This window comes from Aestuariibaculum scopimerae (assembly GCF_059428085.1).
Window position 1 is genome coordinate 433,701 of sequence record NZ_CM182089.1, and the last position, 57,671, is coordinate 491,371.

A 57,671-nucleotide genomic window follows, 5' to 3' on the forward strand; every position below is an offset into this window, starting at 1 on the left:
TCCTGCTGTCCTTGCCATGGTCTTTTGGCCCTATGGGGGGATACCAACACCCATTCGCCCGTTAAAACATTAAAGCGCTTATGTGAATAATCTTGTAAATCTGCTATCACCGTATTTATTTTGAAATTTAATTAATAACACCCGTACCATCTGAAAGCTCTACTGCATAAAAAGAACAGGCTTTGTTAAACTTATCATTATAAAGTTTAGAAACATGATTCTTAAAATTAGCAATCTCTGTTCTTTTAATCAAATTAATGGTGCAACCTCCAAAACCACCGCCCATCATTCTTGCTCCCAATACGTGGGGAGTTAATTTTGCTTGGGCTACCAAAAAGTCTAACTCTTCGCAACTTACCTTATACTGGTGTTGCAACCCGTTATGGGATTCATATAACAAAACCCCAAGCGTTTTTAAATCATCCTCTTCAATGGCTTTAGCTGCTTTAACAACCCGTTCATTCTCTTCTATAACATACAGGGCCTTCTGGTAATTTTCGTAAGTCAATTGGTCTTTTATACTTTTTAAATCATATGCAGTAGCATCTCTAAGCGCACTTACATTCAACATTTCTGAAACCGACTCACAAACTGAACGTCTGTCATTATAAGCACTATCCGATAAACTATGCTTAACATTTGTGTTGATTAAAATTAATTGATAGTCTTTAAAATCAATTTCATATGGCTTAGACTTTACAGTCCTACAATCTAAAAGCAAAGCATTGTTCTTTATACCAAACATGCTGGAGTATTGGTCCATAATACCACATTTAACACCCACATAGTTATGCTCTGCCTTTTGTGAAATTAAAACCATTTCTTCTTTTGAAATCTCTAGATCAAATAATGCATTTAAACCAAACACCACACTATTTTCTAAAGCTGCTGATGATGACATGCCTGCTCCTCCTGGAATATTACCTGCAAATACAACATTAAAATTACCTACAGTCTTGCTACGATTTACCAACTCTGCAACAACCCCAAATACATAGTTTTCCCAATTACCTTCTGCAGATGGCCTAAGGTCTTTTATAGAAAATTGTACTTCTTCTTCTTTATCCAATGCATATGCTGCACAAGTAGCTGCATCGCTTTTTTGGATGGCCGCCACAATACCTTTATTTACAGCTGCAGGAAAAACAAATCCGTCATTATAATCTGTATGCTCGCCTATTATATTGATGCGCCCTGGTGAAAAGATAAGCAACGGTTCTGCTTTATACCGCTCTATGAATTGGGCTTTTACCTTGTGTATTAATTCTGTATCCATGAATTGCGAATATATGAACTTCTTCGCAAAAATTCTTGAAAATATAATTGGTTAATTTAAAAATACAACTACAACGTTTTCATTAAATAGACTATTAAAAATATGTAACCTAACAACAAAGAAATATTCTTTATCTAGCTAAAATAAATTACTCATAAAATTCAACTTCAACAATTCTTAAATAGCCTTTTGCATTTGCAGCTTCTTTATCCTTATATAAATCCAGTTCTTTTGTTGGATCTATCTCAACAATCCCTGAAAAAGCATCTTTTTCAGAGTTTTCTCCCAGAAGTCTTATCTCAATTGTTTTTGCTAATACAGGCTTTAAGTTTAAGCTTATATATCCCAGGCTTTGAGATGTTGTTCCTCTATATACCTCTTGCCCATCTGCCAATATTCTAATAGGATATTGTTTAGTTCTCCAACCTGTTAGTTTTATAACACATTGCGAAACTTTTGTGGGTTTAACCAATTCGTATGCAATCCAACCATTCTTAACCTTCCCGTCATTTCTCCACTCTGTTAACTCATTATCATCATAACTCTTGTAAACTTCATCTTCATTAGCCCCAGCCTTTGCATTCTTAATAAATGCATTGATTCTTTTTAATGTATATGAAGCGGTACTAGGTGTACTACCTCTAGAAAGATTAGAGGGTAAGCCATCTCCTGGCAATAACTCAGAAAGCCCTTCTTCTGTTTTAAAAGGTATAGTATTTAAAGTAATTTTTGCAGGTTTAAGTCCTTTTGACTTAGCCACAAGTTTAATTTCTCCAGCGCGCAGCCCAGAACGGATTAAAACCCTATTAATACCCAACTCTACAGGCAATTCTTTAGAAAGGATATAATTACTTGGTCCTTGAGCAATACCTCCTAACCATACTGCATCTCCTTTTAAAGTAAACTCAATTAAGCTATTGTCTACAGGGCATCGGTTCCCTTTTTTGTCAACAACTTCTACATCAACAAAAGCCAGATCGGCACCATCGGCAAAAAAACCATTGGGACTTGTATGTGGCGTTAACCTTATTCCATAAGGTGTTCCTGCTGTTGTTTTAATGGCTTCACTAACAATAGTGTTATCGGCATCATAACTTATGGCCTTAATTTCACCCGGTTTCCACTGAACATTATTAAATGTAAACAAAAAGCGATTGCTTTGTTTACCATAACCTATAGATTTACCATTTATAAACAGTTCCACTTTTTCACCAGATGACACTACGTAAATATTTTTTACTACATCGTCTGTATAATTCCAGTGTCCCAAAATATGGCTTCTGTAACGTTCTATATCTACCCAACCATCCCACATTACTTGATGTGCAAAATAACCATCTTTAGGAATACGCATGGGATCCACCTCTCCACTTCTACGATAATTTTCGGCACCCCTAAAATGAGTGTTCGTATCAGAAAAAATAATGTTTACACCCCCAGAGCTCACTCTGTGGCCTGTACCTGGTCTACATTCATAATAGTCGAACCACCTAACAACATCTTCAATAGCATGGGCATCTTGATTGTGGTTATAAGGGCTTGCATCAACCACTTTGGTTCCATTAACATTGGTATGTGTGGTTCCGCCCATTCCCTCTTTGTGGTATGGTGGACTGTATTCATCCCAGTACTTCCTTAAACCTTCATCTCTAGAATACTCCATAGCCCACATAGGAATCCTGGCACTCTTATTAATATATAACATTTCACCTCCATACTCCGCTTCTCGGCTATCAAGCATTTCTCTAGACCCTATAGCACGTCCCCCAAATGGATCAAAAGTATTCCTAATGCTTTTCATTTCATGCATGTGTTTTTCACTTATCACCTCATTACCGCACTCATAGAAAAGAATGCTAGGGTTATTACGGTTATAAATAATAGCATCTCGCATTAGCTCTGTACGTTGTTCCCAATGGCGCCCGTCGGAATCTCTTTCTGCATCACCTGCAGGCATGGCCTGTATTAGACCTACACGATCACACGATTCTACATCCTGTTTCCAAGGTGTAATATGCATCCATCTAACCAAATTGGCATTGCTTTCTACCATGAGTCGGTTACTATAGTCACTTAACCAAGCAGGAACAGACATACCTACTGCAGGCCATTCGTTACTGGTACGTTGAGCATAACCTTTCATTTGCAGCACACGATCGTTTAAGTATACCATACCATTTTTAAATGCCGTTTTTCTAAATCCTGTTTTAGTAATCATCTCATCAACAACGTGGTTGTCAGTCAACAGCTTTGTTTTAATAGTATATAAATAGCCATAACCCCAGCTCCAAAACTCTAAATCTTTTAAAGTTTCTTTTAGACTAACCTCCTTAACTTCTGATGGTTGGATAACAAAATTCGCTTTGGAAAACGTTGCCACTATTTTCCCTTCCAAATCATAAACCTCTGCTAAAAATGTAAATGTTTGTGGCTTTGGGTATTCATTTTTAATCTGCGACTCAATATTTATGGTTGCCCTTTTTTCAGGAATATCAAAATCTGAAGCATAAATATAAACGCCCGTAGTTTTTAAGTTAGAATAAAGTGGTAATGTTTGGTAAAGCTTATCCGTAACATGTAAAAACACATTTTTAGGTATACCACCATAGTTGGCATTAAAGTTTTTATTATTCCACCTAAAAGATGTTCCTGTTGCCTTCTCTTTATAATCCCAGTCATTATCTAATCTCAAGGCTATAATATTTTCTTGGTTGGGAAGTATATAATTCGTAATGTCAAAACCAAAGGCCATGGCACCATTTTCGTGTAGGCCTACATAATTACCATTTACATAAACCATTCCACCTTGCCTAACACCTTCAAATTCAATAAACACTTTTTTGTTAGCAAGTTCTTGTGGTAATTGAAACGTTTTTCTATACCAAGTAACACCAGTAGTAAGCTCATCTATTGCCAAAGCAAAAGCCTCTTCTTGATTAAATGCATGGGGAAGTGTTACTTGCTTCCATTTAGAATCATTAAAATTCACGCTCTCAGCATGATTTGGGTCCCCAACATACATTTTCCAATCTGAATTAAAATTAAATTCTTTTCTAGAAAATTGTCCGTAGCTATTAGCTATAAAAATAAATATGACTATAAGTACAACACCATTTTTAAATATTTTCATTTGCTTTAACTATTTTATAATATTATTTGCTACCGAATGTAACACAAACAATGTCAATATCAAAAAAACAGTCCAGAATCCTTTTTACCGAAAACTCTAGATTGCATAAAATATAACAATAAAAAACCCATGTAAATATCTATCTACATGGGTTTTAATTTTTAATCAACCTAGGCTATTCTTCCATAGGGGCTTCTTCTGGTTTTGGTTCTTTATACAAATGTCTAATCGCACCTGTTATATCACCATATCCTTGTTGATAAAATATTTTACCTTCATCATCAAAATCAAAAGATTCATAGTACTTTACAACAGCTGTTTTGGCTTCGGTAGAGTCTGTTGCTGGTAGCGTTATTTCCCAATCTGCATAATAACGTACTGAACCATCTGCTTGCTTTGTTTCTGGATTAACTCCTGGTAATAACACCAAGGAATCTAGAATCTTAAAATTAAAGGTTTGCCATAATGACGCATCACTTTTTTTAACGTCTTCTAAGCTAAGCGAATCTTTAGACCCAAAGCTTGTTCCACGCATTACAAAATCTTCCGCGTACATCGAATAATCTAAATCTTCGTTTTGAAAACCTTCTAGATTGGCCATAACGGTTGCTGAATTCTTTTTAAACAATTCGTCTGCACTATTATCCGGCTTAGATTGGCAGGCGACAAAACATAGGGAAACACATAAAATAGAAAGTAAAATTTTCATAAATATTGATTTTAAGTTAGTTATCTTATAAAGTTATACAATTTTTATGACAACAAATTAAAAATCAGGAAGTATTATTTTAATACATCTTAATACATCCCATATTGCCTTAGTATTATAATTCAAATTATTACATTTATAATTCGCATTTCATTGAAATAATGCTTATAATTTAACCTGTAATGCAAATATTAAGCTTATGTTGAAAATCACCTGCTTTGGAGAAGTTTTATGGGATGTATTCCCTACACATAAAAAAATTGGGGGCGCCCCCTTAAATGTAGCTAGCAGACTCAAAGCATTTAATAACCAAGTTAGCATGATTAGTGCCGTTGGTCATGATGAATCTGGACAAAACATACTTAAGTACTTAAAAGAACGTGGTATTAATACAGACTGTGTACAAAGCCTTAAAGATTATAAAACGGGCGATGTAACGGTGAAACTTAATAATAAAGGAGCTGCTTCTTACGACATTAACTACCCCAGAGCTTGGGATAAAATAAGCATAACTGAACGTGCCAAAGAACTTGTTAAATCTTCTGATGCTTTTGTTTTTGGAAGTCTTATAACTAGGGACGATATTTCCAAAAACACCTTATACGAACTTATAGAACTAGCCAAATACAAGATTTTTGACCTTAATTTAAGACCGCCTTATTATACCAAGGATATTTTAATTGACCTGATGAACAAAGCCGATTTTATAAAGTTTAATGACGATGAGCTTTATGAAGTAAGTAAATATCTAGGTTCTAAATACCATGCTTTGGAGCAAAACCTCACATATATAGCCAATAAAACCAACACAGCGCACATTTGTGTGACCAAAGGACCTCATGGAGCCGTTTTGTTATATAATGACGCATTATATTATAATAGTGGATTTTTTATAAAGGTAGTGGATACCGTTGGTGCGGGCGACTCTTTTTTAGGATCGTTAATTAGTGAATTGCTAAATGGCACAGCTCCTCAAGAAGCTATAGACTTTGCTTGTGCAGTAGGGGCTCTTGTGGCTAAAAGTGAAGGAGCCAATCCTAATATTACCATGAAAGAGATCAATGCATTTATGAATCCTTATTAAATTGTTACATGCTGAATTTATACAAAAAAAGCCCTGTGAAAAAATCACAAAGGCTTTAATGTATTAATATGGTGTAAAGCTAAAGCTATTAACCTGTTTTTTGCTTTTCTTTCATTTTTTCTAAGAGTGCCATCTCACGTTGTATTTCTTCATGGCGTTTGTTATACTTCTCTACCCTTTCATCAATGGCTTTTTGTCTATCAAGACTTCTTTGACGTCTTTCTTCTTCTTTCTCCATTTCAAGCATCATTTCTTTTTTCTGTCTTGATTTTTCTTTATATACAGAATAGTATGATAAGCCATACATGCTCGCAAACAAGAATGCTACAATTCCTAATATGACATAACCGTTTTCCATAAGTCTTATTTTAATATAGATTAGTAAACTTTAGCATAAAAGTAAAAAAAAGGCCTATGCATTGAAAATAAATAAGGTAAATTACTTAAAAAAAAGACAAAACCTCAAAAACAACAATTATAATCGGTGTAATGCAAGCTTTAATCATTGGTTTGTTACAACCTCAAACCCTTCTGTTTCCCAATTAGAAATACCGCCCTCTAAATTATAAATTTCAGTGAATCCTGCATCATAAAACACCTTTTCACTATCTGTACTGCGTTTACCAGAACGACAATATAACAATACGGGTTTTTGTTTATCTAGCTTTGTAATTTCATTAGAAAATGAAGGTAATAAAAAATCTATATTTTGAGCATTGTCTATATGCCCCTCAACATATTCTTCCGCAGTTCTAACATCAATTAACTGAACGGCTTTGTTTTTCAACAAGGCATGCGCATCTGCTGGGGTGATCATAGTAGTTTGAGCGGTTGACTCTTTACAACTAAAAAGCCCGCCAATAACTACAACACAAACAAAAATAAATACCGATTTCATAAAGTTTAGTCTATATCAACCACGTCGCCTTCCCATTCTACAATACCACCTTCCAGATTGTATGCATTTTCAAAGCCTAACTGCTCCATAATGCCACAGGCTTGTCCACTTCGATTCCCTGTACGACAATATACGTAATAATTCTTACTTTTATCCAACTCCTCAATTTCGTCAATAAATCCTTGGCCTTTATAAATATCTATGTGAATAGCGTTAGGTATAATACCATTGGCAACCTCGGCAGCTGTTCTTACATCCAAGATCACTGCATTATCATCACTGGCCAATTTGGAGGCCCACTCCTCTTGTGTTAAATCTTCCATCATTCTAAAATTAAGTTTTGAATGCTACAAAATTAATATATATAACGTTCTTAAACGAAAAAGCTACCTAAAAAATACATCTGTTACAGAGAAGCTGAACTTGGTACAGCTTAACAGATGTAATTTTAGGCAGCCCTCTTAATAAAGTCTACTTTTAAACTTTATATACTTTGCAGCTTTAAACTTTTATAGTACAGCCTATAGCTTTCGTTTCTTTTTCTTTTACTTCTTTACCTGCAAGCAATGCATCAACAGCATCTTCTACATATTTTGTTGTAACGGCAGATGCATCTTTGTAATTATCATCAATAGCGCCAATATATTTCACAACATTACCTTTTTTGTTTTTTTGTAACACAAACATATGGGGCGTTTTAGTAGCGCCATACTTAGGGTATACCGTTTGGTCTGCATCAATTAAATAAGGAAATGTAAACCCTTTGCTTTCTGCACGTGCTTTCATAGCATCTGGACTATCCCCTGGCTTAACCTTAATATTGTTAGGCATAATAGCAATAACAGGGTACCCTTTACTAGCATACTTTTTATCTAAGGCAATAATTCTATCCTCATAAGCTACAGCAAACGGGCAAGTATTACACGTAAACGTTACGATGTAACCTTTGGCATCTTTGTAATCGGATAAGGAAACCATCTTACCATCAACATTTTCAAGAGAAAAGTCGGCAGCAATATCCCCAACCTTGTAACCATCATTAACAATTGTTTTACTAATTGTAAACGCACTAATAAGCAACACAAAACATGTAGCTGTAATCAATTTAAGTGTCTTTTTCATAATTTAAAATATTAGATGTTAGATATTAAACTTTTTGGTTCTTTGGTCTTGGCCGCTTTAAAATTAACAAATGGCCATTCTATTTTTTGTTTTTAACTTTCAGTTTTTAGTTTTAAAAATTGTTTAACTTCAGTTTCCAGTGATTCGTACGTAAATGAGCCCTCAAAAAATTGGCGTTCATCGTTTATATAAATAATGGTAGCAGGTATGGCCCCAGACCATGATGCATCCACTTTAGGAATCCATGTATTCATATCGGCATCATCAAGTGCAACAACTTTAGATTTTAGTTTTCGTTCCTTTATAAAAGGCTTTAATTTGGTATCGTATTGATGAGGAAAATCCAAACTTACCAATATCACTTCCAGTTGGTCGTCACTATAAGTTGCATTAAGCTTCTCAAAATAAGGCAACTCCTTTACACATGGTACGCACCACGTAGCCCAAAAATTGATAACATACACCTTATCCTTATCATGCTTAGTATTCAAAAATGCTTCCAGACCTGCATAATCAAACACTTCCAATGTAGCGTTAACATCAGTTACACTTTCAGAAGTCGCTTTAGTTACAGCAAAGTCTTGGGATTTAGTTTTGTTTTTGCAGCCCATAAAAGACAGTACAATAACTAATAGGGTAAGTAGTGATATTTGTTTCAATTTGATAGTCTTTTTTAATTCAAAGATTTATAAAAATAGGAAATCACATGTAGTTATCTTACCAGTTTAACATTCTTTTATGTAAAAATTGCCCAAAGTATTGTGTAATTATATTTTCATTTCTATATTTGAACCAGATTAAAAACAGATTAATGAATACTATTTTAAATTATACTTGGTGGTGGAGCTTGACTAACACACGTTCGTGAAGTAGACCCTCGTATATTTAAATTTAAAATATCATAAAAGGCTTGTCATTCACGACAAGCCTTTTTTAATAACCAAAAAACTGAAATAAATTCAGCATACATGACAACATACAATTTATATACCCATTACAAACGTATCTTGGCAGATACCATTACTCCAGTGGCTGTTTATTATAAGATTAGGGACAAATACCCCAACAGTATTTTATTGGAAAGCGGTGATTACCATAGAAACCACAAAAACTTTTCATACATATGCTTTAATCCCATAGCCTCTATAAAAGTAGAAAACAACCGTATTACACAATTGTTTCCCGATGGTAGTACAACCGATTTAGAAATAAATGATACCGTTAATGTAGCTGAAGAAATCCACAAGTTCACCAAACGCTTTCAAGTAAGTTCTGATGAAGATTTTAAGTTTATAAACAATGGTATTTTTGGTTATACCGCCTACGATGCCGTAAAATATTTTGAGGACGTAGAAATAAGCAAAAAAGACAATTCTTTAATCATACCAGATGTCTATTATGCCGTTTACAAAAACATTATAGCCATCAATCACTTTAAAAACGAAGCTTACATATTTGCACATTGCTATGACTGTGAAAACAATATAGATTTTGTGGACAATCTTATTAATGTAAAAGCATTTGCATCCTACAACTTTAAAACCAGTGGCGATATTACTTCCAATTTAAGTGATAACGAATTTAAAGAGCATGTAGAGCTTGCCAAAAAACATTGTGCCCGTGGAGATGTTTTTCAACTGGTATTGTCCAAGCGTTTTTCACAAGCATTTAAAGGCGATGATTTTAATGTGTACCGTGCTTTAAGAAGCATTAACCCCTCACCATATCTATTTTATTTTGATTATGGCAGCTTTAAAATCTTTGGAAGTTCACCCGAGGCCCAACTTATTGTCTCAGATGGCACTGCCGAAATCCACCCTATAGCAGGCACTTTTAGGCGTACAGGTGATGATACCAAAGATGCCGCATTAGCAGAGCAACTTAAAACAGACGACAAAGAAAATGCAGAACATGTAATGCTGGTAGATTTAGCCAGAAATGATTTAAGCAGGCATGGTAACCAAGTAACCGTAGAAACCTATAGGGAAGTTCAGTTTTTCTCGCATGTTATCCATTTAGTAAGCAAGGTTACCGGACAAAAACATAAAGACACATCAACCATGCAAGTGGTAGCCGATACATTTCCAGCAGGTACCTTGAGTGGTGCTCCCAAGCACCGCGCTATGCAACTTATAGAGCAATATGAGAAAACCAGCCGTGCCTACTATGGTGGTGCTATTGGGTTTATGGATTTTAATGGCAACTTTAATCATGCCATTATGATACGAACCTTCTTGAGCAAAGACTATAAACTTAACTGGCAAGCCGGTGCCGGTATGGTATCCAAATCCAATCCCGAGAGCGAACTACAGGAAGTTTACAATAAATTAGGAGCATTAACCAAAGCTATTCAATTAGCCGAAGACATTTAAAGATGACAAAAGTATTAGTTATAGATAATTACGATAGTTTTACATACAATCTTGTACATTACTTAGAAGATTTAAACTGTGATGTTACAGTATATAGAAACGATAAGCTAACGCTGGACGACGTGAAGCCTTTTAATAAAATTGTGCTATCACCAGGTCCCGGTATACCAGACGAAGCAGGACTGTTAAAACAGATTATAAAAACCTACGCTCCTACAAAAAGTATATTAGGTGTATGTCTTGGGCAACAAGCCATTGGCGAAGTGTTTGGGGGTACTATTGTTAATTTAGACGAAGTTTACCATGGTGTAGCAACCCAGGTAAGCATTAGTGTAGATGATGAAGTATTGTTTAAGGGCTTAAACAAGAATATAGAAGTAGGTCGTTACCACTCATGGGTAGTGAATGCCAACCTTCCAGATTGTTTAGAAGCAACCTCTTTTGATGCAAACGGACAGGTTATGTCGCTACGCCATAAAGACTATGATGTAAAAGGTGTGCAATATCACCCAGAATCGGTGTTAACACCTGAAGGCAAGAAGATACTCGAAAACTGGATAAACTCTTAAGCAATGAAAGACGTATTAAACAGACTCATAGGCCACGAAACACTATCAACTGAAGAAGCCAAACAAATTCTGGTAAATATCTCCAATGGTATGTATAACCAAAGTCAAATTGCATGCTTCTTAAGTGTTTTTATGATGCGGAATATTACCATAGAAGAATTGAGAGGCTTTCGTGATGCCTTATTAGACCTTTGCATTGCTGTAGATTTACAAGCCTACAACCCAATTGACTTATGTGGTACTGGAGGTGATGGTAAAGACACTTTCAATATCTCCACATTAGCTTCCTTTATAACAGCAGGAGCCAGTGTACATGTTGCCAAACATGGTAACTATGGCGTATCATCATCTTGCGGGTCCTCCAATGTTATGGAGTATTTAGGCATTAAATTCTCTAATGATGAAGATTTCCTAAAGCAATGTATAGAAGAAACAGGTATTTGTGTTTTGCATGCACCACTTTTCCACCCTGCCATGAAGCATGTTGGGCCCATTCGTCGTGAATTAGGTGTTAAGACCTTTTTTAATATGCTTGGGCCTATGGTGAATCCAGCCTTTCCAAAAAACCAAATGGTAGGCGTATTTAATTTAGAATTACAACGCATGTATGGGTATTTATACCAAAATACCGATAAACATTACAGTATTATACATGCCCTGGATGGTTATGATGAAATCTCTTTAACAGGGAAAGCCAAAATAGTATCCAATACGGCCGAAATATTATTTTCACCAGAAGATTTAGGCCTTACCAAAATTAAACAAGAAGCCATTTTTGGGGGGAGTACCGTAGAAGCATCTGCCAAAATATTTGTAGATGTTATTAATGGCAAAGGTACCGAAGCACAAACCAACGTAGTATGTGCCAATGCAGGCTTAGCCATTGCCACTACTAAACAAATAGACCATAAAACAGGATTTGAGATGGCAAAAGAATCCCTATTATCAGGAAAAGCCAAAGCCAGTTTAAACCAGTTAATTACCCTTAGTAAATAATAGCAAATACCTTTAGGTTACACCATGAATATATTAGACAAAATAACGCTAGACAAGAGAAAAGAAGTTACCTTAAAGAAAAGCTTAATACCAATAAAACAATTAGAGAAATCCGTTTTATTTGAAAGACATACAGTGTCCTTAGCTCAAAAATTACGTAATAGCCAAACAGGCATTATTGCTGAGCATAAACGCAGGTCGCCTTCAAAATCTATTATCAACCAAAATCTTAATGTACAAGACGTAGCCATAGGCTATGAAACAGCAGGCGTTTGCGGTATGTCTGTACTAACCGATGGCAAATATTTTGGAGGCTCCTTAGACGATTTACTCTTAGCAAGAGCCAGTTGCAAGCTGCCTCTTTTACGCAAAGAGTTTATTATAGACCCTTATCAAATACTCGAAGCCAAAGCCTATGGCGCCGATGTTATTCTGTTAATAGCGGCCATTTTAACCCAAGATGAGATAAAAAACTTCTCAGAATTTGCAAAAAGCCTTAACCTAGATGTGCTATTAGAAGTCCATAACGAAGAAGAGCTCAACAAATCCATCATGCCCAGTTTAGACATGTTAGGCGTAAATAACCGAAACCTAAAAACTTTTGATGTAAGTTTAGAGACCAGCAAAGCCCTAAGCGCACTCATACCAGACGATTTTGTAAAAGTATCTGAAAGTGGTATTAGCAACATAGAAGCCATAAAATCATTAAAGCCCTATGGCTATCAAGGGTTTTTAATTGGCGAGAACTTTATGAAAACAGAAGATGCGGGTGCCAGTGCAAAACAATTTATAAAAGATTTAGCATCATGAAATTAAAAGTTTGTGGCATGAAATATACAGATAACATTCAAGACGTTGCGGCCTTAGGGCCCAACTATCTAGGGTTTATCTTTTATAAAGCATCCGCTAGGTACTTTAACAGCACCATACCCAAGCTTCCAGAAAACATAAAAAAAGTGGGCGTGTTTGTAGATGAAGCCCTCAATAATGTTACAGAAACCATTAACAAGCACCAATTGCAAGCCGTACAATTACACGGTAGCGAATCCCCAAAGTATTGTCAAAAATTAAGAGTGGCTGTAAATAACAACAATCTAGAAATCATTAAGGTTTTTTCTATTAAGGACACCTTTAACTTTGAGATATTAAAACCCTATGAAGCCGTTTGCGATTACTACCTGTTCGATACCAAAGGCAAATTACCAGGCGGCAATGGTTACACCTTTAATTGGGATGTATTAAGTACATACCCATCAACCAAACCCTTCTTTTTAAGTGGAGGCATTGGCATTAATGAAATAGATAAAATTAAAGCATTCCAACAAAGTGCAGCTTCAACATACTGTTATGCCTTAGATGTAAACAGTCGGTTTGAAACCGCACCCGGATTAAAAGATATAGAATTAATTAAAGCGTTTAAGCAAACATTATGGAATATAACGTAAACGAAAAAGGCTATTATGGCGAATTTGGCGGGGCATTCATCCCAGAAATGCTCTATCCCAATGTAGAAGAATTACGGCAGAACTATTTAAAAGTCATGGCAGAACCTACTTTTAAAAAAGAATTCAACCAGCTATTAAAAGACTATGTAGGGCGTCCTTCTCCATTGTATTTCGCAAAGCGCCTAAGTGAAAAATACAATACCAAAATCTATTTAAAGCGTGAGGACCTTAACCATACTGGGGCTCATAAAATAAATAATACCATTGGGCAAATCCTTATGGCCAAGCGTTTGGGCAAAACCCGTATTATTGCCGAGACCGGTGCCGGACAACACGGCGTAGCCACTGCTACCGTTTGTGCCCTTATGGGATTGGAATGTATTGTTTACATGGGCGAAATAGACATTGCTAGGCAGGCCCCAAACGTAGCCAGAATGAAGATGCTCGGTGCTTCGGTGGTACCAGCCCTATCAGGTAGCAAAACCTTAAAAGATGCCACCAATGAAGCCATTCGCGATTGGATTAACAACCCAGTGGACACTCATTATATTATTGGTTCGGCCATTGGGCCACATCCCTACCCCGATATGGTAACCCGTTTTCAATCCATTATATCCGAAGAAATTAAATGGCAATTAAAAGCACACGAAGGCCGTGAAAATCCAGATCATATAGTAGCCTGTATAGGTGGTGGTAGTAATGCGGCAGGTACCTATTACCACTTTCTGCACGAAACAGATGTAAACATTATTGCCGTTGAAGCCGCTGGTTTGGGCATTGACTCCGGTGAGAGTGCCGCCACCTCCGTTTTAGGAAAAGAAGGTATTATACACGGATGTAAAACCTTATTAATGCAGACCAAAGACGGGCAAATAACAGAGCCTTACTCTATTTCAGCAGGATTGGATTACCCTGGTGTTGGCCCCATGCATGCCCATTTGTGTAAAACAGGTCGCGCAGAATTTATGTCCATTACCGATGATGAAGCCATGAAAGCCGGTTTAGAACTGTGTAAATTAGAAGGCATCATTCCTGCTATAGAAAGTTCTCATGCCCTTGCCATTTTTGAACAACGCACTTTTAAACCAGACGAGGTTGTAGTAGTGAGTTTATCAGGCCGTGGTGATAAGGACCTTGACACTTATATAAAATATTTTAAGCTATAATTTCATTTTTATCAGTTCCCATGAATAGAATAAACAAAAAACTAAACGAAGATAAAAAGCTACTATCCATATACTTCACCGCAGGGTATCCACATTTGGATGACACCGTAACCATTATACAAAACCTAGAAAAAAATGGTGTAGATATGATAGAAATAGGCTTACCCTTTAGCGACCCCCTTGCCGATGGACCTACCATTCAAGAAAGCTCCACTAAAGCCCTAAAAAATGGTATGACTACCGAAGTGCTTTTCAATCAACTAAAAGATATCCGAGCGTCCGTAAACATCCCATTGATTATTATGGGGTACTTCAACCCCATACTACAATACGGTGTAGAGGCTTTTTGTAAAAAATGCCAAGAAATAGGTATTGATGGCTTGATTATTCCAGACCTTCCTGTAGATGTTTACAACGATAAGTACAAGGCTATTTTTGAAGCCTATGGCCTAATCAATATCTTCCTCATTACACCACAAACCTCCAATGAACGCATTCGTTTTATAGATTCCATATCCAACGGATTTATTTATATGGTAAGCAGTGCCAGTGTAACAGGAAGTCAGTCAGGGTTTGGCAACGTGCATACCCAGTATTTTAAGCGCATTGCAGATATGCAGTTAAAAAACCCACAAATTATTGGTTTTGGCATATCTAACAGTACCACCTTTAAGCAAGCCACACAGTATGCCAAGGGTGCCATAATAGGCAGTGCATTTATTAAACATTTAACAACAAAAAGTGTGAATACCATTTCTGAATTTGTAACCTGTTTAGTAGAATAAACACACCATTTATAATAACAAAACAAAGGAATTCCACTTTAATAATTAACGCCTTTTTCTTATATTATAAGCTATGAAAAACATTGAAAACATTGAATTGGCTTATCTAAGCCTTGATGATTATGACGAGCTAAAACAAGCTATGATTGCCTCATATGCGTCTATGCCAGATGCGTATTGGAAAGAGCACCAAATAAAAAAGCTTATAGATGAGTTTCCCGAAGGCCAAGTCGTTATAAAAATAAATAACCAAATTGCAGGCTGTGCTCTATCTATTATAGTGGATTATAACAAGTTTGACGATTTACATACCTATAAAGAAATTACCGGTAATTACACCTTTAGCACCCATACCAAAGATGGCAATGTAATTTATGGCATAGAAGTATTTATAAAACCAGAATTTAGAGGGTTGCGCTTAGGAAGACGTCTTTACGATTACCGTAAAGAACTTTGCGAACGTTTAAATCTTAAAGGGTTAGCCTTTGGAGGACGTATTCCAAATTACCATCAATATGCCGATACTTTAACCCCAAAAGAATATATAGATAAAGTTAGAAGCAAAGAAATTCACGACCCCGTTTTAAACTTTCAAATATCAAACGACTTTCACCCTACCCGTATATTAAAAAACTATTTAGAAGGTGATGAGTCCTCTCAAGATTATGCTGTTTTATTAGAATGGGACAACATTTACTACGAGAAAAAACAAAAGAAAGCTGCCACTATAAAGAAAATTGTACGTTTAGGGTTAATACAATGGCAAATGCGCTTATACAAAGATATGGATGAACTTATGCAACAAGCTGAGTTTTTTGTAGATGCCGTTTCTGGATACCGTAGTGACTTTGCCCTATTTCCAGAATTCTTTAATGCCCCCTTAATGGCCGAGAACAACCACATGTCTACCCCCGAAGCCATTAGGGAATTAGCCAAACACACCCAAGAAATAGCGCAACGCTTTTCAAAATTGGCCATTTCCTATAATATCAATATCATTACAGGAAGTATGCCTGAGATGGTTGACGATAAGCTATATAACGTAGGCTATTTATGCCGACGCGATGGCAGTATGGAGCGCTACGAAAAACTGCACGTTACCCCCGATGAGGCCAAAGTATGGGGCATGGTAGGCGGTAACAAATTACAAGCGTTTGATACTGATTGTGGTAAAATAGGCATCCTAATCTGTTACGATTCAGAATTCCCAGAACTAAGTCGCCTGTTGGCCGATGAAGGTATGGACATCCTTTTCGTTCCCTTTTTAACCGACACCCAAAACGGTTTCTCAAGAGTGCGCCACTGTGCCCAAGCCCGAGCCATAGAAAACGAGTGTTACGTTGCTATAGCGGGGAGTGTAGGTAACTTGCCCAAAGTACAGAACATGGACATACAGTTTGCACAATCTATGGTATTTACACCCTGCGATTTTGCCTTTCCAACCAATGGTGTAAAGGCCGAAGCCACACAAAACACAGAAATGATATTGATAGCCGATGTAGACATAGACCTGCTTAGAGAACTCAACCAATTTGGAAGTGTAAAAAATCTAAAAGACCGCAGGAAAGATATTTTTGAATTAAGAAAGCGCTAAAGCAAATGCCTTTAAACATTGTTTTAATAGAACCCGAAATACCCAACAATACTGGAAATATTGGTCGGTTAAGCTTAGCCGCAGGAGCCAACTTGCACATAGTAAAACCCTTAGGGTTTAAAATTGATGACGCCCGCTTAAAGCGTGCTGGTTTAGACTATTGGCAACACCTGTCTGTTACCTATTATGATAGTATAGATGCCTTTTTTAGCATCCATAAAAACAAACCCATGGCGTTTTTATCCAGTCATGGCACAAAAGATTACTGGCACATCCCTTACAAAGAAGACCTTTTTTTAATCTTTGGCAAAGAATCCGTAGGTCTGCCCAAACCATTAATAAAAGCATATGCCAATAAACTTTACAAAATACCCCTTTACAGCCAACATGTAAGGAGCCTTAATTTAGCCAATGCTGTAAGCATTGTGGTTTATGAGGGTTTGAAACACTTACGCTAGCCACTGCTTTATAAAAAACCTTTACTACCACACCCAAAAAGTATTTTTAAGTTTAGTAAAAAAAGTGTACTTTAAACACCCTTTAAAGCTGTCTTAAATTCAATTTTTTAATAAAAAATACGTTTAAAACTACCAAGAGCAATTAAACTAAACTAAATACCACAATGAAAAAAACCATTAGCTGCCTTTGCTTTACAATCATTAGCACCATAACCTTTGGCCAAAGCACACAAAACCTTACCCAAGAAGACGTATTTAATGCCATGAAAAAAGCTTCTAAATATATGGTAGACGAAGTATCTTGCAACGGCGGTTACCTCTGGTATTACAAAGCAGACCTAACTGAGGTATTTGGTGAAGTACCTGCTAGAAAGTCTCAAATATGGGTACAAGACCAGGGAACACCTGCAATGGGACATACATTTTTAGACCTGTATGAAGCCACACTCGACGAAGACTACCTAAACTACGCAAAAAAAGCAGCCGATGCCCTTATTTATGGTCAGCACCCCCTAGGAGGCTGGCACTACTTTATTGATTTTGACAAGAAGGGATTAGAGGATTGGTATAAGAACACCGCCTCCCAATTCATTATAGGTTGGGAAGAATACCGCCATTATTATGGGAATTGCACCTTTGACGACGATGTAACACAAGGTGCTACCAGATACCTTTTGCGGTTATACGATGTTACTAAAGCTCCCACCTACTTATATGCCCTAAGAAAAGCACTTGATTTCATATTAATGGCACAATACCCCAACGGCGGTTGGCCACAACGTTATCCCTTACGTTATGAATTTGCACATGATGGGTTTCCCGATTACACATCGTATTATACTTTGAACGACAATGCCATGAACAATACAATAGATGTTTTGTTAGAAGCTTACGAACTACTGGGGGATGATAAGTATCTAGAAGCTGCCAAAAGAGGCGCCGACTTTTTTATGGTGGCCCAAGGTCCTGAGGGCCATGCAGGGTGGTCAGATCAATTTAATATGGACTTAGAACCCACAAAAGGCCGCACACACGAGCCAGCTTCTTATCAAATAAGGTATACCGTATCTACTATTAGACAGTTAGAAAAAATGTTTCTATACACCCAAGACCGAAGGTATTTACGCCCCATTCCCTTGGCACTTGATTGGATGGAAGCCTCAATAATAGGAACAGACAAAGATGGTAAGCCTCAATTTGCCCAATGGTATGATCCTAAAACCAATTTACCCATAAAAAGAGAAAACATACCAGAATATACCGAAGAAGGCTATATGAAATACAAGTATACCCTAGATAACAAAGCCAAGTTTATTAAGTTTAATGGCACTTTAGAAGAGCGCACACACTATGAAAAAATTAGGGATATTGAACCTGAAAAAGCACGTGAAATGTATGAAGCCTTAACCCTAAGACAACGCAGACAAAGAAACACCAGTGAGAAAGAGATACAAGATATAATAAGCAATATGAGTGTTAATGGGGCTTGGATAGAAAAATTCTCGGTACATGATATAGAACATACTATGGACCGTAATTACGATGCCGTAAAAGAAAAAGGGTTTTACAAATATGCCATAAAAGACATCTACGGTATATCAACCCAAACCTATATGAGCAATATGCACCGCTTTTTAACATATTTAAAGAAAATCGATTGATAGTATCTTTCTAACTTTAAGATAGTTTTAATATAATTTCAGTATCATTTCCTTATATTATGTATGAACCAAAAAAACAAAACAATGGGAATTATTGAAGAGAAAAAGAAATTTAAACCAACTAAAAAACAAAAAAACCCAACAAATCCAACAGGTAACACAAATCAAAAAACCAATGCCTTTGATGTGGATAAAGAAACCATAAAAAAGCAACAAAATAAAGAATAAAGGTAAAAACCAATAAAAACAAAAAAGCTATTACAGATTACTGTAATAGCTTTTTTTATTATTTAATCCTTTTTAAAACAGGAATCCCTATTCACTTTTCTTGTTGTTTTTCAACATTTGCAAATATAGCGTTTCAACCTTAGCCCTAGCCCAAGGTGTTCGCCTTAAAAATTTTAAACTGGATTTTATAGATGGGTTATTAGTAAAACATTTAATATTTATCACATGCCCCATATACTCCCAACCATAATGTGCTTCTAGTTCTGTAACTATTACCTCTAAAGTAATGCCGTGCAAGGGATTATTGGGTTGCAATGCCATAGCAAAATAATATTGAGTTTACAATAGTCTTTAACGTCTTCGCTTTCTATCTCGGTTATTTCTAGATGGACTATTTCCTTGGTACTTTTGTGTTGTTTTAGCTCCCCTTTCCTTTTTAGGTTGATTACCCCTACCTCGTTGTTGCCGCTTTTCAGGCTCAGTAGAAGCATGGGGATCAGGCTCAAAACCTTCCAAAATTTCAACAGGAATCTTTATACCAACCAGTTTTTCAATATCCCGTAAATAGGTTGTCTCATCAGCACTTACCAAAGATATAGCCTCTCCACTGGCACCTGCACGTCCCGTTCTCCCAATTCTATGAACATAATCTTCAGAAATATTGGGCAATTCAAAATTAATAACATGTGGTAACAACGGAATATCCAATCCGCGGGCAGCAATATCCGTAGCCACCAGTACACTTACAGAGCCATTTTTAAATCCGCCCAGGGCCTTGGTTCGGGCTCCCTGACTTTTATTGCCATGTATAGCCGCAGCAGTAATGTTTGCACCAATCATTTTTTTACATAATTTATTGGCACCGTGCTTTGTTCTGGTAAATACCAACACCTGTTTCCAATTACCTTCCGAAATTAGTTTAATAATCAGTTCCGTTTTTAATTCTTTTGCCACCCTGTACACTTTTTGTGCAATAGCATCTACCGTTGTATTTTCAGGCGTGGCTTCCACCTGTACGGGGCGATTTAAAATACCATGGGCCAATTGCCTTATATCTTTAGAAAACGTAGCCGAAAACATTAAGTTTTGGCGTCGTGTGGGCATTAAACCTATAACCCGTTCAATATCACGTAAAAAACCCATATCCAGCATACGGTCGGCTTCATCCAATACAAAAATCTCAACACGTTTTAAAGACAATAACCCTTGACTTTGCAAATCCAGTAAACGTCCTGGCGTTGCCACCAACACATCTACACCTTGCCTTATGGCTGCCACTTGTGGTTTTTGGTTAACACCTCCAAAAACAACAGTGCTTCTTAAGTCCAAAAACGTGCTGTATTCTTTAACATTGGTATATACTTGAGCGGCCAATTCGCGCGTAGGCGTTAAAATTAAAGCACGAATAGGACGGTATTTTTCTTTTGGATTTTCAGATAAAATATGTAAAAGTGGTAACGTAAATCCTGCGGTTTTACCTGTACCCGTTTGTGCCGATGCTAAAACATCTCGCCCCTCTAAAACAGGTGGAATGGCTTTTTGTTGAATAGTACTTGGAGTTGTGTATCCCTTTTTGCTAATAGCTTGTAGCAGGCCCTGGGATAAGCCTAATGAGTTAAATGACATATATATTGTTTGGGGAAACGACAATATATTTTGTAATGCCATTTCTTTGTAAAGCGCAAAGGTACACTTAATTTATTTAATGATTTTTAAATAAAAATACTAATATTTTGTTCGGGTCTTGTTCGAGTCTCCTTCGAGTCTCCTTCGAGTTACCTTCGACTAAGTGGGGATTTAGCCGAACAAACCCCAAATAAAACTGGAATTTAACTGGAGATAAACTAAAATATTACCAACTCTTATAAGGATATTTTATATTTGCCTGAAACTTTAATTAACCAAAAACAAACTATTGACGGTGAATTTTTGTTTAATTCATATAATATAAATGACCTTTCAGATTCTGTAGAAATAACTGATGGGATGTTTAAAATAACTGTAGTTAAAGATTAAAATACAAGCATTGAACCCAAAAGTTAATTTATTTTTAGAAAACGCTAAAAAATGGCAAGAGGAATTAAAAACTCTTAGAACTGTTATCCTTGACTGTGGACTTACAGAAGATTTTAAGTGGATGCACCCCTGTTATACTTATAAAGGTAGTAATGTTGTTATTATTCATGGGTTTAAAGCGTATTGTGGCATGAGTTTTTTTAAAGGGGCTTTGCTAAAAGATACTGATAACATTTTAGTTAAAGCTGGTGAAAACACCCAATCTTCGCGTATGGTACGCTTTACTACACTGCAGGATATCATAGACTTAAAACCTGTGCTAAAAGCTTATATTTATGAGGCTATTGAAGTGGAAAAAGCTGGTTTAAAGGTAGATTTTAAACCCCTTGATGCATACAATATTCCTGTTGAATTAAAAAACAAGTTTAATAAAGATCCTAATTTTAGGGCTGCTTTTGAAGCTTTAACCCCAGGACGACAAAAGGGCTATATACTGCATTTTTCTTCTGCTAAGCAATCGGCTACTCAGGTTTCTAGAATTGAGCAGTATACAGACCGTATTATGAACGGCAAGGGAATTCGTGATTGTGTTTGTGGGCATTCTAAACGATACCCTATGTGTGATGGATCGCATAAAATGATTAAGACTTAATTGGTTTTAAAAAAACTCGCGGTACTGCAATACCCTAAAATCAAAGGTATTGAAGTTGGGGTTTTTGTTCTTTAATTGTTGGTATAGAGGCATGCTTCCTATAGCTCTATTTGCCGATCCTGATGCTGATGTTAATGATACTGTTTTTATTATTCTTGGTAAAGGCTTATCTGTTTCTGTAGTTCTGGGCATATGGAATTGATGTATGCGTGGTATATGGTTCGATACAACTTCTAATTTAATACCGTAATCTTTAACATGCTTTCTAAAAAAATACTCTGGACCATTTTTACTATTGCCCCCTGTAAACAACAAGGTATCTACTTTTGGGTATTGCTTTAAATAGCCTATTATATTGCGTAGTTTAATGTTTTGCATTCCCAGGTCGGAAGCATCTATTTTACTACGTTCGCAACTTTCAACAATATCACACACTCCTATTTTATGCTGTATTAAAAATTGTTTTCGTTGTTGTATGGCTTCTTTAGAGTTATCATAACGTAAGCTTAAACCATGAATGGCATCTATATACAACCAAAGGGAATTATAGTAACTGCCATAACAAAAATTGACATCTTTCTCTAATAATTCGCCTGTAGAAAACCTAGGTGGCGGTAAGGTGCCAACTATTAGTTTCTTGGTATCTTTTTGTATAAATGGTTTGTAGGGATGTTTATGTTTAAACACATTTTTTGGATTTTAACTGGGTTTTGCTTATTTTATTTGTCCAATAAATATAAAAATTCTCACTTGGGTGGGGTTAAAAAAACAAATAAACTATGGGAAAAGGCGATAAAAAAACAAAACGAGGAAAAATAAACCGAGGCACCTACGGGGTAAGAAGACCCCGTATTAAAAAGAAACCTAGGGTGGAAACTAAAATTAGTGTTGATAAAAAGGCGATTGCTAAATAAAATTACAAGCCTATCTTATAAAAACCAGTTCGGTTTTACTAGACATGGTTTCGCTAAAACTATAACCTTCATAATTAAAACCTTTAACATCGTCTATGGTGTTGGCTTGGGTATCTATAATATAGCGCGTCATAAAGCCACGTGCTAGTTTAGCAAATGTCATGATGGTTTTATACTCACCATTTTTAAAGTCTTTAAAATTACAGGTTACAACGGGTACTTTTAATGCTTTTGTATCAATGGCTTTAAAATACTCATTACTGGCCAGGTTTAAAAACAACTCATCGGCCTCTAACTCATCATTTAAAGCTTTGGTTATGGTTTTTTTCCAAAACTCATACAGGTTCTTGTTCTTTCCTACTGGAAGCTTGGTTCCCATTTCTAAGCGGTAAGGCTGTATTAAATCCAAAGGCTTTAACAACCCATACAATCCTGAAATAATGCGTACTGTACTTTGCACGGTAGCTACTTTGTCCTTTGGAATGGTATAAGCATCCAGACCTCTGTAAACATCTCCACTAAAGGCATAAATAGCAGGCCTGGCATTATCTGCTGTAAACGGCAACTCCCATGCTTGGTTGCGTTCATAATTTAAATGTCCTAAAGCATCAGAAATACTCATGAGTTTTGATAGGCTTTTTGCCGATTTCTTTTTTAATAGTTTGTTAAGTCGCTCTGATTGTTTTAAAAATTGAGCTTCTGAGTATTGTGATATTGGTAATGGACTTTCAAAATCGAGTGACTTTGCTGGTGATAGTACTAGTTTCATTTACACTTTAGTTTATGGGTTTACTGGTTAATAAGCTTATCGGGGTATGGGTTTATCTTATTTTACTGGTGGTAAAGACCACCTAATTGCTCTTTTTATAAAAAACTAAATTACAATAATTAAACCTTTAAACAAAGCGGTAAAACATTTAAGAAAGCCACTTAATTTTCAAGGTCTTGATGCTTGGAATAGGTGCGCCATTTTTCCACACACTGCAACATATCTTCTGGAATGGGGGTATCAAATTTTAGAAACTCCCCTGTTTTGGGATGCTTAAAGCCTAGTGTTTTGGCATGTAGTGCTTGCCTTGGCAATACTTTAAAGCAATTATCTACAAATTGCTTGTACTTGGTAAAGGTAGTCCCCTTTAATATTTTATCGCCACCGTAACGCTCATCATTAAACAAGGTATGCCCAATATGTTTCATGTGTACACGTATTTGGTGTGTACGTCCGGTTTCTAATTTACAGGATACTAATGTAACATAGCCCAAACGCTCTAAGACTTTGTAATGTGTAATGGCTGGCTTGCCTTTGTCGGCCTCATCATCAAAAAACACAGTATTTTGTAATCGGTTTTTAGGATGCCTTCCTATATTACCTTCTACAGTGCCTTCATCGGCTTCCACATTCCCCCAAACCAGGGCTACATATTCTCGTTCACTGGTTTTCTCAGCAAATTGTAATGATAAATGTGCCATAGCCTGTTCGGTCTTTGCTATGACCAATAAACCACTGGTATCTTTGTCTATACGATGTACTAAACCTGGACGTTCGCTGGAGTTATTGGGCAAGTTATCAAACCTAAATATTAAAGCATTTATCAATGTCCCCGAGTAGTTGCCATGTCCTGGATGCACTACCATGCCAGCTGGTTTATTTACCACCAACAAATGTTCATCTTCATAAACAACATCAAGAGGAATGTCTTCTCCAATAAGTAAATTTTCATGTGGGGGGTGTGTAAACAACACCCGTATCTTATCAAATGGTTTTACTTTGTAATTGGACTTTACGGGAGTATTGTTTACATAAATACTACCATTCTTGGCAGCTGCTTGAATTTTGTTTCGGGTAGCATTTTCTACAAAATTCATTAAATATTTATCTATACGTAGTGGCTTTTGCCCTTTTTCAACTGTAAAAGCATAATGCTCATACAAATCGCTTTCGTCATCAATAAATTCTGGATTATGTTGTTCCATGCTTAGGGTCTGTTACCATTGCCTAAAACCAAATCAATAACAGAAGTCTTGGGTAATTTATCTCCTGCCTTTATGGTTTCACCCTTGTGCTCCATTTTTAAGACCAAGTCTTTTGCAATATTATCTACATAAATTAGCTTCCCTACTTTAAAACCTAAAGCCTCTAGCGTTGGTTTTGCTTGTCTAAAAGTACGCTCTTTTAAATCTGGAACGCCTATTTTCCTGTATCCTGAAGGGTTTAATGTAATGTATATTTTTCTATCTTCTTTTACTTTACTACCCGCCGGTGGATCTTGTTCTATTACCGAAAATTTAGGGTAATCGGGGTTGTAATTTGCTGAATCCTGTATTTGCATTACCAAATGATTGGCCTCTAATTCTATTTGAGCCACACTAATAGACTTACCTGTAAGTTCTGGCACAGTTTCAAATTTACCATGGTTAGTTGTAATGTTTAACCACTTTAGAATGATAAAGCAGAGTACAATTAGGGCTACAACGGCTAATAAAATTTGTTTAAGAAATACTTTACTGGACAGAAATTTAATAAGGCTCATTTATAAAATTTTCAATTAGGCAAATATATAAAAACAGAACTGTTTTTTCTTTTGCAATTTAAGTGATATTTTAGCTTAACTTATAATACATACGTTTTATTATATATTTTAGATGGATATTTTGTTTGTTTTAAGAACTTAAAAATGTTTGTACACCCAAAATATATATAGAACAAAGAAAAAGAATAAAGAAAAGAGACCGATGGAACGCCTTAACACAGGGGACGTATAGACCAAGTCTTTAATCTTTCATATAACAGCAAGGCGGTCTAATATCAAAAAAAATAAATGAAAAAAAACATTGCTATTGTTATGGGAGGGTATTCTAGTGAATACCAAATTTCATTGAAAAGTGGAAATGTGGTTTATGAAACCCTGGATACTTCTAAATATAATGCCTACAGAATTCACATTTTTAAGGACAAATGGGTGTATGTCGATGCGAATGACCTTGAGTTCCCTATTGATAAAAATGATTTTTCAGTAACTGTAAATGGGACTAAAATAACTTTTGATTGTGTGTTTAATGCCATACATGGCTCTCCTGGTGAGGATGGTTTTTTGCAAGGGTATTTTAAATTGGTAAACCTTCCCCATACCAGTTGCGACATGTACCAGGCCAGTTTAACTTTTAATAAGCGCGATTGCTTAAGTGTTTTAAAACCTTATGGTATAAAAACAGCTACTTCTTATTATATAAACTTGGGAGACTCCATTGATGAAGATGGTATTATAGCTAAAGTAGGGCTGCCCTGTTTTGTAAAGGCTAACAAAGCCGGTAGTAGTTTTGGAGTCACTAAAGTGCACAAAAAAGAAGATTTAATGAACGCTATTAACATTGCTTTTAAAGAAGACGATGAGATTATTGTTGAATCGTTTTTGGACGGTACCGAGGTGTCTGTTGGAGTTATAACTTTTAAAGGCAAAACCAAAGTGCTCCCTATTACTGAAATAGTGAGTGAAAATGATTTCTTCGATTATGAAGCTAAATACCTTGGTAAATCGCAAGAAATAACCCCTGCCAGACTAGACAAAGCGCAGGAAGAGAAGGTAACCAAAATAGCTAAAAACGTTTATGAAGTTTTAAAGATGAAAGGTTTTAGCCGAAGTGAATATATTTTCAAGAATGGCGAACCACATTTATTGGAAGTTAACACTGTACCTGGTTTAACTAGGGAAAGCATCTTACCTCAACAAGCTAAAGCTGCAGGTATAACACTCTCTGAACTGTTTGATAATGCCATTGAAGAGGCCTTGAAATAATTTATGATTATCTTTGTTAAGTTTCTTTTACCACTACGCGGTATGTTTTTGAAACTGGAAGAGCCTAAAAACTAAAAAAATGAAACGTGCTATATTTCCTGGATCTTTTGATCCCATCACATTAGGACACTACGATATTATACAGCGTGGCGTTACTTTATTTGATGAGGTAATTGTAGCTATTGGGATTAATTCTGATAAAAAATATATGTTCTCTCTGGATGAACGTAAAACATTTATTCAAAAAGCATTTGCCAATGAACCTAAGGTGAAAGTTGTTACTTATGAAGGCTTAACAGTTGATTTTTGTAAAGAAATTGGTGTTGAGTTTATTTTAAGGGGCCTACGCAATCCAGCTGATTTTGAATTTGAAAAGGCCATTGCCCATGCTAACAGACGCCTTTCTACTATTGAAACGGTATTTTTATTAACATCGGCCAAAACATCGTTTATTGCATCTTCTATTGTTAGGGATGTGATTAGAAACAATGGCGACTACACTAAGTTTGTACCAGATAGCGTAAGGGTAACTAACTAAAATTTATACTCAGACAAGGATTTTGGAAATTTCTCTGGATTCTCTGCCAAATGGTAGCGAGGATCGTCTATAGCCTCTACGATAACTTCTTTAAATTTAGGACTTGCTTTATACAACAACACTTTACAGTCTTCACTTAAATGTTTCAGTTTAATGGTCTTACCTTCTGCTTCATATTTATTTACCAGATTATAAATGGCTTCTAAAGCCGAATGGTCGCTAACACGAGATTCTATAAAGTCAATTTCAACTGTATCCGGGTCGTTCTTCACATCAAACTTTTCATTGAATGCCAAAATAGAACCAAAAAACAAAGGCCCCCAAATTTCATATACTTTGGTACCATCTTCACGCATGCGCTTACGCGCTCTAATACGCTTGGCATTTTCCCATGAAAACACCAAGGCACTGATAATAACTCCTGCTATTACTGCAATGGCTAAATCAAAAATAACGGTTAATAAAGACACGGCTACCAAAACCACTACATCACTTACAGGTATTTTATTTAAAATTCTAAAGCTACTCCAAGCAAAGGTGCCTATAACTACCATAAACATAACGCCTACTAATGCTGCTATGGGTACTTGCTCTATAAGTCCGGAAGCAAAAAGAATAAAAATCAATAATAAAACGGCCGCTACAATACCTGATAGGCGTGTTCTACCCCCTGATTTTATATTTATCAATGATTGTCCTATCATGGCACAGCCCCCCATACCTCCAAAAAAGCCTGTTACAATATTGGCGCCTCCTTGGGCCATACATTCTCTATTGGCATTACCGCGTGTTTCGGTTAATTCGTCTACAAGATTCAAGGTCATTAAGGATTCTATTAAACCAATTGCTGCAAGAATTAAGGCATAAGGACCAATAAATTTAAGGGTTTGCAGGTTGAAAGGTACTTTATTAAAAATATCTGTTTGAAATTGTGGCAGACCTCCTTTTAAGCCTTCACCGCCACCTTCACGAATAAAACTGCCCACTGTAGCAACATCTAACTTTCCTAATATAACAATGGTTGAAACTACTAAAATAGCGACTAAAGCTTCTGGTAATTTCTTTGTAAGCTTGGGCAAACCATACATAATACCCATGGTTAGGGCCACCAAACCAAGCATTGTCCATAATTGCCCCCCTGTAAACCAAGCTCCAGAGCCATCTTTAAACATATTTAATTGTGATAGAAATATAACGATGGCCAGACCATTTACAAAGCCCATCATAACGGGATGTGGTATTAACCTAACAAACTTACCTAGCTTAAAAATACCTGCCAGCATTTGTATAGCACCCATTAAAATTACTGTAGCAAATAAATAATATAGCCCCAGGTTTTCATCTGGAGCTCCAAAAGCGTTTCCTTCGGCCACTAAACTAACCATAACAACGGCCAGTGCACCTGTTGCACCACTAATCATTCCAGGCCTACCTCCAAAAATAGAAGTAATTAAGCCAATCATAAACGCAGCATACAAGCCCACTAGAGGGTCTACACCTGCAACAAACGCAAATGCAACGGCTTCGGGCACTAGTGCTAAAGCCACTGTAATTCCACTTAAAATATCATTTTTTGCATTTGCTGTACGCTTACGTATAAATTCGCTCATGGTTTACTTTTTGTGTGCACAAATTTAAACTTAATATATAAGCAGTACAAAGTGCTTGTAGTATTTTAAGTTAATTGCTAACTAAAACGTTTGAGAAAATAAACCAAATTACTCTGTGAAAGTATTTAGCCAATTTAATGCTTCATCCCTATCTTGAAATGAACTAATTTGTAAATCATCTCTAGTATTCATGCTCATTAATGTTTCTGTAGCCAATAGGCCCCCATGTGTTCCAATAAGAATTGCTATGGCCTTAATTTGCTTCAAATTGGCAATTGTTTTCTGTGCTCCAAAAGTGTAACTATAGGAGTTTTTTTTGTTTATTAACAACAAGAAGGGAGGTGTAAAATTACTGAGTAAAAAATCATGGTAGGCATCTACTATAGCCTCATCCATTAAAACGCCCTCATTAACTATGAGTTCTGATAGTTGGTTTTCTAAAATTGTAATTGTGCCAAACGATAGTTTATAACTTTTCATATAAATCTATTAAATCAATAAAATGTTTGAGAGATTTTTACTAATTACAAACAACATTACTGCTGTTTGCTTAATGAATAGCAATTTATTGTTTAGCTTACCAACGGCACTAAATTAGGTATTTTTTTCTTATTCTTGATTTATCTATATTTTTTTTTAAAGACAAAAACCTTAAGCACTGTAAATCAAATCAATGCTCTAATGTTGGCATAAGAATTTTCTAACGCCTTATCGATTTGCCTTTTGTTCAGCCACTCAACTTTGGTTATACCTTCATCTTCTTGGGCATATAAATTTCCAGTAAAACTAGTTTTCATTTCAAACCAATAGGTAATTTTTATTTTATGTCTGCCATTACGTTTAAATATATGGTAAGTGGTTTCTAAAGGCTTAACTATTTCCAATCCGCCTACACCGGTTTCTTCTGCTACTTCCCGAGTAGCCGTTTTTTCAATAGTTTCGCTTCCTTCGGTTTTCCCTTTAGGTAAATCCCATTTGTCATTTCTGTAAATAAATAAGATCTCGTTATTGGAGTTGAACACTTTGCCGCCACCCGCAATAACATTGGGCAACTTTTTTAAAAACTTTTTTAAAAGCTTGTCTTTGTTTTTATGAACAAGCCTAACCTCTTCTATTGCTGTTGTATTTAATTCCTTTATAACCTTCCCAACATTAACAGTATCAAGCAAATAGTTTTTAAAATTTGTTTCTTTTTCTACTTCTGTCGTTAAAATTATGGGTTTATCGCCAACAAAAATTTTATACATATGTTAAATTGAGTCATTACATTTTGGTAAAAATATCATTTTTAGTTGCAATCCTTACATTGTTGAAAAAAATATTTTTATTCATTATTAAGAGTTATATAAAACTCAAATTTATGATTATTTTTGCTCTCATGATATTCAATAAACATACCGCTAAAAAAACGGCTGAAGTTTTGTTGCAAGTTAATGCTATAAAACTAAGCCCTAAAGAGCCTTTTACTTGGGCGTCTGGATGGAAATCACCTATTTACTGTGATAATCGTATCATACTATCGTTTCCTCCTATACGTAACTACATACGCGAAACGATGGCTAAGCACATTGAAAAGCAATACGGAAAACCCGATGCCATTGCTGGTGTAGCAACAGGTGCTATTGGCATAGGCATGTTGGTTGCCGAATATTTGGGCTTACCCTTTATTTATGTTAGGCCAGATGCTAAAGGGCATGGCAGAAAAAACCAGATTGAGGGGTTTATTGAAAGCGGACAAAATGTAGTGGTAGTAGAAGACCTTATAAGTACTGGAAAAAGCAGCTTAAATGCTGTTAAGGCTTTAAAAGATGCTGGCATAAACATTAAGGGTATGATTGCTATTTTTACTTATGGGTTTGATGTAGCTACTAAAAACTTCGAAAAAGAAGGTGTTATTCTACATACACTAAGTAACTATGAAAACTTATTGGAACAAGCTTTGGACACTAATTACATATCTGAAAAGGAACTAAAAACTTTATCTGAGTGGAATACCAACCCCAGTGCATGGTGTGCTTAAAATTTAACAACTAAACTATATTTATGAATTTAGAATCCCCAAAAGTTAGTATTAACAAGTCTCCCGAAGATGTATTTAATTTTTTAGCAGATATAAAAAACTTTAAATCCTTGATGCCCGAAAATATCAGTAAGTTTGAAATTTTAGGAGAAGACACTTTTTTATTTGCTTTAAAAGGCATGCCCGAAATTATTCTAAAAAAGAAAGACGCTACCCCTCCAAATAAAATTGTGCTTGGGGCTGCTGGTGGAAAAATAGATTTTTCGCTTATTGGTGATATTGAGAAAAAAGATGATACGACCAGTGAGGTACAGTTAAAGTTTAGTGGCGACTTTAACCCCATGATGGCTATGATGATAAAAGGCCCTATAAATAAATTTATAGAAACCCTTGCTACTAACATTCCAAATGCCATCTAATACAAAAGGGTAATTTCTTTTAAATCAAATTCCTTAGTAATATCATCTTCCAAAAGCACTTTTAGGTTTCCTGAATCTGATATATTTACAATAAAACCCGAAAATACCAGGCCATCGGCATCCTTAAATGTTGAAGGCTTATCTTTTCTAAAAAGATAATTTTCATATTCAGTCCTTAAAGCATCGTAATCACCGCACTTTAAGACCCTAAAATAATGCTGAAGATTTTTAATAATTACATTGGTAATTTCATCTAAATCATAAATTCGCCCAGAAATTAACTTTAATGATGAAGCTTTGGGCAAATTCTTAAACTCCGTTTGGTTTACATTAAGTCCAATACCAATAATGGAATATGACAAATTATTTTGTTTGATAACATTTTCAATCAAAATGCCACAAATCTTCTTGTTTTCTGACAAAATGTCGTTAGGCCATTTTACGCTCAATTTAGCTATAGAGAAAAATTGTAAACTCTTTAATATAGCTAAAGATGTTACAACACTAATGTAAAAAGGGTGCTCAATATGTAATTTAGATATGTCTTTATAGACACTAAACGTTAGGTTTTTAGACGATTGTGAGCTCCAAGTGGTTCCCATTTGCCCTCTTCCCTGCGTTTGCTTTTTAGCTGTAACTACGGTAAAATCTTCCAGGGTTTCTTGCGCACAAAGCTTTCTTAAATAACTATTTGTAGAATCGGTGGCATTAAGTTTGATTATACGCATTTACCGGTTATTATGTATCACTAGAATCTTAATGTTTATTTTAAACCATAAAGAACTAAAAAAATAATAACTTTGCAAAAATTAAAAAAACTGAATGGCGAAAAAAAATATAAGCGCAGACCAATTGATATCTGTTATAATAAGTGGTATTGAAGACGTTAAGGGGAAAGAAATCAACATTCTAGATTTAAGAGAAATTGAAAATACGGTTTGCGATTACTTTATAATTTGCGAGGGAACTTCTAACACGCAAGTAAACGCTATAGTGAATTCTGTACAAAAAAAAGTAAGCAAAGAACTTAAGGATAACCCTTGGCATACTGAAGGTGTTGATAATGCCGAATGGGTTTTAATAGATTATGTTAACGTAGTTGTGCACGTATTTCAAAAGCAAATAAGAGCATATTACGATATTGAAAGTCTTTGGGGTGACGCAAAAACTACTGTTATTGAAACTAGTTACTAAATAAGAATGGCAAACAAGAAAAAAAATACAAAAGACAATAAACCTAAATTTAGTCCGTACTGGATTTACGGTATTTTAATAGCCCTATTTTTAGGGTTTCAATTATTTGGTAATGGTGGTTATCAAGATGGCAGTGCAACAACCCCTGCAGAATTTTTTAAATTCTTAGAAGCGGGTGATGTTGAAAAGGTTGAAATTATAAAGAACACAAGAGTAGCAAAGGTTTACTTAACAGATGAAGCTGCAAATAAAGAGGTTCATAAAAACTCTAAACCTTCAACGCTTATACCATCTACCACAAAATTGCCAAATTATAAATTTGAATTTGGTGACCTTCAAAATTTTGAAAACAAGTTAAATGAGATAACAAGCACTCTACAAGCAAAGCCCATTGTAAAATTTGATACCGAAACTAATGATTGGGGAAATCTCTTAATGGGTATACTTCCATTTATTTTATTGATAGCTGTATGGATTTTTATCATGCGCCGTATGTCTGGTGGTGCTGGTGGCGGTGCTGGTGGTCAAATCTTTAATATTGGAAAATCTAAGGCCAAGTTATTTGACCAAAACACTGAGGTAAAAACGACCTTTAAGGATGTCGCTGGTCTGGAAGGTGCCAAAGAAGAAGTTCAAGAAATTGTAGACTTTCTTAAATACCCTGAAAAATACACAACACTTGGCGGTAAAATACCTAAAGGTGCCCTTCTTGTTGGCCCTCCAGGAACAGGAAAAACTTTATTGGCAAGAGCTGTAGCAGGCGAAGCTAAAGTGCCTTTCTTTTCATTATCGGGTTCCGATTTTGTAGAAATGTTTGTTGGTGTTGGAGCCTCTAGAGTTCGTGATTTGTTTAAGCAGGCCAAAGAAAAATCGCCTTCCATTATATTTATTGATGAAATTGATGCCATTGGACGTGCCAGGGGCAAAAACGCTATGTCTGGAAGTAATGATGAACGTGAAAACACACTCAACCAATTATTGACCGAGATGGATGGTTTTGGTACCAATACCAATGTTATTGTTTTGGCAGCAACCAACCGGGCCGATATTTTAGATACCGCCCTTATGCGTGCGGGACGTTTTGACAGACAAATATTTGTGGATTTACCAGATGTTAGAGAACGTAAAGAAATCTTTGAAGTACATTTAAGACCCCTTAAAAAAGCAAAGGATTTAGATTTAGATTTTCTTTCTAAACAAACCCCTGGATTTTCTGGTGCCGATATAGCAAACGTATGTAACGAAGCGGCTTTAATTGCTGCCAGAAATGGCAAAAAATCTGTAGACAAACAAGATTTCCTTGATGCCGTAGATAGAATTATTGGTGGTCTAGAAAAGAAAAACAAAATAATAACACCAAGTGAAAAAAGAGCTGTAGCCTTCCATGAAGCAGGACATGCAACTGTAAGTTGGATGTTAGAGCATGCTGCCCCGCTTGTAAAAGTAACCATTGTACCTCGTGGTCGCTCGTTAGGAGCCGCCTGGTACTTGCCCGAAGAACGTCTTATTGTACATCCCGAACAAATGCTTGACGAAATGTGCGCTGCCCTAGGTGGTCGTGCTGCAGAAAAAGTCATCTTTAACAAAATATCTACGGGGGCATTAAGTGATTTAGAAAAGGTTACAAAACAGGCCAGAGCTATGGTTACTATTTATGGATTAAGCGATAAAGTTGGTAACTTAACGTATTACGATTCTTCTGGTCAAAATGAATACGGCTTTACCAAACCTTACAGTGAGCAAACTGCTGAATTAATTGATAAAGAAATTTCAAGTATTATTGAAACCCAATATCAACGAGCCATAAAATTACTTGAAGAGCATAAAGATAAACTTACTGAACTGGCTGAGGTCTTGCTAGAAAAAGAAGTTATTTTTAAAGACAACCTTGAGAAAATATTCGGTAAACGTAGTTTCGAAAAAGAAGAAATGGAATCTAAAACCGAAACTGAAGAAACAGAGGCCGAAACACCTAAAGAATAAGTGTTTTAGTCGTATTTTGTTAAGCTTTTAGTAAAAATCTTAAATTAACCGCATCGTTAATTTAAGATTTTTTATATTTGATATAATCTAAAGGAATTTGTGTTAATAGCAGCCATTTAAATGAGTCTTTTTAGAAAAATTTTTGGTTCTAAAACTGATCACTCAAAAGAAGAACTAAAATCCGATAACAGAGGCAAATACATGCCAGAAATTAAATTGCCAATTGATGAAAGGTTTACCATTAACTTTAAATCAAATGGCGGTAAATTCCTGTATTGCGAAAATTTAAATGAAATATTCCAAAATTTGCAAAACATCCTCGAGGAGAACAATTGGGAAGATAAAAATGTTTTGCTTATTGATGACAACCTTAAAGACAAGTTTAAAGACTCCAATTTAAAGCCAACAAAAAAAGCAAACGATTCTACTTTTTTTCTAACTACCTGTGAAAACCTAATTGCCAATGATGGGTCTCTATTAATTTCTTCCAATCAAATATTTGAAAAAAAGCTATTTGAATTGCCCATGAATTTCATAGTATTTGCCACTACAAGTCAGATTGTTGAAAATATAGGAGAAGGCCTAAGGGGTATAAAATCCAAAAACAGGCAAAGAATCCCAACAAACATCACCACAATAAAACATTTTAAATCCAGTGATGAAAAAGACTTTTTAAGCTATGGCAGTAGTGCTAAAAATCTATACTTACTCCTTTTAGAAGACCTTTAGAATGAAAGAAACCCTAGTGCGATCACTTTCAGGACTACTGTATATCTTGCTATTAATTTTGTGCATAAATTACGAGCAACTCCTTGTCGCATTATTTTTTGTTTTTGGACTAATTTGCCTAGGTGAGTTTAAAAAGTTAATTCAATTAAAAAGCCCTATCCCTTATGCTATCTTTTTAGTTTTATATGCCTTTTTTGCCTACTGGACAATCTTTAAAAACCCGAATGAGGGAATTGATGAAATCATTCAAATACTTATGGTACTAACCATATTTGTTGAACTATTTTTAATTAAAGACCTGTTTTCGCAAAATACCATTCCGCTATTTAGTTCCAAAAGGTTTATATTAACCACACTGTATCTATCCAGTGCTTTTGTGTTTTTTATATTAATTGCTAATTATCACAACAATTACAATCCCAATATACTGTTGGGATCTTTTATATTGGTTTGGGTAAACGATTCTTTTGCTTATTTAATTGGTAAGAACTTTGGCAAACAAAAGCTCTTTGAAAAAATATCTCCCAAAAAAACAGTAGAAGGCTTTTTGGGCGGCTTGTTTTTTTCATGCATAGCAAGCTATTTTATTACTACCTTTACACAGACTTTAGACTTTACAAGTTGGCTTGTTTTAAGCATTATTGTTAGTGTATTTGGTACGTTGGGCGATTTAATTGAATCTAAGTTTAAAAGACAGGCTAATGTTAAAGATAGTGGTATTATTATGCCAGGCCATGGTGGGTTACTAGATCGCTTAGATAGCATCATCTTTGCCGCCCCTTTTATATATTTGTTTTTAAGAATTTTAAAGTATGTTTCATAAAGAAGGCCATAAAATTATAATTATAACATTCATTATAGTTATTGGGCTAACACTTTTAGTGGATGGTTTTATAACAACAACCTGGCTAAAAAGAACTTTAATGATAGCCTTATTGGTGTTTTTGGTCCTTATCCTTCAATTTTTTAGAAACCCTAAACGCCGGGGCACACTAAATGAAAAACAAGCCGTATCTCCAGTAGACGGTAAAGTTGTTGTAATTGAAGAGGTCTTTGAAAAAGAATATTTTAAAGAAAAGCGTTTACAAGTTAGTGTATTTATGTCGCCAATAAATGTACACGTTACGCGTTACCCCATTAGTGGCCAAGTTGTTTATAGCAAATACCATCCAGGAAAATACCTAGTGGCATGGCATCCAAAAGCCAGTGAAGAGAATGAACGCACAACCGTTGTTTTAGAAAATGCCTTTTTTGGCAAAGTATTATACAGGCAAATTGCAGGAGCCCTGGCCAAACGCATTGTAAATTATGCAAAAGTAGATGATAAGGCGGTTCAGGGAGCCGATTCTGGATTTATAAAATTTGGTTCTAGAGTTGATTTATTTTTACCTTTAGACGCTCAAATCAAAGTGCAATTAAACCAAAAAGTAAAAGGTGGAGAAAGTATTATTGCAGAAGTTAATGAGTAATGAAGAATTAGAAATAGAGTTTCAAGATGCTGTAAATCGGGTAAACGCATACACAAAGCCCTTTCCTGCTGATGTGCTTTTAAAGCTTTATGCCTATTATAAAAAAGCGACCAATAATTACGATAGGCCAAGTAGTAAAAAGCCCATTATAAACGCTTTTAAAACCAATGCCCTTTTTCAAGCTAAGGGTATCTCAGAAGAAGAAGCAAAACGTCTTTATATAGACTTGGTAAACAATTATTTTCTATACGGTAAGTAAGTTAACGCTGTTATTATTACATGCGTTCTGGCACCTGAATTCCTAAAACACCAAACGCATTCTTAATCGTTAAGGCTACTTTTTTAGAAAGTTGCACCCTAAAAACTTTTTCATTTTGGTTATCTGCTCCTAAAATAGATACGTTTTGGTAAAAGGAATTAAATTCCTTCACCAAATCATACGTATAATTGGCTATTAAGGCCGGGCTGTGTTGTAATGCTGCATTTTGCACAACTTCTGGAAATGCTTCCAACTGCTTTAACAACTCCTTTTCTTTTTGGTGTAAAGGCACCTTAACCTGTTTAGACAAATCAAAATCGGCCTTTCTAATAATAGATTGTATCCTGGCATATGTATACTGAATAAACGGCCCGGTATTACCTTGAAAGTCTATCGAATCCTTTGGATCAAACAGAATACGTTTTTTAGGGTCTACTTTTAAAATAAAGTACTTTAAAGCTCCCAATCCAATAGTTTTGTAAAGCGTTTGTTTTTCTTCGTCTGTATAACCGTCCAGCTTTCCTAATTCTTCCGATATGTCTTGGGCCGTCGCGGTCATTTCCTCAATTAAATCATCGGCATCTACAACAGTCCCTTCCCTACTTTTCATTTTCCCACTGGGCAAATCTACCATACCATAGCTTAAATGATACAGGTTTTTGGCCCAATCAAACCCTAATTTCTTTAAAATTAAGAACAATACTTGAAAATGGTAATCCTGTTCATTTCCAACGGTATAAACCATACCGCCCACATCGGGAAAATCTTTAATTCGCTGAATGGCCGTACCAATATCCTGGGTCATATATACTGCGGTTCCATCTGCTCGCTGTACAATTTTTTTATCTAAGCCTTCCTCGGTTAAATCGCACCAAACCGATCCATCTGCTTCTTTAACAAACACACCCGATTTTAACCCCTCGGTAACAAATTCTTTACCTAATAAATAGGTATCACTTTCATAATATAGGGTATCAAAATCAACCCCTAAGTTTTTATACGTTTCATTAAACCCATCATACACCCAACCGTTCATTCGTTTCCAAAGGGCCACCGTATCGGCATCACCAGCCTCCCATTTTAATAGCATGTTTTGGGCTTCCAAAAGTATAGGAGCTTCCTTTTTAGCGGCTTCTTCGGTTTTGCCAGAAGCTACCAAAGCTTCTATTTCTTTTTTATATTCTTGGTCAAACTTCACATAATAATTACCCACAAGCTTATCGCCTTTCAGTCCTGTGCTTTCTGGGGTCTCACCATTACCAAAGCGCTTCCACGCCAACATACTTTTACAAATATGAATGCCCCTGTCGTTAATAATCTGTGTTTTATATACTTTCTTACCAGACGCTTTTAAAATTTCAGCCACACTATACCCCAACAGATTGTTTCTAATATGCCCCAAGTGCAGTGGTTTGTTTGTATTGGGCGAAGAGTATTCTACCATAATAGCTTTCTCGCCAGCCTTGGGGGCCTCAAAACCATAAGCATCTTGGTTATAAATCCTGTTAAAAAAGTCGAGGTAATAAGCATCGCTTATCTCTATGTTTAAAAACCCTTTCACCACATTAAAAGCTTTAACATCAGCTACATTCTCAACCAAATAATGGCCTATTGTTTCCCCAATTTGTACTGGGTTGCCTTTTACATAGCGCAGCATCGGGAAAATTACAACAGTAATATCTCCTGCAAACTCTTTTCTGGTAGCTTGAAACTCCACAGTGTCAATAGACACATTATAAGCTGCCAATACGGCTTTTTTCACATCATTTGATATGGTCTCCTGAAGGGTCATTAATAATCATTTTTAAGTGAGCAAAGATAAAACTTTTATTAAAGTTTTAGGTAAATTTCCTTTTTATATAAAGCCTGGTGCTACTTGCTATTTAAACGCTTCAATTAAAAATTGAAAAACAATCAACAAGCTACCATTTTACCAAAAGTGAAAGGGAAGTTTCTAGTTGTGCATTTCATCGACAAAAGTGTCATTATTCCATGATTTTTGCCTTTCATCTATTCATCGATAATATGCAAAATTTCTGGTTGTCCTTTCATCTAATTTATTGGCATTAAAACGCAGAAATTAGAATATATAAAGGCTTTTTCCAACTTTTGTTATGTAAAGCTATTGTTCAATTTTTTTTTTTCGAAAAAAATAAAACTAACAAAAATATTACAGCTTGATAAAGCAATCTTTTTTCCCTCAAATAAGACAACTTTAACAATTGCTTTATTCTTATTTGTAATTAACATTGTTGTATGAGGAAAATAATTACTTTAATTGCTGTTTTTTTATCTGTTCTTCTTAGTTTTTCACAAACTAAAGAAGTAGATAGTCTTTCCATACAACTCGCTTTTGAAACCCAAGATTCATTAAAAGTAGAAACCTCACTAAAACTTATTAAAGCGCTTTATGAAATTAAAGCATACGATAAAGCCATTAAATATGTTATTGAAAGTGAAAAGCTTTCCAATAGTATAAACTATACTAAGGGTATTGCTGAAGTTACTTATTACAAAGCCTTGATATATGCCCAAAAGGACGACTACATTAACGCCATTAGTGGCTACACAAAATCTAAAAGTCTATATAGTAAGCTAAACGACTCCTTGGGTGTTGCCAGGGTTAATAACAGTATTGGTTTAATTGAAATTAAACGCGGCAATTACACAAAAGGTCTGCAATACTCGCTGGCTGCCTTAGAGGAACTTGAAAAACAAAACCTTAAAGAAGAGCTTAGTTTAGCTTATAGCAATTTGGCCAAGGCATACTACAACATCAATGCCTACGATAAAGCCATTGAATTTAATTTAAAGGCCCTTGAAGTACAAGAACAATTAAATGACCTTAACGGGCTCTTGAAAACCAATACGCAATTGGCCGAACTGTATTCACATAAAAAAGAATACAGAAAAGCGATCTATTACTACGAAGAAGTTATTGAGGCCTCGGCAGAGGACAATGATTCCATTCGCGGATACATTTACCCAAAGTTAGGGGGTGAGTACTTAAAGTTCAATGATTATGATAAGGCCGCCCAGTACTTAATACAAGGCTTAAGCTTAAATAGAAAATCCAATAATAAAACAGGATTGCTTTTATCCTTAAACGGCCTTGGGGCTTTAAATTTACAACAGCAACGCCTTATTTTGGCAGAACAACAACTTTCTGAAGCTGGCACTATAGCCAAAAGCATAGACAACAAAACCGAGCTCTTAAAATACTACCAACTCATGAAGGACCTAGATTCTACCAGAAAGCGGTTTGATAGGGCTTTTGTATGGCAACGGGAATATTACAACTTAAAAATCAGTCTTGATAAAGACCAAATGGTAACTCCCCAAAACCTAGATACGGAATCGTTGGAGCTTAATCCTGATTTTGTTGATGAAACATCCACAACTCTAAGCCAATCCAATGTAGATAATGCCACTACCAAAAAAGAGTTTGATAAGTTTAAACTGATTTTTTATGGCCTACTGGCAGCACTGGCCGTTGTTTCTACATTCTTGGTGTTAATTTATTTAAAACGCAACAATAATATTAAGTACACCCAAGAGCTAGAGGAAAAAAACCTTAAGATTGAGCTACAAAACGAAGCCTTTTTAGAGCAAACAAAGCATCTTGAAAACGTAAACAATGTTAAGGATAAATTGTTCTCTATTATATCGCACGACTTAAAAGACTCTTTGTCTTCCATTAATGGTTTTATCGATTTGCTTAAAGACGGCTCCTTAACAAGAGAAGAGTTTGAAAACCTAATACCCGAATTAAGTGAAAATGCCAATAATGCATCATTATTGTTATTTAATTTATTAAACTGGTCTAAATCCCAAATGCAATCGTTAGAACCCAAACCTACATTGTTTGATATCCAGGAAGTTTTTGAGGAAAAAGTAAAACTCGTCGAGCAGCGTATGGAAAGCAAGGGCATTGAACTGGTAGATCACTCCTTGCGTGACTTTGCGTATGCCGATAGAAGCATGTTTGAAATTGTAATTCAAAATTTACTGGCCAATGCCATTAAGTTCTCTAAAGAAGGGGATACTATTACCATATCCAATCATATTAGCAACGGAAACTGTATTATTAGCGTAGCCGATACTGGTACAGGCATATCCAAACAAAATATAGACAAGCTGTTTAAAAACACCTCATTTACAACTGTTGGCACCAACAACGAAAAAGGTACTGGTTTGGGCTTATCTATCTGTAAAGAGCTAGTAGAATTGAACAACGGTAAAATTTGGGTAGAAAGCACCTTAAATGTAGGCAGTACATTTTATGTACAATTACCCAAGTCTAGGCCTGCACAATAAACCAACAACAGCCCATCAAGCTTTGGGCAAAAATACCTCAGCCATCATACAACGGGCACTACCGCCCCCACAGGCCTCAATAGTATCTAAAGAGCTATGTAACAGTTTACCATGCTTTTCCAGTTGCTGTATTTGATTTTTGGTTAAAGACTTATATGCCGATGTACTCATTACCACATAAGGCACACCATCACCCGACTTTACCTGCAACATATTACCGGCAAAAAGGTTTACCTGTGCTTCGGTAATATCTATAACCTCCTTTCCATCTGCTTTTAAGTTGGCAATAACATTTTTGCGTTCTTTCTTATCGTCAATGCTATTTAAACAAACCACCGCAAAGCTTTCACCCAGCGCCATCATAACATTGGTATGGTAAATGGCCTTTCGGGTGTTATTTATGGTTTGGTTGGCCGTAAAAATAACTGGCATAAACTCAAAATCCTCACAAAACTCAATAAGCAAGTCTTCATCGGCTCGGGGTGACAAGGCACAATAGGCCTTGCGGTTTACCCTATCCAACAACAAACTACCGGTACCTTCAAGAAACAGGTTTTCAGCTTCGGCACTGGTATAGTCTACAACATCATTAATAGCAAAGCCTTGCTTTTCAACAGCAGCCAAAACATCTTCCCGACGCTCCAAACGTCTGTTTTCAGCAAACATGGGGTACAATACCACCTCACCGCTTTCATGAAAGGATATCCAATTATTTGGAAAAACAGCATCGGGGGTATCAAATTCATCCGTGTCATTTACAACAATAACAGTAACGCCAACGCTGCGTAACTTTTCAACAAAAGCATCAAATTCCTGTTGCGCCTTGGCATTAACCGTATCGGGTAACAGGTGGTCCATAACCTTTTGGTAATAATTATTTACAGCTGTTTGCTCATTCATTCTAAAGCTTATGGGCCTAACCATTAAAATTGTATTTGTTATTTGTTGCATCTATCTTTTGCTTTATTATGGTTAATGTGCTCTTGCGTTGTTGCCCTAATTCACGCCTCCCTAATCAAAGGCATAGTAGAGCAACGCAACAAACCTTCCTGTTTGGCTATTTCAGAATAGGGCACTTCTTCTACTGTAAAGCCTTCACTTCGCAGCCAGGTGTTTAATCTGGTAAACCCGCGTTCGGAAATAACAACATCTTCTGATATTGAAAATACATTGCTGCACATATTGTACATTTCTTCTTTAGTTATTTCAAAGATATTTTCTTTTCCAAAAAAATCAACCAACCACTGGTACTCGCGCTCTATTAAAAAGCCATTTTTATGAATAATGGCCTTGCCTTTTCCTAAGGGCTGAAAACAACAATCTAAATGCAGGGCATTCTCTTTGGCATTGGTATTGGATTTTCTAAGTTCAAAGGCCTTAACCGTTTTGTTGGGAAACAATTTCTGCAACGCCATAACGGCATGTATATTGGTACGGGCCGTAATTAAATCGGGGTAATCGGCTCCCGAATAGGTTCCCACAAAAATATAATCGTTCCAGGGCATCACATCGCCGCCTTCTACATGGCATTCTGGTGGCAAAATAATACGATTGGCCCTATCTACTTGGTCCCACACATACCTAATGGCCTCGATCTCCCTTTCCCTATCTGGCAAAATATTGGCCCTTATTATTTTATCTTCAATAACAAAAGCAATGTCCCTAGAAAATATCTGGTTGCAATTATCAATAACCTCTGGTCTAAACACTTGCACATCGTATTTTTTTAAAACAGCAGCCACAGCTTCCATTTCTACAATCATATCGGCTTCCTTAGGGTAGGTTCCTGCCAATACGTGCTCTATACTTTTAGGGTCGTAACAATCCTCGATACTTGGCGTAGGTCCATTACTTTTAGCTGTGCCCAGTATAACGGCTTTAAGCTTTGATGTTTCGTTTTTTATGTGGAGTTTTAGCATGGTGTAAATATAAAAAAGCTTCATAATAATTATTATGAAGCTTCCTTATTTATTTTCTATACTAAAATTTATCGTTTCTCGATAGGCACAAAAGATCTTTGTGTTGCTCCTATGTATACTTGTCTTGGTCTTCCAATAGGTTCTTTACGCAAACGCATTTCACGCCATTGCGCTATCCAACCCGGTAAGCGGCCCAAAGCAAACATAACCGTAAACATATCGGTTGGTATGCCCATACCTCTGTAAATGATACCTGAGTAAAAATCTACGTTCGGGTAAAGTTTTCTATCTACAAAATAGGAGTCTTCCAAAGCCTCTTTTTCAAGTCCTTTGGCGATGTCTAAAATATGATCTTCAATTCCTAAATCGCCCAATACCTCATCGGCTGCTTTTTTAATGATTCTAGCACGTGGGTCGAAGTTTTTATAAACACGGTGCCCAAAGCCCATTAAACGGAACGGATCGTTCTTGTCCTTAGCTTTGGCCATATACTTTTTGGTATCGCCCCCATCGGCCTTAATGGCTTCAAGCATTTCCAATACAGCTTGGTTGGCTCCTCCATGCAGTGGGCCCCAAAGCGCTGAAATACCTGCCGATATAGAAGCAAACAATCCGGCATGTGAAGACCCCACAATTCTTACCGTAGAGGTAGAACAGTTTTGCTCATGGTCGGCATGTAATATTAAAAGCTTATCTAGGGCATCTACTAAAATTCTGTTTTGGGTGTACTCGCCATTGGGCTTTCTAAACATCATTTTTAAGATGTTCTCTACATAGCCCAGGGAGTCATCGCCATAATCTAATGGCAAGCCTAGTTTTTTACGATAGGTCCAAGCAACCAATACAGGAAATTTTCCTAGAATTTTAACAACAGACTTATACATATCCTCCTCAGAGTCTACATTGACTGATGACGGGTTGAAAGCCGTTAACGCACTGGTTAACGAAGCAATCACGCCCATAGGGTGTGCTGCTTTTGGAAATGCATCCAATATTTTCTTAACATCCTCATCTACTACGGCCTGCGCCTTAATGTCTTGATGAAATTTGTCATTTTGTTCTTTAGTTGGCAATTCCCCAAAAATTAAAAGGTAAGCTACTTCCAAAAAGTCGGCCTTCTCTGCCAATTCTTCAATAGAATAGCCTCGGTATCTTAATATCCCTTTCTCACCATCTAAAAATGTAATGCCACTTTCGCAAGACCCCGTATTTTTATAGCCCGGGTCTATAGTAATAACACCCTTTGTAGTACCTCTAAGTTTTGTTATATCTATGGCGACTTCATTTTCGGTTCCAGTAATTATTGGAAAATCGAACGCCTCTCCGTTAATTTTTAAGGTTGCTGTATCAGACATATATTTTCAATGTAAGGTTTATTTAGTTTCAAAGAGCCGCAATTTACGAAATATATAAGGATTTTTAAAGCTCTTCCCCCATATTTAAATGATAGTTACAAGATAAAAGGTTTAAAATAAAATAATTCGAAATTAGCAACCAAAAATTAAGAATCTAGCAATAGGGCCCTTATTTTTTCCTTCGCATAAAAACCAATAACATATGCAACTTGTCCTTTAAATGCGCACGTATCTTTTTAAGGGCTTTCCCCACTTGGTTTTCAACCGTCTTTTCGGTAATATCAAACTCTTTGGCTATTTCCTTATAGCTAAAGCCCCGTTCTTTGTGCATGGTAAAAATAGCGCGGCAGCGCGGTGGCAGTTTAGTAATGGCGTTTTTAATGTGTTTAAGCTTGCGTTGTAACTGTTCCTCGTCGTCATCAAGCAGCTCCTGTATAAAGTCTTTGCGCAGGGTTTCTAAATCTTCGTCCACAATTTTGTTCTTCCTGCAAAAATCGATGTATAAATGGTAGGCCGATCGGTATAAAAACGTATTTAGCCCCATACCGGCCTTTAAGGTATCCCGCTTGGTCCACAGCCTAATTAAAGTTTCCTGGGCTATATCCTCGGCCAGGGCCCGGTCCCTACTAAAATTAAATATGTATATAGCCAGCTTTTCGTAATAATGCAGGTAAATGGTATTGTAAGCATGCGTATCGCCAGCTACAAACTTATTAAATATAGAAACCTTGGTATCGTTATTATACTGCATATTGGGTTTTTAGATGACTCGATTGCTCGATGACTCGATTGTTAGATTTTTCGATTATTAGATTCTTGGGTCGCAGGCTCCCCTGCCTACCGGCAGGCAGGCTCTTAATGACACTCTCCATAATTCTAAATCCATAATCCTAAATTCTGAATCCATAATCCTGAATTCTAAATCCTGAATTCTAAATCCTGAATTCTGAATTAATAGATTGCTCCAAGAAAATAACCGCCGTAAATATAAAGATAACTATAAATTAAAAAAAAATTAAGATTTGCGTGGGGGGTAAGCCAAACTATTTCGTCTTAATAGAGAAGTTTTTAAAGAAAAAGACCCAAACGTGAAAGCAAAAGTCCATAAATTAATACAAAAGTTCCATGCCAATACCCTTTCTAATAAAGAGGTAGCAGCCTTTAAGGCTTGGTTGGAAAAACCAGAAAACAAGGCCCTCCTAAAAGATGAAGTGCAATTAGAATACGCCCTTAATGCTTACTTTATGCGCTTTAATGGGCAGCAAGCCTTGGCAAAATCGCAAAAACAATTGGCACCAGCCCATAAACCCAAAACCATTGCACTACCGCGCCTTTTAAAATATGCTGCGGTGCTGGTGGTATGCCTGGGCTTGGGCTATGTGCTATACAACCAATTAAACCCTTACAGTACCAAGGAAACACTTATTATCCCCGAAACCCATATTACATTAACCTTGGGCAAGGACAACGTAAAGACCATAAACACCAATGCCACCACCCCCATAACCGATATAAACGGGCGTGTAGTAGGCACCCAACAACAAGATACGCTTAACTACCTCTTGGCCCATCCCAACACAACCCAAGGCCCCGTACAGTACCATACCCTTAACGTACCCTATGGCAAAACCTTTAAACTGGTATTGGCCGATAACAGTTTTGTGTACCTAAATGCGGGGTCCCGTTTGCGCTACCCCAATGCCTTTGTAGGCAGCACACGGCAGGTAGAACTGCAAGGCGAAGCCTATTTTAAAGTTACCAAAAACCCCCAGCAGCCCTTTATAGTAAAAACCAACGATATGGATGTAGAGGTGCTGGGTACCAGCTTTAACATTTCGGCCTACCCCGAAGATGCCGAAGTGGCCACCGTGCTTATAGAAGGCTCGGTAAATGTTAAAACCGCCCAGGGCAACCAAAAACTGGCGCCCAACCATATGGCTCTGTTACAAAAAAACGAAGGCAAACTTAACATTTCTAAAACCAATGTAAACAACCATATTGCGTGGATAGATGGCGTGCTGTTGTTCCACAGCAAATCCTTTAAAGATATATTACCCGTACTAGAGCGCCGCTATAATGTAGAGATTGTTAACCACTACCCTGCCCTAAACAATGGCAGGTACCAGGGGCGCTTTGATGAAGAACCTATAGAAGAGGTTATGGAAACCTTTACCGAAAGTAGGCTGTTCTCTTATACCATTAAGGATAATAAGATTGTAATTGAAAAACCGGATTGACAATTATGAATTATGAATTCAGGATTCAGGATTATGGATAATGTCATTCAGAGACATAATTTTTGGTACCCAAACAGACAAAATGAGATGACGAACAACTGTAATCATAGTGTCAGTTCGAGCGCAGTCGAGAACCTTAAAACAGTTAAAAATGAACACGTTGCAAAATACGTCATCGGTAGCGTAGCGAAGAATCTAAAAACCACCAATATATGAAACGACATCCAACTTAAAAAAGTTTAGAGTTATGAGTTGTTTACCCGCTAGACGAAACCTAAAAAGCCAGACAAATCAGGCTCCCCTATTGTGGCGGTTTGTACGCCATAAGAGGGGGGACCGAGCGTGAGTAAACAGTCCAGTGGACTGTTTCAGCGAAGGTGCCTGGAGGCGCGCTGGCATTGCGAAGCAAAATCCGGGGAGTTTATAAACAGCAAGAGTAAGCACGTCTTAGTATCCCCTCCTGTCACGCCACAGGCGTGATCTTTCGAAGAGGGACTAGGGGTGTGTTAAACTAATAACTAACTAATAAACCAAAAACTAAATGTATATGATGAAAATTAAGACTTAAAAGGATGAGATTCCTGCTTTCGCAGGAATAAAAACCGACAGGTGGTTGCAACACCCATCGGCTCATTTTCTCAGTGATTGTAAAAACGTAAAACCACTAAAACACAAATTTATGAAAATTAACTTTATGAACCGGTGTACTCCCAGGGTGCATCTAAAATTTGATCTTAAAATGAAGCTTACGCTTTTATTTCTAGTCACCGCTATTGTTACCTTACAGGCCAACAATTCGTATTCCCAAAAAACGAAGGTTAGCCTAGATGTGCATAATGTTACGCTGGGCAGCGTATTAAACAGCCTAGAGGCCCAATCTAAATTTAAGTTTTTCTATAATATAGACGATGTAGACGTTACCCAAAAAGTAAGCCTAAGCGTAGAAAAACAAGCCCTGGATACTGTACTAACCAACCTGTTAAAACCTACCAACCTTACCTTTAGCGTAAACGGTAAGCAAATTATCCTTAAAAAACGTACTGTCACATCGAGCGCAGTCGAGATGCTTAAACAGCAAACAAATATAACAGGCAAAGTCACCGATGAAAGCGGTCTTGGTATCCCCGGCGCCACGGTACTTATTAAAGGTACCTCACGTGGTACGGCAACCGATTTGGATGGCAATTATAGCATTATGGTATCTGGCCCGGAAAATGTCTTGGTATTCTCGGCGCTTGGGTTTAGTACACAGGAAATAACCGTAGATAGCCAACGTGTTATTAATGTATCACTTAAAGAAGATATTAGCGAGTTGGATGCGGTAACTATCAACGCAGGTTACTACAAAACATCAAAACGCCTAAAAACAAGTAATATCTCAAGAGTAGAAGCTGACGATATAGAAAAGCAACCCGTATCAGACCCTATTGCTACATTACAAGGTAGAATGCCCGGTGTGGAGATTACGCAAAACACTGGAGCTCCGGGAGGAAACTTTACGGTAAGGATTAGAGGATTAAACAGTATTGCCAATGGTAACGACCCCTTATATATAGTAGATGGTGTACCTATTTCTTCAGATACACCATCAGATGGAGCAACAAGTGCTCTAATTTATTCTTCTTTTGGAGAGAGTCCTTTTAATGGTATCAATCCTGCTGATATAGAAAGTATTGAAGTTTTGAAAGATGCAGATGGCCTCGCCATATATGGGTCAAGAGGGGCTAATGGAGTAGTATTAATCACTACCAAAAAAGGAACTACAGGTGGTACCAAGGTAGATGTTAATTATTATTACAGTATGGGCTCTGTATCTAATAAAGTTGATTTCTTGAATACTGCACAATATCTTGAAATGAGAAATGAAGCGTTTGCAAATGATGAGCGTACAATTACTGAAGGCAATGCACCCGATTTAACAATTTGGGATCAAAACGCATATACCGATTGGCAAGATGTTTTGATTGGTGGTATTGCCGAAACCCAAAATGTTAATATGAATATATCTGGTGGATCAGAAAGTACTCAATATAGATTAGGTGCGGGTTTTAGGGATGAAGGTACCGTATTTCCTGGAGATTATAGCAACAAACGTGTCACATTGAATGCTAATCTAAGCAATAGGTCTTTAAATGAGAAATTTACTTCCACATTTTCAATAAATTATGCTCGCAACAATAATAATTTGGCTATAGAAGACTTAACTAGATATATCTATACAGCCCCCAATGCGCCAGATTTATTATTAGAGGATGGCTCATTAAATTGGGATGGTTGGTCAGCAAGCAATCAAAATCCATTAGCATATACTAAAAGGCCATTTGAAAGTATTACCAATAATCTTATTCTGAATACCGTTTTAAATTACGAAATTATACCAAAGGTGAGTCTATCTTCAAGTTTTGGATATACAAACAGAGATTATGAATCCACTAGTTTAAACCCAATAAGTTCGCAATTTCCAAATAGTGAAAATATAAATAGGTCAATTTTTTCTAATAGCAAATTTGAAAATTGGATTGTAGAACCTCAAATTAATTGGACACCAAGTTTAGGTAATAGTCAGTTTGATTTTTTGTTGGGAGCAACCTTCATGAGTCAAAACAGTGAATATTTATCACAATTTGCCAATGGATTTACGAGTGAAAATTTAATGAAAAATATTGCTGCAGCATCAGATATAGTTTCGACATCTAAAAGTATTAATGAATATAAATATAATGCTGTTTATGGTCGTATTAATTACAATTATATGTCTAAATATCTAATTAACCTTACAGGACGTAGAGATGGCTCTTCACGGTTTGGTCCAGGTAAACAATTTGCAAATTTTTGGGCAGTTGGTTTAGGTTGGGTATTTTCTGAAGAAGATTTTGTTAAAAATGGGCTCAACTTTCTCTCTTTCGGTAAATTGCGGGCAAGCTATGGGACTACAGGAAATGATCAAATAGGGGATTATCAATTTTTAGATTCTTACAGCATTGGACAAGAATACCAAGGGGTTGTTGATTTATCACCTTCACGACTGTTTAATCCAAACTTTGCATGGGAAGAAAATAAAAAGTTAGAATTTGGATTGGAGTTAGGAGCTATAAACGATAGAATTTTTCTTGAATTAAGTTACTATCGCAATCGTTCAGATAATCAACTAATTGGTAGACCTCTGGCACCAACAACCGGATTTACTAGTATACAAGCCAATTTCCCTGCTACTGTTGAAAATAAAGGCTTTGAAGTTTTACTGAACACTCAAAACATTGTATCAAAAGACTTTAATTGGTCCACAGGTTTCAATTTAACAATTCCCAAAAATAAATTAGTAGAGTTTCCTAATATCGAAGAATTTCCAGAATATGATTCAAGTTATGTAGTAGGCGAACCATTGTCTATTAGAATGACATATAACTACTTAGGAGTTGACCCTAATATAGGATTATATACAGTAGAAGATGTAAATGGAGATGGCAGTTATTCAAGGTTAGATGATAGGATATTTCCTAAATTTATTGGTCGCAACTATTATTGGGGGATACAAAATAGTTTAAGTTATAAGGGGCTACAGTTAGATTTTTTAATCCAATATATAAACCAGGATGGTGAAAAGTCAACACAGGCATTACCTGCTCCAGGTTTTATGCGTAATCAAATAACTGATGTATTGGATCGTTGGCAGCAACCAGGGGACTTATCCGTATATCAACGGTATTCAACGAACAGCCAGGGATCTAATCCATATACAATATATACACAGAGTAACCAATATATTCAAGATGCATCATTTTTAAGACTAAAAAATGTGTCTTTGTCCTATACATTACCAAAAAATATAACGGATAAATTATTAATTGGTTCACTTAAATTTTATTTACAAGCGCAAAACTTGTTTACCATTACAGATTATAAATGGCTTGATCCCGAAAACCCAGGAAGTTTAGTTTTACCACCATTAAGAATCATTACTACTGGAATTAATGTAACTTTTTAAAAAAATGAATATGAAAACAATAATAAAAATTAAATATCTATTTATTCTATTACTATTTCTTTTTATGGGATGTGAAGATTTCATTGAATTGGACCCTCCAGCTACAGAACTAGTAAGAGAGTCAGTGTTTAATTCTGAAGAAACAGTAAACGCTGCTGTGGCAAATTTATATAATGGAATGAAAAATGATTTTGCAAGTGGAACACTTTCTAGTATTATAGGTCTCACAGCTATGTCTTCCGACGAGTTTGTTTATTACGATGAGGATAACAGCAGTGCAGATAGATATAAAGAATTTTATGAAAATTCTTTAACTCCTAATAATTTCTTTATCAATTCTCTTTGGAGTGGTATATATAGGGTAATATATAAAGCCAATTCCATTATAGAAGGACTTGAAAGTTCTAACATTTCTGTGGATAAAAGGAATCAGTTTCTTGGAGAGGCATTATTTGCACGTGCATTTTGCCATTTCTATCTTACTAACTTATGGGGCGATGTTCCTTTAATAATATCTACAGATTATGAAACAAACAACACTAAAACGAGAACTCCAATTTTGGAAGTGTACAATCAGATAATACTCGACCTTTCAAATGCCAAAGAACTTCTTTCGGTAGATTATTCCTATTCAGAAAATTTAAGAACAAGGGTAAATAAAGGAGCAGCTACTGCTTTGTTAGCACGAGCTTATTTATATACTGGAGAGTGGGTTAATGCAGAAATAGAAGCTTCAAATGTTATTAATGATCCCCAATATTATTTAGAATCGGACCTCAATAATGTTTTTAAAATTACGAGTAACGAAGCGATATTTCAATTTTGGCATTATCAAAGACCTAATGAAGTTTCTACATTTCTAGTTCATTCTTTTTATGGTGGACCTTATTACGGTGCTCTTTCAACTAGTTTTGCTAATAGCTTTGACAGTTCAGATTTACGTTATAGCAACTGGATGAATGCTGTTGAAGTTTCAGGTATTACATATTACGGTGCGACTAAGTATTACTATCTTTCAAGTAATCCTCTACATCAATATTCCACTGTTCTTCGGTTGGCAGAACAATATTTGATTCGTGCTGAAGCTCGGGCAAAACAAAGTGATCTTGATGGAGCAATAAATGACATTAATATGATAAGAGCTAGGGCAGGAATATCTGAAACTTCAGTTGCTACACAAGGAGAAATATTGGAATTAATTATGCAAGAAAGATATAAAGAATTATTCATAGAATGGGGTCACAGGTGGTTTGATTTAAAACGTACTCAAATGGCAACAGAGGTATTAAACTCAATTCCTGAAAAAGATTGGCAAGATACAGATGTTCTATACCCCATTCCGGAATCACAAATTATTAGTAATCCTAGCATAGTTCAAAATGAAGGATACTAATTTGTATAAATAAAAATACCTCAAACTTATTGCCACAGAGGCATGTAGAGTATAAGGCTATTCAAGAAATATCCAAAATTTACTCTGTCTGTATAAAACAACAAAAGCAATAACCATAACATTTAAAAAATCATAACAATGATAATTAAGAAATATTTAGTTATTACAATAATTCTTATGCTTTTCAAAATAAATTTTAGTTTTTGTCAATCTGATAAAGACTTACCAATTATAGGAAAAATAGTGCCAGACTTAAAAATTTATAATATTCAGAACTTTAATGAAAATACAATAGAAATTAAAAATTTTAGAGGAAAATGGGTAATCATAGATTTTTGGTCTTTAGGTTGTAGTTCATGCTATAATCATTTAAAAGTGCTCGATACAATTCAAAAAAAGTTAAAAGATAAAATACAAATAATAACAATTGGGCGGACAAGTGATGATAAAATGAATTATAATATTGGAAAAGTATTTGAGAGGCTTAAAAAAACGAATGATTTTGAAATTCCTGTCACATATGATTCTAATTTATTTAATGATTGGAACATAAAGACAGTGCCTACAGATTTTATAATAAATCCATCTGGGGTTTTAGAACGAATTACATTTGGGTTCTCTTATAGTGATATAAAAAACATGATTGCTGGGGATGAAGTTAATTTTTATGTGAGTAATAAACAATATAAAGAAAACATAGTTGAACAGCCATCATTTTATAATGATATTGTTTATTCATCTACACTAACAAAATGGAATGGAGAACGCCCAAATGGTGGAGCTGAAATAGACAGATATTCACGTTGGCCTTTTGAATACAAACAGAAAGGCTGGAATGTCAGTAAAACAACTTTAGAGCGCTTATATCTGTATGGCTATTTTGGGAGAGTATTTTGTAGTACACAGGACACTGCATTGTATGGTAAGGTATCTTTTGAGCCAATTATTGAAGTCAAAAATAAAACACCTTTTAATTATGATTACAAATCATTATCAGGAGAAGGACTTTATAATTTCTTTTTAAAATTACCGCTTCATCTTGTAACAGAGGAATTCATGAAAGATGAGATCCAAAAAACACTTAAACTGAATTTTGGTTATGAAGCAGTTATTGAGACTCGTGATATGCCTGTCTGGACATTGGTAGCTAAATCTCATGCTTCCAACAAGCTCAAAAGCAAAGGAGGCAAATCAGAAAGCTTAATTTATAATCCAATAGCAGGAGTAAAAGTGCGAAACTATCCTATTGAAGATTTTATGTATAAAATATCATTCAATTTGCCTAATCCGGATAAACTATATTACATAGACAAAACAGGCTTTGATTTTGGCATAGACGCCGATATTGAAACTGACATGACAGACTTTGATAGTGTACAAAAAGCACTGGAAAAGTATGGGTTGAAATTGGTAAAAGATACTAAGGAGATGAAGGTATTGGTCATCCGAGACCCCCAACCAGAACCCTTAGAACAATAACGCCATTCAATCTTAAGCTTTAAAACATAAAATCAAGTAGCCCATGCCTTGCCGCAAATAGATTGTGGCAGGGTTTGAGGTTGCATATTAATTAACCAAAAACCAAAGCATCATGAAAACATAGAAAATTCCAGCCGCCGGAGCACCGGTACCGCCCTCTCAAATAACATTATAATAACCCTAACAATTAATAGCAAATGAAAACAATAGTAACAATAAAACCCATCTATTTTGAATACGATATTAAAGGAATACCTAAACGCGTACCAAACCCAGTTATTACCAACCCTTAACTTACGGGAAGCCACCAAACACCGCATGCAGTGTTACAACGTCTATGTTTGTAAAATCTGCGACAAGTTTTCAAATAAACCTTTTGAAACCGAGGCTGCAGAAATTCAATTCTACAAATACGATCTCCCTAAAGTAAAAGCCCCCAGAATTTTTATTCAGGAGTATTATGCCATAATGCACAAGCGGCCCGTGGGCTCAGTTACCAAACAACGGCAGTACCTTCAAAAACATTTAGACCGCATTCGCGGCCGGCTCATCTACTATCAGGATTTTAAAGATGCTTACGAGCGTAACGACCCTAACTTCGACATACAAAACTTTACCCAAGCCCATTACGAACCGTCCTTGGAAACGGATGCCTACCAATACCTGACTATTACCGGACTCGCCTCCAATGGCGATACCACGGTGGCCATGCTAATGGCTTATGAAGAATTGGTAACCCTGCTACAGGAAGAATTGGCGAAGCTGGATGCGCTGGAAACCGATACCCCCCAAACAGAACCCTTTACCAAACTCGATGCCGAAATGTCGCAGACAGAACTCACGGAATTCATTCTTTCGCTACACGGGGAAGGCATAGTAAAAGGCACGATGGAAAACACCAGACGTGTATTAGAAAAAGTATTCGGTATTAAGATTAAAAATTTCAATAGCAGCGTTAAAGATGCCCGAAATCGGAAAAAAGATAAAACACCCTTTACAAACAGGCTGGAAGCCGGGTATTACAAGGATAATGAGGCTTATTTTGCACGACGTATCTCTAAATAAAAATGTTAAAATTTAGCCCACGTGGGATGTAAGTAGGGATGCTGTGTTTTTAAGATTTTTCATATTTGTCAGGTCATTACAAATCAGAACAGATATTTATGATTGACAATACGATTGATTTTTGTTGATGGTTGGGTTTAACCCTCCGTCCCACGCTTAGGGCGTGGGCCACCTCCCTTTGAAAAAAGGGAGGAGCCATTAGACTGAACATTAAAGAACTAACAAAAAATGAAAAATGTTAAAAACAAACGAAATGGGGGTTGGCAAGTTATGAGTTCAAAGTTAAGAGTTCAGAGTTTGCTTACTCAGACGAAATTAATAAAAGAGAAGAGACATCAATCGGAAGTCACAGGCCATGAGGCAGGTAAACGGCCTACCGAGGGTATTGCTAGAAAATCAAGTGGGGCCAAGCGTAAAGAAAATGTCCGGTGGACATTTTTAGCGAAGGAGCCAGCCGGCGGGATGGAGAGGCTAAGAGATAAAAAGCTGTTTGAGCGAACAAGACCACTATCGGTCGACCCGAACACAGTGAAGAGAAAGACAAACTGATTAACCTCTAACCTGTGGGCGAAATCGAAGATTCATGAACACCATAATTTAAAAATAGAAACCGTGAATAATTCTTTTTATCTGTGGCTGGTGGTCGCGTAGCATTTTCAGCAATGGTCTCGTAAGCCTAGATTTTTTGTTACTTTTTTAGCGATGAATTGCGGAGCACATCATGAGTTCCTCTAAAAAAAATAGAATGGACGAATAGAAAAGTAAGGGTAAAGGAAAAATAATAATCTGGTAATCTAAAAACAGCCAACTTAAATGGGAAAAGAAAGAAGAGAACGCAACAGTAAGCAACAACTAACCAACTATACAACAAACAACTAAACATTTAGAATAAGAATAGAGAGATTAACGAATAACGATTTTTGATTAACGAACAAGAGAGACTTAACTTGAAAATCTCGTAAGAGTAAGCAACAACTAACCAACTATACAACAAACAACTAAACATTTAAACAGCAAAAAACAACTAAACATTTAAACAAAATTATGAAACACCCCAAACCTACAAAAAAACGTCCGTCGTACATGACTGCCCTTCGGCGTGCAGGTAACTTAACCCTATTAGCAGTCCTACTTATAGCACTATGGTACGGGCTCCTACTCCACGCCAACAACCAACGGCTGGAGACACACATGCAAAGCATTCGTACCGAAATACGTAAGGCCCAAAAGGGGTTAGACAGTGCCTGTGAGTACATTCGTGATATTGAGCGCAGTCTGGACGACTATTACACCCGCAAACTCACGGCAAACGGCAACGTTAAAACCCTGCTGCGCTGGTGGCGGCATTCGCTACGGGACATTAAAAGAGACTTGTATAACGCTTTGGATACGGATTATACCCGCTACCGGCTTTAATACAGGGCTATCCTTCTAAAAGTAACCTTATAATTCCATACACTATGACACGAAATAACACGTATGCCCCGCTGGGGCTCTGGACAAACACGTCTAAAACCCTACTAAGATTTCTGGGCTGGCTCCTGGCTGCTCTGGCCTTTGCCTTTAACGTGTACCAATGGTACGACGCCCGGGCATTGCAAGCGGAATTACGGGCGGCACAGGTACGTATGCAATCGGCGCGCGACGAGCTAAACGATGCCCACCGCACCATAGCGGAACTGGAAACATCCATACAGGTGTTTGAGACTAAAGACACCCGCATCCATACCAAAACCAAGGCCCTGCTTACCCAATGGGAGCAGCACTTGGCACGGCTAAAACAGCAATTAGAACAAACTCAAAAACCGAAATAACATGAAACCATTTTTACTTTTATGTGCGGTAGTATTAGTCAGCAGCACCGGCACCGCACAGACGGCTCCCACGCCCGAGCTCCCCGAGCAACTCACAGATACCGCCTACCTACGGCAAGCGCCCATAAAGAGCATGCTGCTTATGGTGGATTACAACCTTAACATGCTACACGCCCTCGCGCCTTTGGTAGCACAACGGCATGCAAATACCCAAGACCTCATCAACCTGTTTCGCGTAAGCAACTCACAGATTAAAACGAAACTGTTGTTGACGGATATTGTGTTGTCGCAAAAGGATATTGAACTATTAAATACCAAACAAAAATTACAGGTTCAACAAAAACGATATGCCTGGCGCACTGTGGGCGCGGGCGTTGGCGGCGTGGTGCTGGGAATACTTGTGGGCATGATTATCGTGCAATAGCACCATCGCCTAAAGCTTACAGCAACAAAAAAACACCTCATGGTACCCTCTATAAAATTTGTATAACATTAAAAATCAAAAACGCTTATGTTAGAATATGCATTATATAACAACGATTTAACGCCTGATGATCCGGATGACCAAACGGCCATTCCGGTGAATGTGGTAGTTAATAATCGGCAGGACTTGATTGATGCGGTTACCGGACCGGGATCCATCCTCAAGCCCACCGAAGTGAATGCCGTAGTAGATAATTACTGGGAGAAAATAACGGGTTTTATTGCCCGGGGTGAATATTATAGCGACGAGTACATCACCATTCGCCTGAGTATTAGCGGGGTGTTTGTAGACACGACGGATCTGTTTGATCCGGAGCGCCATAGCCTGAGTATGAAAATAAACCCGAAGGGGCTCTTGGCCGCGGCAGTTAAAGGCGTGCCCTTAAAAAAAGTGGCACCACAAAAACGCCTTCCCGAAATTGATACGGTGTACGATTGGGGAAGTCAGAGTAACGATGTGGCGCTTACCCCCGGGGATGTGCTGGAAATTACCGGCGAGCAATTGAAACTGCACCACAATGTTGTGGATGAAGA

At 36.5% G+C, this 57,671-nt stretch carries 58 protein-coding genes (2 of these 58 cut by a window edge); 34 read left to right on the forward strand and 24 right to left on the reverse strand.

Going from position 1 to position 57,671, the window contains the following annotated elements; translation table 11 throughout:
• The 4 genes from AC5SR4_RS02010 to AC5SR4_RS02025 form a co-directional block, all read right to left on the reverse strand.
• Positions 1-110 carry the 5' end (the start) of a UDP-glucose--hexose-1-phosphate uridylyltransferase gene (locus AC5SR4_RS02010; protein ID WP_495357869.1) on the reverse strand. 910 nt of this gene lie to the left of the window's left edge, so 110 of the gene's 1,020 nt are visible here — the first part of the coding sequence; it begins with the start codon at positions 108-110; the stop codon falls past the left edge of the window.
• 17 nt (positions 111-127) lie between these two features.
• Positions 128-1,276, reverse strand: a complete 1,149-nt coding sequence (gene galK, locus AC5SR4_RS02015) for a galactokinase (RefSeq protein WP_495357870.1) — start codon at positions 1,274-1,276, stop codon at positions 128-130.
• A gap of 148 nt (positions 1,277-1,424) precedes the next feature.
• A complete protein-coding gene (locus AC5SR4_RS02020) occupies positions 1,425-4,406 on the reverse strand; it encodes a glycoside hydrolase family 2 protein (protein WP_495357871.1) in 2,982 nt (993 codons plus the stop codon).
• A gap of 175 nt (positions 4,407-4,581) precedes the next feature.
• Positions 4,582-5,115, reverse strand: coding sequence for a hypothetical protein (locus tag AC5SR4_RS02025; RefSeq protein WP_495357872.1), 534 nt, complete (start codon positions 5,113-5,115; stop codon positions 4,582-4,584).
• Between the two features lie 199 nt (positions 5,116-5,314).
• Between AC5SR4_RS02025 and AC5SR4_RS02030 the strand changes: the two genes are divergently transcribed.
• A complete protein-coding gene (locus AC5SR4_RS02030; protein ID WP_495357873.1) occupies positions 5,315-6,199 on the forward strand; it encodes a carbohydrate kinase family protein in 885 nt (294 codons plus the stop codon).
• 88 nt (positions 6,200-6,287) lie between these two features.
• Here the strand turns inward: AC5SR4_RS02030 and AC5SR4_RS02035 are convergent, their stop codons facing one another.
• From AC5SR4_RS02035 to AC5SR4_RS02055, 5 genes are all read right to left on the reverse strand, one after another.
• A complete protein-coding gene (locus AC5SR4_RS02035; RefSeq protein WP_495357874.1) occupies positions 6,288-6,557 on the reverse strand; it encodes a hypothetical protein in 270 nt (89 codons plus the stop codon).
• 144 nt (positions 6,558-6,701) lie between these two features.
• Positions 6,702-7,097: a rhodanese-like domain-containing protein gene (locus tag AC5SR4_RS02040; protein ID WP_495357875.1), complete on the reverse strand. Its 396-nt coding sequence runs from the start codon at positions 7,095-7,097 to the stop codon at positions 6,702-6,704.
• Positions 7,098-7,102: 5 nt separating this feature from the next.
• Positions 7,103-7,420, reverse strand: coding sequence for a rhodanese-like domain-containing protein (locus AC5SR4_RS02045; protein WP_495359146.1), 318 nt, complete (start codon positions 7,418-7,420; stop codon positions 7,103-7,105).
• A gap of 178 nt (positions 7,421-7,598) precedes the next feature.
• Complete coding sequence (locus AC5SR4_RS02050) at positions 7,599-8,219, reverse strand: thioredoxin family protein (protein WP_495357876.1); 621 nt, start codon at positions 8,217-8,219, stop codon at positions 7,599-7,601.
• A 92-nt stretch (positions 8,220-8,311) separates the two neighbouring features.
• Positions 8,312-8,878 (reverse strand): TlpA family protein disulfide reductase, encoded by a 567-nt coding sequence (locus AC5SR4_RS02055; protein ID WP_495357877.1) that lies wholly within the window; start codon positions 8,876-8,878, stop codon positions 8,312-8,314.
• A 309-nt stretch (positions 8,879-9,187) separates the two neighbouring features.
• Here AC5SR4_RS02055 and AC5SR4_RS02060 point away from each other — a divergent pair, with 309 nt between their 5' ends.
• From AC5SR4_RS02060 to AC5SR4_RS02110, 11 genes are all read left to right on the forward strand, one after another.
• Positions 9,188-10,591, forward strand: coding sequence for an anthranilate synthase component I family protein (locus AC5SR4_RS02060; protein ID WP_495357878.1), 1,404 nt, complete (start codon positions 9,188-9,190; stop codon positions 10,589-10,591).
• 2 nt (positions 10,592-10,593) lie between these two features.
• The gene (locus AC5SR4_RS02065; protein ID WP_495357879.1) at positions 10,594-11,160 is read left to right on the forward strand and encodes an anthranilate synthase component II; all 567 of its coding nucleotides are present in this window, start codon (positions 10,594-10,596) and stop codon (positions 11,158-11,160) included.
• A gap of 3 nt (positions 11,161-11,163) precedes the next feature.
• Positions 11,164-12,156 carry an anthranilate phosphoribosyltransferase gene (trpD, locus tag AC5SR4_RS02070; protein ID WP_495357880.1) on the forward strand — a complete coding sequence of 331 codons (993 nt, stop codon included), beginning with the start codon at positions 11,164-11,166 and terminating at the stop codon, positions 12,154-12,156.
• 24 nt (positions 12,157-12,180) lie between these two features.
• A complete protein-coding gene (gene trpC / locus AC5SR4_RS02075) occupies positions 12,181-12,966 on the forward strand; it encodes an indole-3-glycerol phosphate synthase TrpC (RefSeq protein ID WP_495357881.1) in 786 nt (261 codons plus the stop codon).
• 17 nt (positions 12,967-12,983) lie between these two features.
• Complete coding sequence (locus tag AC5SR4_RS02080; RefSeq protein ID WP_495357882.1) at positions 12,984-13,601, forward strand: phosphoribosylanthranilate isomerase; 618 nt, start codon at positions 12,984-12,986, stop codon at positions 13,599-13,601.
• Positions 13,586-14,767: a tryptophan synthase subunit beta gene (gene trpB / locus AC5SR4_RS02085; RefSeq protein WP_495357883.1), complete on the forward strand. Its 1,182-nt coding sequence runs from the start codon at positions 13,586-13,588 to the stop codon at positions 14,765-14,767. Before AC5SR4_RS02080 ends, trpB begins: the two co-directional genes overlap by 16 nt.
• 20 nt (positions 14,768-14,787) lie before the next feature.
• The gene (gene trpA, locus AC5SR4_RS02090) at positions 14,788-15,552 is read left to right on the forward strand and encodes a tryptophan synthase subunit alpha (protein ID WP_495357884.1); all 765 of its coding nucleotides are present in this window, start codon (positions 14,788-14,790) and stop codon (positions 15,550-15,552) included.
• A 73-nt stretch (positions 15,553-15,625) separates the two neighbouring features.
• A complete protein-coding gene (locus AC5SR4_RS02095) occupies positions 15,626-17,146 on the forward strand; it encodes a carbon-nitrogen hydrolase family protein (RefSeq protein ID WP_495357885.1) in 1,521 nt (506 codons plus the stop codon).
• A gap of 5 nt (positions 17,147-17,151) precedes the next feature.
• Positions 17,152-17,604 (forward strand): tRNA (cytidine(34)-2'-O)-methyltransferase, encoded by a 453-nt coding sequence (locus AC5SR4_RS02100; protein WP_495357886.1) that lies wholly within the window; start codon positions 17,152-17,154, stop codon positions 17,602-17,604.
• Between the two features lie 164 nt (positions 17,605-17,768).
• Positions 17,769-19,265: a pectate lyase gene (locus tag AC5SR4_RS02105; RefSeq protein WP_495357887.1), complete on the forward strand. Its 1,497-nt coding sequence runs from the start codon at positions 17,769-17,771 to the stop codon at positions 19,263-19,265.
• A gap of 84 nt (positions 19,266-19,349) precedes the next feature.
• Positions 19,350-19,493: a hypothetical protein gene (locus AC5SR4_RS02110; RefSeq protein ID WP_495357888.1), complete on the forward strand. Its 144-nt coding sequence runs from the start codon at positions 19,350-19,352 to the stop codon at positions 19,491-19,493.
• Positions 19,494-19,580: 87 nt separating this feature from the next.
• On the opposite strand, the gene AC5SR4_RS02115 is transcribed toward AC5SR4_RS02110, so the two are convergent.
• Both AC5SR4_RS02115 and AC5SR4_RS02120 read right to left on the reverse strand, forming a co-directional pair.
• A complete protein-coding gene (locus AC5SR4_RS02115; protein ID WP_495357889.1) occupies positions 19,581-19,814 on the reverse strand; it encodes a VF530 family protein in 234 nt (77 codons plus the stop codon).
• A gap of 30 nt (positions 19,815-19,844) precedes the next feature.
• A complete protein-coding gene (locus AC5SR4_RS02120; protein WP_495357890.1) occupies positions 19,845-21,119 on the reverse strand; it encodes a DEAD/DEAH box helicase in 1,275 nt (424 codons plus the stop codon).
• Between the two features lie 400 nt (positions 21,120-21,519).
• On the opposite strand from AC5SR4_RS02120, the gene AC5SR4_RS02125 reads away from it, so the two are divergent.
• Positions 21,520-22,161: a DUF1801 domain-containing protein gene (locus tag AC5SR4_RS02125; RefSeq protein ID WP_495357891.1), complete on the forward strand. Its 642-nt coding sequence runs from the start codon at positions 21,520-21,522 to the stop codon at positions 22,159-22,161.
• A 6-nt stretch (positions 22,162-22,167) separates the two neighbouring features.
• Here AC5SR4_RS02125 and AC5SR4_RS02130 read toward each other — a convergent pair whose 3' ends face one another.
• Positions 22,168-22,848, reverse strand: a complete 681-nt coding sequence (locus tag AC5SR4_RS02130; RefSeq protein WP_495357892.1) for a uracil-DNA glycosylase family protein — start codon at positions 22,846-22,848, stop codon at positions 22,168-22,170.
• A gap of 92 nt (positions 22,849-22,940) precedes the next feature.
• Here AC5SR4_RS02130 and AC5SR4_RS02135 point away from each other — a divergent pair, with 92 nt between their 5' ends.
• Entirely contained in the window at positions 22,941-23,075 is a 135-nt protein-coding gene (locus AC5SR4_RS02135) for a 30S ribosomal protein THX (protein ID WP_495357893.1), read from the forward strand.
• A 10-nt stretch (positions 23,076-23,085) separates the two neighbouring features.
• Here the strand turns inward: AC5SR4_RS02135 and yaaA are convergent, their stop codons facing one another.
• From yaaA to AC5SR4_RS02150, 3 genes are all read right to left on the reverse strand, one after another.
• Complete coding sequence (yaaA, locus tag AC5SR4_RS02140) at positions 23,086-23,844, reverse strand: peroxide stress protein YaaA (RefSeq protein WP_495357894.1); 759 nt, start codon at positions 23,842-23,844, stop codon at positions 23,086-23,088.
• Positions 23,845-24,005: 161 nt separating this feature from the next.
• Complete coding sequence (locus tag AC5SR4_RS02145; protein WP_495357895.1) at positions 24,006-25,049, reverse strand: RluA family pseudouridine synthase; 1,044 nt, start codon at positions 25,047-25,049, stop codon at positions 24,006-24,008.
• 2 nt (positions 25,050-25,051) lie between these two features.
• Positions 25,052-25,606: a PASTA domain-containing protein gene (locus tag AC5SR4_RS02150; protein ID WP_495357896.1), complete on the reverse strand. Its 555-nt coding sequence runs from the start codon at positions 25,604-25,606 to the stop codon at positions 25,052-25,054.
• A 288-nt stretch (positions 25,607-25,894) separates the two neighbouring features.
• Here AC5SR4_RS02150 and AC5SR4_RS02155 point away from each other — a divergent pair, with 288 nt between their 5' ends.
• Complete coding sequence (locus AC5SR4_RS02155) at positions 25,895-26,869, forward strand: D-alanine--D-alanine ligase (RefSeq protein WP_495357897.1); 975 nt, start codon at positions 25,895-25,897, stop codon at positions 26,867-26,869.
• A gap of 79 nt (positions 26,870-26,948) precedes the next feature.
• Positions 26,949-27,407 carry a pantetheine-phosphate adenylyltransferase gene (coaD, locus tag AC5SR4_RS02160; RefSeq protein ID WP_495357898.1) on the forward strand — a complete coding sequence of 153 codons (459 nt, stop codon included), beginning with the start codon at positions 26,949-26,951 and terminating at the stop codon, positions 27,405-27,407.
• Here the strand turns inward: coaD and AC5SR4_RS02165 are convergent.
• The 3 genes from AC5SR4_RS02165 to AC5SR4_RS02175 form a co-directional block, all read right to left on the reverse strand.
• Positions 27,404-29,017 carry a SulP family inorganic anion transporter gene (locus tag AC5SR4_RS02165; protein ID WP_495357899.1) on the reverse strand — a complete coding sequence of 538 codons (1,614 nt, stop codon included), beginning with the start codon at positions 29,015-29,017 and terminating at the stop codon, positions 27,404-27,406. The genes coaD and AC5SR4_RS02165 overlap by 4 nt on opposite strands.
• Before the next feature lie 108 nt (positions 29,018-29,125).
• Positions 29,126-29,497, reverse strand: coding sequence for a hypothetical protein (locus tag AC5SR4_RS02170; RefSeq protein WP_495357900.1), 372 nt, complete (start codon positions 29,495-29,497; stop codon positions 29,126-29,128).
• Between the two features lie 185 nt (positions 29,498-29,682).
• Positions 29,683-30,264 carry an NUDIX hydrolase gene (locus tag AC5SR4_RS02175; RefSeq protein WP_495357901.1) on the reverse strand — a complete coding sequence of 194 codons (582 nt, stop codon included), beginning with the start codon at positions 30,262-30,264 and terminating at the stop codon, positions 29,683-29,685.
• Between the two features lie 131 nt (positions 30,265-30,395).
• On the opposite strand from AC5SR4_RS02175, the gene pyrE reads away from it, so the two are divergent.
• Together pyrE and AC5SR4_RS02185 are read left to right on the forward strand one after the other, a co-directional pair.
• The gene (gene pyrE / locus AC5SR4_RS02180; protein ID WP_495359147.1) at positions 30,396-31,037 is read left to right on the forward strand and encodes an orotate phosphoribosyltransferase; all 642 of its coding nucleotides are present in this window, start codon (positions 30,396-30,398) and stop codon (positions 31,035-31,037) included.
• Positions 31,038-31,060: 23 nt separating this feature from the next.
• Positions 31,061-31,456 carry an SRPBCC family protein gene (locus tag AC5SR4_RS02185; protein ID WP_495357902.1) on the forward strand — a complete coding sequence of 132 codons (396 nt, stop codon included), beginning with the start codon at positions 31,061-31,063 and terminating at the stop codon, positions 31,454-31,456.
• Here AC5SR4_RS02185 and AC5SR4_RS02190 read toward each other — a convergent pair.
• The gene (locus AC5SR4_RS02190; protein ID WP_495357903.1) at positions 31,453-32,184 is read right to left on the reverse strand and encodes a biotin--[acetyl-CoA-carboxylase] ligase; all 732 of its coding nucleotides are present in this window, start codon (positions 32,182-32,184) and stop codon (positions 31,453-31,455) included. The two genes, AC5SR4_RS02185 and AC5SR4_RS02190, sit on opposite strands and share 4 nt — an antisense overlap.
• A 94-nt stretch (positions 32,185-32,278) precedes the next feature.
• Between AC5SR4_RS02190 and rsfS the strand changes: the two genes are divergently transcribed.
• From rsfS to AC5SR4_RS02220, 6 genes are all read left to right on the forward strand, one after another.
• Positions 32,279-32,650 carry a ribosome silencing factor gene (rsfS, locus tag AC5SR4_RS02195; protein WP_495357904.1) on the forward strand — a complete coding sequence of 124 codons (372 nt, stop codon included), beginning with the start codon at positions 32,279-32,281 and terminating at the stop codon, positions 32,648-32,650.
• Between the two features lie 6 nt (positions 32,651-32,656).
• A complete protein-coding gene (gene ftsH / locus AC5SR4_RS02200; RefSeq protein WP_495357905.1) occupies positions 32,657-34,633 on the forward strand; it encodes an ATP-dependent zinc metalloprotease FtsH in 1,977 nt (658 codons plus the stop codon).
• A 120-nt stretch (positions 34,634-34,753) separates the two neighbouring features.
• Positions 34,754-35,362 carry an LUD domain-containing protein gene (locus tag AC5SR4_RS02205; RefSeq protein WP_495357906.1) on the forward strand — a complete coding sequence of 203 codons (609 nt, stop codon included), beginning with the start codon at positions 34,754-34,756 and terminating at the stop codon, positions 35,360-35,362.
• 1 nt (position 35,363) lies between these two features.
• Positions 35,364-36,185 (forward strand): phosphatidate cytidylyltransferase, encoded by an 822-nt coding sequence (locus AC5SR4_RS02210; protein ID WP_495357907.1) that lies wholly within the window; start codon positions 35,364-35,366, stop codon positions 36,183-36,185.
• A complete protein-coding gene (locus AC5SR4_RS02215) occupies positions 36,175-36,831 on the forward strand; it encodes a phosphatidylserine decarboxylase family protein (RefSeq protein ID WP_495357908.1) in 657 nt (218 codons plus the stop codon). Before AC5SR4_RS02210 ends, AC5SR4_RS02215 begins: the two co-directional genes overlap by 11 nt.
• A complete protein-coding gene (locus AC5SR4_RS02220) occupies positions 36,824-37,090 on the forward strand; it encodes an acyl-CoA-binding protein (protein ID WP_495359148.1) in 267 nt (88 codons plus the stop codon). Before AC5SR4_RS02215 ends, AC5SR4_RS02220 begins: the two co-directional genes overlap by 8 nt.
• Before the next feature lie 16 nt (positions 37,091-37,106).
• Here AC5SR4_RS02220 and argS read toward each other — a convergent pair whose 3' ends face one another.
• Positions 37,107-38,882 carry an arginine--tRNA ligase gene (argS, locus tag AC5SR4_RS02225; protein ID WP_495357909.1) on the reverse strand — a complete coding sequence of 592 codons (1,776 nt, stop codon included), beginning with the start codon at positions 38,880-38,882 and terminating at the stop codon, positions 37,107-37,109.
• A 464-nt stretch (positions 38,883-39,346) separates the two neighbouring features.
• On the opposite strand from argS, the gene AC5SR4_RS02230 reads away from it, so the two are divergent.
• Positions 39,347-41,407, forward strand: a complete 2,061-nt coding sequence (locus AC5SR4_RS02230) for a tetratricopeptide repeat-containing sensor histidine kinase (RefSeq protein WP_495357910.1) — start codon at positions 39,347-39,349, stop codon at positions 41,405-41,407.
• A gap of 15 nt (positions 41,408-41,422) precedes the next feature.
• Here AC5SR4_RS02230 and ctlX read toward each other — a convergent pair whose 3' ends face one another.
• The 4 genes from ctlX to AC5SR4_RS02250 all read right to left on the reverse strand — a co-directional run bounded on the left by ctlX (position 41,423) and on the right by AC5SR4_RS02250 (position 45,432).
• On the reverse strand, positions 41,423-42,358 hold the full coding sequence (ctlX, locus tag AC5SR4_RS02235) for a citrulline utilization hydrolase CtlX (RefSeq protein WP_495357911.1): 936 nt from the start codon (positions 42,356-42,358) through the stop codon (positions 41,423-41,425).
• 50 nt (positions 42,359-42,408) lie between these two features.
• On the reverse strand, positions 42,409-43,326 hold the full coding sequence (locus AC5SR4_RS02240) for a dimethylarginine dimethylaminohydrolase family protein (RefSeq protein WP_495359149.1): 918 nt from the start codon (positions 43,324-43,326) through the stop codon (positions 42,409-42,411).
• A gap of 68 nt (positions 43,327-43,394) precedes the next feature.
• Positions 43,395-44,681 (reverse strand): citrate synthase, encoded by a 1,287-nt coding sequence (locus AC5SR4_RS02245; protein ID WP_495357912.1) that lies wholly within the window; start codon positions 44,679-44,681, stop codon positions 43,395-43,397.
• Positions 44,682-44,850: 169 nt separating this feature from the next.
• The gene (locus AC5SR4_RS02250; protein ID WP_495357913.1) at positions 44,851-45,432 is read right to left on the reverse strand and encodes an RNA polymerase sigma factor; all 582 of its coding nucleotides are present in this window, start codon (positions 45,430-45,432) and stop codon (positions 44,851-44,853) included.
• Positions 45,433-45,769: 337 nt separating this feature from the next.
• Between AC5SR4_RS02250 and AC5SR4_RS02255 the strand changes: the two genes are divergently transcribed.
• The 9 genes from AC5SR4_RS02255 to AC5SR4_RS02295 form a co-directional block, all read left to right on the forward strand.
• The gene (locus tag AC5SR4_RS02255; RefSeq protein ID WP_495357914.1) at positions 45,770-46,918 is read left to right on the forward strand and encodes a FecR family protein; all 1,149 of its coding nucleotides are present in this window, start codon (positions 45,770-45,772) and stop codon (positions 46,916-46,918) included.
• A 679-nt stretch (positions 46,919-47,597) separates the two neighbouring features.
• Entirely contained in the window at positions 47,598-50,903 is a 3,306-nt protein-coding gene (locus tag AC5SR4_RS02260) for a SusC/RagA family TonB-linked outer membrane protein (RefSeq protein WP_495357915.1), read from the forward strand.
• Positions 50,904-50,913: 10 nt separating this feature from the next.
• Positions 50,914-52,296, forward strand: a complete 1,383-nt coding sequence (locus tag AC5SR4_RS02265; RefSeq protein ID WP_495357916.1) for a RagB/SusD family nutrient uptake outer membrane protein — start codon at positions 50,914-50,916, stop codon at positions 52,294-52,296.
• A gap of 138 nt (positions 52,297-52,434) precedes the next feature.
• Positions 52,435-53,775, forward strand: a complete 1,341-nt coding sequence (locus tag AC5SR4_RS02270; protein ID WP_495357917.1) for a redoxin domain-containing protein — start codon at positions 52,435-52,437, stop codon at positions 53,773-53,775.
• A gap of 231 nt (positions 53,776-54,006) precedes the next feature.
• The gene (locus tag AC5SR4_RS02275) at positions 54,007-54,840 is read left to right on the forward strand and encodes an RteC domain-containing protein (protein ID WP_495357918.1); all 834 of its coding nucleotides are present in this window, start codon (positions 54,007-54,009) and stop codon (positions 54,838-54,840) included.
• A 1,044-nt stretch (positions 54,841-55,884) separates the two neighbouring features.
• A complete protein-coding gene (locus AC5SR4_RS02280) occupies positions 55,885-56,256 on the forward strand; it encodes a hypothetical protein (protein ID WP_495357919.1) in 372 nt (123 codons plus the stop codon).
• A gap of 44 nt (positions 56,257-56,300) precedes the next feature.
• Positions 56,301-56,654, forward strand: coding sequence for a hypothetical protein (locus tag AC5SR4_RS02285; RefSeq protein ID WP_495357920.1), 354 nt, complete (start codon positions 56,301-56,303; stop codon positions 56,652-56,654).
• Between the two features lies 1 nt (position 56,655).
• Positions 56,656-57,078: a hypothetical protein gene (locus AC5SR4_RS02290; protein WP_495357921.1), complete on the forward strand. Its 423-nt coding sequence runs from the start codon at positions 56,656-56,658 to the stop codon at positions 57,076-57,078.
• A gap of 87 nt (positions 57,079-57,165) precedes the next feature.
• Positions 57,166-57,671: the 5' portion of a DNA-binding domain-containing protein gene (locus AC5SR4_RS02295; RefSeq protein ID WP_495357922.1), read on the forward strand. It continues 196 nt past the right edge of the window; only the first 506 of its 702 coding nucleotides appear in the window; the start codon lies at positions 57,166-57,168; its stop codon lies beyond the right edge, outside the window.

Excerpts from the sequence above, each read along its gene's own strand:
- galK (WP_495357870.1), bottom strand. The coding sequence starts at position 1,276 with ATGGATACAGAATTAATACACAAGGTAAAAGCCCAATTCATAGAGCGG.
- AC5SR4_RS02020 (WP_495357871.1), bottom strand. The coding sequence starts at position 4,406 with ATGAAAATATTTAAAAATGGTGTTGTACTTATAGTCATATTTATTTTT.
- AC5SR4_RS02025 (WP_495357872.1), bottom strand. The coding sequence starts at position 5,115 with ATGAAAATTTTACTTTCTATTTTATGTGTTTCCCTATGTTTTGTCGCC.
- AC5SR4_RS02030 (WP_495357873.1), top strand. The coding sequence starts at position 5,315 with ATGTTGAAAATCACCTGCTTTGGAGAAGTTTTATGGGATGTATTCCCT.
- AC5SR4_RS02035 (WP_495357874.1), bottom strand. The coding sequence starts at position 6,557 with ATGGAAAACGGTTATGTCATATTAGGAATTGTAGCATTCTTGTTTGCG.
- AC5SR4_RS02040 (WP_495357875.1), bottom strand. The coding sequence starts at position 7,097 with ATGAAATCGGTATTTATTTTTGTTTGTGTTGTAGTTATTGGCGGGCTT.
- AC5SR4_RS02045 (WP_495359146.1), bottom strand. The coding sequence starts at position 7,420 with ATGGAAGATTTAACACAAGAGGAGTGGGCCTCCAAATTGGCCAGTGAT.
- AC5SR4_RS02050 (WP_495357876.1), bottom strand. The coding sequence starts at position 8,219 with ATGAAAAAGACACTTAAATTGATTACAGCTACATGTTTTGTGTTGCTT.
- AC5SR4_RS02060 (WP_495357878.1), top strand. The coding sequence starts at position 9,188 with ATGACAACATACAATTTATATACCCATTACAAACGTATCTTGGCAGAT.
- AC5SR4_RS02065 (WP_495357879.1), top strand. The coding sequence starts at position 10,594 with ATGACAAAAGTATTAGTTATAGATAATTACGATAGTTTTACATACAAT.
- trpD (WP_495357880.1), top strand. The coding sequence starts at position 11,164 with ATGAAAGACGTATTAAACAGACTCATAGGCCACGAAACACTATCAACT.
- trpC (WP_495357881.1), top strand. The coding sequence starts at position 12,181 with ATGAATATATTAGACAAAATAACGCTAGACAAGAGAAAAGAAGTTACC.
- AC5SR4_RS02080 (WP_495357882.1), top strand. The coding sequence starts at position 12,984 with ATGAAATATACAGATAACATTCAAGACGTTGCGGCCTTAGGGCCCAAC.
- trpB (WP_495357883.1), top strand. The coding sequence starts at position 13,586 with ATGGAATATAACGTAAACGAAAAAGGCTATTATGGCGAATTTGGCGGG.
- trpA (WP_495357884.1), top strand. The coding sequence starts at position 14,788 with ATGAATAGAATAAACAAAAAACTAAACGAAGATAAAAAGCTACTATCC.
- AC5SR4_RS02095 (WP_495357885.1), top strand. The coding sequence starts at position 15,626 with ATGAAAAACATTGAAAACATTGAATTGGCTTATCTAAGCCTTGATGAT.
- AC5SR4_RS02100 (WP_495357886.1), top strand. The coding sequence starts at position 17,152 with ATGCCTTTAAACATTGTTTTAATAGAACCCGAAATACCCAACAATACT.
- AC5SR4_RS02105 (WP_495357887.1), top strand. The coding sequence starts at position 17,769 with ATGAAAAAAACCATTAGCTGCCTTTGCTTTACAATCATTAGCACCATA.
- AC5SR4_RS02110 (WP_495357888.1), top strand. The coding sequence starts at position 19,350 with ATGGGAATTATTGAAGAGAAAAAGAAATTTAAACCAACTAAAAAACAA.
- AC5SR4_RS02115 (WP_495357889.1), bottom strand. The coding sequence starts at position 19,814 with ATGGCATTGCAACCCAATAATCCCTTGCACGGCATTACTTTAGAGGTA.
- AC5SR4_RS02120 (WP_495357890.1), bottom strand. The coding sequence starts at position 21,119 with ATGTCATTTAACTCATTAGGCTTATCCCAGGGCCTGCTACAAGCTATT.
- AC5SR4_RS02135 (WP_495357893.1), top strand. The coding sequence starts at position 22,941 with ATGGGAAAAGGCGATAAAAAAACAAAACGAGGAAAAATAAACCGAGGC.
- yaaA (WP_495357894.1), bottom strand. The coding sequence starts at position 23,844 with ATGAAACTAGTACTATCACCAGCAAAGTCACTCGATTTTGAAAGTCCA.
- AC5SR4_RS02145 (WP_495357895.1), bottom strand. The coding sequence starts at position 25,049 with ATGGAACAACATAATCCAGAATTTATTGATGACGAAAGCGATTTGTAT.
- AC5SR4_RS02150 (WP_495357896.1), bottom strand. The coding sequence starts at position 25,606 with ATGAGCCTTATTAAATTTCTGTCCAGTAAAGTATTTCTTAAACAAATT.
- AC5SR4_RS02155 (WP_495357897.1), top strand. The coding sequence starts at position 25,895 with ATGAAAAAAAACATTGCTATTGTTATGGGAGGGTATTCTAGTGAATAC.
- coaD (WP_495357898.1), top strand. The coding sequence starts at position 26,949 with ATGAAACGTGCTATATTTCCTGGATCTTTTGATCCCATCACATTAGGA.
- AC5SR4_RS02165 (WP_495357899.1), bottom strand. The coding sequence starts at position 29,017 with ATGAGCGAATTTATACGTAAGCGTACAGCAAATGCAAAAAATGATATT.
- AC5SR4_RS02170 (WP_495357900.1), bottom strand. The coding sequence starts at position 29,497 with ATGAAAAGTTATAAACTATCGTTTGGCACAATTACAATTTTAGAAAAC.
- AC5SR4_RS02175 (WP_495357901.1), bottom strand. The coding sequence starts at position 30,264 with ATGTATAAAATTTTTGTTGGCGATAAACCCATAATTTTAACGACAGAA.
- pyrE (WP_495359147.1), top strand. The coding sequence starts at position 30,396 with ATGATATTCAATAAACATACCGCTAAAAAAACGGCTGAAGTTTTGTTG.
- AC5SR4_RS02185 (WP_495357902.1), top strand. The coding sequence starts at position 31,061 with ATGAATTTAGAATCCCCAAAAGTTAGTATTAACAAGTCTCCCGAAGAT.
- AC5SR4_RS02190 (WP_495357903.1), bottom strand. The coding sequence starts at position 32,184 with ATGCGTATAATCAAACTTAATGCCACCGATTCTACAAATAGTTATTTA.
- rsfS (WP_495357904.1), top strand. The coding sequence starts at position 32,279 with ATGGCGAAAAAAAATATAAGCGCAGACCAATTGATATCTGTTATAATA.
- ftsH (WP_495357905.1), top strand. The coding sequence starts at position 32,657 with ATGGCAAACAAGAAAAAAAATACAAAAGACAATAAACCTAAATTTAGT.
- AC5SR4_RS02205 (WP_495357906.1), top strand. The coding sequence starts at position 34,754 with ATGAGTCTTTTTAGAAAAATTTTTGGTTCTAAAACTGATCACTCAAAA.
- AC5SR4_RS02210 (WP_495357907.1), top strand. The coding sequence starts at position 35,364 with ATGAAAGAAACCCTAGTGCGATCACTTTCAGGACTACTGTATATCTTG.
- AC5SR4_RS02215 (WP_495357908.1), top strand. The coding sequence starts at position 36,175 with ATGTTTCATAAAGAAGGCCATAAAATTATAATTATAACATTCATTATA.
- AC5SR4_RS02220 (WP_495359148.1), top strand. The coding sequence starts at position 36,824 with ATGAGTAATGAAGAATTAGAAATAGAGTTTCAAGATGCTGTAAATCGG.
- argS (WP_495357909.1), bottom strand. The coding sequence starts at position 38,882 with ATGACCCTTCAGGAGACCATATCAAATGATGTGAAAAAAGCCGTATTG.
- AC5SR4_RS02230 (WP_495357910.1), top strand. The coding sequence starts at position 39,347 with ATGAGGAAAATAATTACTTTAATTGCTGTTTTTTTATCTGTTCTTCTT.
- ctlX (WP_495357911.1), bottom strand. The coding sequence starts at position 42,358 with ATGCAACAAATAACAAATACAATTTTAATGGTTAGGCCCATAAGCTTT.
- AC5SR4_RS02240 (WP_495359149.1), bottom strand. The coding sequence starts at position 43,326 with ATGCTAAAACTCCACATAAAAAACGAAACATCAAAGCTTAAAGCCGTT.
- AC5SR4_RS02245 (WP_495357912.1), bottom strand. The coding sequence starts at position 44,681 with ATGTCTGATACAGCAACCTTAAAAATTAACGGAGAGGCGTTCGATTTT.
- AC5SR4_RS02250 (WP_495357913.1), bottom strand. The coding sequence starts at position 45,432 with ATGCAGTATAATAACGATACCAAGGTTTCTATATTTAATAAGTTTGTA.
- AC5SR4_RS02260 (WP_495357915.1), top strand. The coding sequence starts at position 47,598 with ATGAAAATTAACTTTATGAACCGGTGTACTCCCAGGGTGCATCTAAAA.
- AC5SR4_RS02265 (WP_495357916.1), top strand. The coding sequence starts at position 50,914 with ATGAAAACAATAATAAAAATTAAATATCTATTTATTCTATTACTATTT.
- AC5SR4_RS02270 (WP_495357917.1), top strand. The coding sequence starts at position 52,435 with ATGATAATTAAGAAATATTTAGTTATTACAATAATTCTTATGCTTTTC.
- AC5SR4_RS02280 (WP_495357919.1), top strand. The coding sequence starts at position 55,885 with ATGAAACACCCCAAACCTACAAAAAAACGTCCGTCGTACATGACTGCC.
- AC5SR4_RS02285 (WP_495357920.1), top strand. The coding sequence starts at position 56,301 with ATGACACGAAATAACACGTATGCCCCGCTGGGGCTCTGGACAAACACG.
- AC5SR4_RS02290 (WP_495357921.1), top strand. The coding sequence starts at position 56,656 with ATGAAACCATTTTTACTTTTATGTGCGGTAGTATTAGTCAGCAGCACC.